This is a genomic window from Geitlerinema sp. PCC 9228, assembly GCF_001870905.1.
Lineage (GTDB): Bacteria > Cyanobacteriota > Cyanobacteriia > Cyanobacteriales > PCC-9228 > PCC-9228.
This window is the reverse complement of record NZ_LNDC01000078.1, coordinates 1-47,527: the sequence shown is the minus strand read 5'-3', so window position 1 is coordinate 47,527 and position 47,527 is coordinate 1. Positions and strand designations below refer to the sequence as shown.

At 49.5% G+C, this 47,527-nt stretch carries 45 protein-coding genes, 2 tRNA genes and 1 pseudogene; 24 read left to right on the top strand and 24 right to left on the bottom strand.

Features of this window, described 5'->3' with window-relative positions:
* Positions 1-40: 40 nt before the first annotated feature.
* The gene (locus AS151_RS06655) at positions 41-457 is read right to left on the bottom strand and encodes a DUF3598 family protein (RefSeq protein WP_071516264.1); all 417 of its coding nucleotides are present in this window, start codon (positions 455-457) and stop codon (positions 41-43) included.
* Between the two features lie 120 nt (positions 458-577).
* On the opposite strand from AS151_RS06655, the gene def reads away from it, so the two are divergent.
* Positions 578-1,141, top strand: coding sequence for a peptide deformylase (gene def, locus AS151_RS06650; RefSeq protein ID WP_071516263.1), 564 nt, complete (start codon positions 578-580; stop codon positions 1,139-1,141).
* Between the two features lie 38 nt (positions 1,142-1,179).
* Positions 1,180-1,377, top strand: a complete 198-nt coding sequence (locus AS151_RS06645; protein ID WP_071516262.1) for a hypothetical protein — start codon at positions 1,180-1,182, stop codon at positions 1,375-1,377.
* A gap of 52 nt (positions 1,378-1,429) precedes the next feature.
* Here AS151_RS06645 and AS151_RS06640 read toward each other — a convergent pair whose 3' ends face one another.
* The 14 genes from AS151_RS06640 to AS151_RS06575 all read right to left on the bottom strand — a co-directional run bounded on the left by AS151_RS06640 (position 1,430) and on the right by AS151_RS06575 (position 16,661).
* Positions 1,430-2,893 (bottom strand): CIA30 family protein, encoded by a 1,464-nt coding sequence (locus AS151_RS06640; RefSeq protein ID WP_071516261.1) that lies wholly within the window; start codon positions 2,891-2,893, stop codon positions 1,430-1,432.
* Positions 2,894-3,240: 347 nt separating this feature from the next.
* A complete protein-coding gene (gene nifB / locus AS151_RS06635; protein WP_071516260.1) occupies positions 3,241-4,524 on the bottom strand; it encodes a nitrogenase cofactor biosynthesis protein NifB in 1,284 nt (427 codons plus the stop codon).
* 142 nt (positions 4,525-4,666) lie between these two features.
* Positions 4,667-6,073, bottom strand: coding sequence for a nitrogenase component 1 (locus AS151_RS06630; protein ID WP_071516259.1), 1,407 nt, complete (start codon positions 6,071-6,073; stop codon positions 4,667-4,669).
* Between the two features lie 88 nt (positions 6,074-6,161).
* Complete coding sequence (gene nifE / locus AS151_RS06625) at positions 6,162-7,532, bottom strand: nitrogenase iron-molybdenum cofactor biosynthesis protein NifE (RefSeq protein ID WP_071516258.1); 1,371 nt, start codon at positions 7,530-7,532, stop codon at positions 6,162-6,164.
* A gap of 40 nt (positions 7,533-7,572) precedes the next feature.
* Entirely contained in the window at positions 7,573-7,887 is a 315-nt protein-coding gene (locus AS151_RS06620; RefSeq protein WP_071516257.1) for a (2Fe-2S) ferredoxin domain-containing protein, read from the bottom strand.
* Positions 7,888-7,980: 93 nt separating this feature from the next.
* Complete coding sequence (gene nifK, locus AS151_RS06615; RefSeq protein WP_071516256.1) at positions 7,981-9,354, bottom strand: nitrogenase molybdenum-iron protein subunit beta; 1,374 nt, start codon at positions 9,352-9,354, stop codon at positions 7,981-7,983.
* Between the two features lie 102 nt (positions 9,355-9,456).
* Positions 9,457-11,058 carry a nitrogenase molybdenum-iron protein alpha chain gene (gene nifD / locus AS151_RS06610; RefSeq protein WP_071516269.1) on the bottom strand — a complete coding sequence of 534 codons (1,602 nt, stop codon included), beginning with the start codon at positions 11,056-11,058 and terminating at the stop codon, positions 9,457-9,459.
* Positions 11,059-11,159: 101 nt separating this feature from the next.
* On the bottom strand, positions 11,160-11,555 hold the full coding sequence (locus AS151_RS06605; RefSeq protein WP_071516255.1) for a P-II family nitrogen regulator: 396 nt from the start codon (positions 11,553-11,555) through the stop codon (positions 11,160-11,162).
* Between the two features lie 155 nt (positions 11,556-11,710).
* Positions 11,711-12,073 (bottom strand): P-II family nitrogen regulator, encoded by a 363-nt coding sequence (locus AS151_RS06600; RefSeq protein WP_071516254.1) that lies wholly within the window; start codon positions 12,071-12,073, stop codon positions 11,711-11,713.
* A gap of 123 nt (positions 12,074-12,196) precedes the next feature.
* Entirely contained in the window at positions 12,197-13,021 is an 825-nt protein-coding gene (nifH, locus tag AS151_RS06595; RefSeq protein ID WP_071516268.1) for a nitrogenase iron protein, read from the bottom strand.
* A gap of 390 nt (positions 13,022-13,411) precedes the next feature.
* Positions 13,412-13,798: an iron-sulfur cluster assembly accessory protein gene (locus AS151_RS06590; protein WP_071516253.1), complete on the bottom strand. Its 387-nt coding sequence runs from the start codon at positions 13,796-13,798 to the stop codon at positions 13,412-13,414.
* Positions 13,799-14,041: 243 nt separating this feature from the next.
* Positions 14,042-14,947 carry a Fe-S cluster assembly protein NifU gene (gene nifU / locus AS151_RS06585; RefSeq protein WP_071516252.1) on the bottom strand — a complete coding sequence of 302 codons (906 nt, stop codon included), beginning with the start codon at positions 14,945-14,947 and terminating at the stop codon, positions 14,042-14,044.
* A gap of 51 nt (positions 14,948-14,998) precedes the next feature.
* Complete coding sequence (gene nifS / locus AS151_RS06580; RefSeq protein WP_071516251.1) at positions 14,999-16,174, bottom strand: cysteine desulfurase NifS; 1,176 nt, start codon at positions 16,172-16,174, stop codon at positions 14,999-15,001.
* An 88-nt stretch (positions 16,175-16,262) separates the two neighbouring features.
* The gene (locus tag AS151_RS06575; RefSeq protein ID WP_211517546.1) at positions 16,263-16,661 is read right to left on the bottom strand and encodes a NifB/NifX family molybdenum-iron cluster-binding protein; all 399 of its coding nucleotides are present in this window, start codon (positions 16,659-16,661) and stop codon (positions 16,263-16,265) included.
* A gap of 905 nt (positions 16,662-17,566) precedes the next feature.
* Between AS151_RS06575 and nifV the strand changes: the two genes are divergently transcribed.
* On the top strand, positions 17,567-18,685 hold the full coding sequence (gene nifV / locus AS151_RS06565; protein ID WP_071516249.1) for a homocitrate synthase: 1,119 nt from the start codon (positions 17,567-17,569) through the stop codon (positions 18,683-18,685).
* A 16-nt stretch (positions 18,686-18,701) separates the two neighbouring features.
* Here the strand turns inward: nifV and AS151_RS06560 are convergent.
* The 3 genes and pseudogenes from AS151_RS06560 to hisF form a co-directional block, all read right to left on the bottom strand.
* Positions 18,702-18,774 (bottom strand) — tRNA-Ala (locus tag AS151_RS06560).
* Positions 18,775-19,070: 296 nt separating this feature from the next.
* Positions 19,071-19,259, bottom strand: a pseudogene (locus AS151_RS06555) (hypothetical protein); the annotation flags it as partial.
* A gap of 283 nt (positions 19,260-19,542) precedes the next feature.
* Positions 19,543-20,322 (bottom strand): imidazole glycerol phosphate synthase subunit HisF, encoded by a 780-nt coding sequence (gene hisF, locus AS151_RS06550; RefSeq protein ID WP_071516248.1) that lies wholly within the window; start codon positions 20,320-20,322, stop codon positions 19,543-19,545.
* A 168-nt stretch (positions 20,323-20,490) separates the two neighbouring features.
* On the opposite strand from hisF, the gene AS151_RS06545 reads away from it, so the two are divergent.
* The 6 genes from AS151_RS06545 (at position 20,491) to AS151_RS06520 (ending at position 27,220) form a co-directional block, all read left to right on the top strand.
* Entirely contained in the window at positions 20,491-20,697 is a 207-nt protein-coding gene (locus tag AS151_RS06545) for a DUF2862 domain-containing protein (RefSeq protein ID WP_071516247.1), read from the top strand.
* A 174-nt stretch (positions 20,698-20,871) separates the two neighbouring features.
* Complete coding sequence (locus tag AS151_RS06540) at positions 20,872-21,975, top strand: ArsA family ATPase (protein ID WP_071516246.1); 1,104 nt, start codon at positions 20,872-20,874, stop codon at positions 21,973-21,975.
* Positions 21,976-22,064: 89 nt separating this feature from the next.
* Entirely contained in the window at positions 22,065-23,117 is a 1,053-nt protein-coding gene (gene chlG / locus AS151_RS06535; protein WP_071516245.1) for a chlorophyll synthase ChlG, read from the top strand.
* Between the two features lie 125 nt (positions 23,118-23,242).
* Positions 23,243-25,750, top strand: a complete 2,508-nt coding sequence (locus AS151_RS06530) for a penicillin-binding protein 1A (RefSeq protein WP_071516244.1) — start codon at positions 23,243-23,245, stop codon at positions 25,748-25,750.
* 74 nt (positions 25,751-25,824) lie between these two features.
* On the top strand, positions 25,825-26,046 hold the full coding sequence (locus AS151_RS06525) for a hypothetical protein (RefSeq protein ID WP_071516243.1): 222 nt from the start codon (positions 25,825-25,827) through the stop codon (positions 26,044-26,046).
* Between the two features lie 175 nt (positions 26,047-26,221).
* The gene (locus AS151_RS06520) at positions 26,222-27,220 is read left to right on the top strand and encodes a hypothetical protein (protein ID WP_071516242.1); all 999 of its coding nucleotides are present in this window, start codon (positions 26,222-26,224) and stop codon (positions 27,218-27,220) included.
* Between the two features lie 15 nt (positions 27,221-27,235).
* On the opposite strand, the gene AS151_RS06515 is transcribed toward AS151_RS06520, so the two are convergent.
* A complete protein-coding gene (locus AS151_RS06515) occupies positions 27,236-28,834 on the bottom strand; it encodes a glycosyltransferase family 39 protein (RefSeq protein WP_071516241.1) in 1,599 nt (532 codons plus the stop codon).
* A 146-nt stretch (positions 28,835-28,980) separates the two neighbouring features.
* Between AS151_RS06515 and AS151_RS22005 the strand changes: the two genes are divergently transcribed.
* The 9 genes from AS151_RS22005 (at position 28,981) to hypB (ending at position 37,361) form a co-directional block, all read left to right on the top strand.
* The gene (locus AS151_RS22005) at positions 28,981-29,136 is read left to right on the top strand and encodes a hypothetical protein (RefSeq protein ID WP_170861333.1); all 156 of its coding nucleotides are present in this window, start codon (positions 28,981-28,983) and stop codon (positions 29,134-29,136) included.
* 83 nt (positions 29,137-29,219) lie between these two features.
* Positions 29,220-29,477: an NAD(P)H-quinone oxidoreductase subunit O gene (locus tag AS151_RS06510; RefSeq protein WP_071516240.1), complete on the top strand. Its 258-nt coding sequence runs from the start codon at positions 29,220-29,222 to the stop codon at positions 29,475-29,477.
* A 68-nt stretch (positions 29,478-29,545) separates the two neighbouring features.
* On the top strand, positions 29,546-30,565 hold the full coding sequence (gene mdh / locus AS151_RS06505) for a malate dehydrogenase (RefSeq protein WP_071516239.1): 1,020 nt from the start codon (positions 29,546-29,548) through the stop codon (positions 30,563-30,565).
* A gap of 44 nt (positions 30,566-30,609) precedes the next feature.
* Complete coding sequence (aspS, locus tag AS151_RS06500) at positions 30,610-32,409, top strand: aspartate--tRNA ligase (RefSeq protein WP_071516238.1); 1,800 nt, start codon at positions 30,610-30,612, stop codon at positions 32,407-32,409.
* A 1,248-nt stretch (positions 32,410-33,657) separates the two neighbouring features.
* Entirely contained in the window at positions 33,658-33,903 is a 246-nt protein-coding gene (locus tag AS151_RS06495; protein ID WP_071516237.1) for a HypC/HybG/HupF family hydrogenase formation chaperone, read from the top strand.
* A 35-nt stretch (positions 33,904-33,938) separates the two neighbouring features.
* Entirely contained in the window at positions 33,939-35,060 is a 1,122-nt protein-coding gene (gene hypD / locus AS151_RS06490) for a hydrogenase formation protein HypD (protein WP_071516236.1), read from the top strand.
* 31 nt (positions 35,061-35,091) lie between these two features.
* On the top strand, positions 35,092-36,168 hold the full coding sequence (gene hypE, locus AS151_RS06485; protein WP_071516235.1) for a hydrogenase expression/formation protein HypE: 1,077 nt from the start codon (positions 35,092-35,094) through the stop codon (positions 36,166-36,168).
* A 9-nt stretch (positions 36,169-36,177) separates the two neighbouring features.
* Positions 36,178-36,516 (top strand): hydrogenase maturation nickel metallochaperone HypA, encoded by a 339-nt coding sequence (hypA, locus tag AS151_RS06480; RefSeq protein ID WP_071516266.1) that lies wholly within the window; start codon positions 36,178-36,180, stop codon positions 36,514-36,516.
* Positions 36,507-37,361, top strand: a complete 855-nt coding sequence (hypB, locus tag AS151_RS06475) for a hydrogenase nickel incorporation protein HypB (RefSeq protein WP_071516234.1) — start codon at positions 36,507-36,509, stop codon at positions 37,359-37,361. Before hypA ends, hypB begins: the two co-directional genes overlap by 10 nt.
* Here hypB and tsaE read toward each other — a convergent pair.
* The gene (tsaE, locus tag AS151_RS06470; RefSeq protein WP_071516233.1) at positions 37,354-37,851 is read right to left on the bottom strand and encodes a tRNA (adenosine(37)-N6)-threonylcarbamoyltransferase complex ATPase subunit type 1 TsaE; all 498 of its coding nucleotides are present in this window, start codon (positions 37,849-37,851) and stop codon (positions 37,354-37,356) included. The two genes, hypB and tsaE, sit on opposite strands and share 8 nt — an antisense overlap.
* A gap of 402 nt (positions 37,852-38,253) precedes the next feature.
* On the opposite strand from tsaE, the gene hpsE reads away from it, so the two are divergent.
* Both hpsE and AS151_RS06455 read left to right on the top strand, forming a co-directional pair.
* Complete coding sequence (gene hpsE / locus AS151_RS06460; protein ID WP_071516231.1) at positions 38,254-39,369, top strand: hormogonium polysaccharide biosynthesis glycosyltransferase HpsE; 1,116 nt, start codon at positions 38,254-38,256, stop codon at positions 39,367-39,369.
* A 189-nt stretch (positions 39,370-39,558) separates the two neighbouring features.
* Complete coding sequence (locus tag AS151_RS06455) at positions 39,559-40,395, top strand: thioredoxin domain-containing protein (protein WP_244532921.1); 837 nt, start codon at positions 39,559-39,561, stop codon at positions 40,393-40,395.
* Between the two features lie 136 nt (positions 40,396-40,531).
* Here AS151_RS06455 and rpe read toward each other — a convergent pair whose 3' ends face one another.
* Entirely contained in the window at positions 40,532-41,239 is a 708-nt protein-coding gene (gene rpe / locus AS151_RS06450) for a ribulose-phosphate 3-epimerase (RefSeq protein WP_071516230.1), read from the bottom strand.
* A 188-nt stretch (positions 41,240-41,427) separates the two neighbouring features.
* Between rpe and AS151_RS06445 the strand changes: the two genes are divergently transcribed.
* The 3 genes from AS151_RS06445 to AS151_RS06435 all read left to right on the top strand — a co-directional run bounded on the left by AS151_RS06445 (position 41,428) and on the right by AS151_RS06435 (position 44,927).
* On the top strand, positions 41,428-43,005 hold the full coding sequence (locus AS151_RS06445; RefSeq protein WP_343327421.1) for a S8 family serine peptidase: 1,578 nt from the start codon (positions 41,428-41,430) through the stop codon (positions 43,003-43,005).
* A 45-nt stretch (positions 43,006-43,050) separates the two neighbouring features.
* Complete coding sequence (locus AS151_RS06440) at positions 43,051-43,404, top strand: hypothetical protein (RefSeq protein ID WP_071516228.1); 354 nt, start codon at positions 43,051-43,053, stop codon at positions 43,402-43,404.
* A gap of 200 nt (positions 43,405-43,604) precedes the next feature.
* Positions 43,605-44,927, top strand: a complete 1,323-nt coding sequence (locus tag AS151_RS06435) for an LCP family protein (protein WP_170861334.1) — start codon at positions 43,605-43,607, stop codon at positions 44,925-44,927.
* Between the two features lie 36 nt (positions 44,928-44,963).
* On the opposite strand, the gene AS151_RS06430 is transcribed toward AS151_RS06435, so the two are convergent.
* Entirely contained in the window at positions 44,964-45,317 is a 354-nt protein-coding gene (locus AS151_RS06430; protein WP_071516226.1) for a hypothetical protein, read from the bottom strand.
* A 474-nt stretch (positions 45,318-45,791) separates the two neighbouring features.
* Positions 45,792-45,863, bottom strand: a tRNA-Thr gene (locus AS151_RS06420).
* Between the two features lie 46 nt (positions 45,864-45,909).
* Here AS151_RS06420 and AS151_RS06415 point away from each other — a divergent pair.
* Positions 45,910-46,620, top strand: a complete 711-nt coding sequence (locus AS151_RS06415; RefSeq protein WP_071516224.1) for a J domain-containing protein — start codon at positions 45,910-45,912, stop codon at positions 46,618-46,620.
* Positions 46,621-46,826: 206 nt separating this feature from the next.
* Here the strand turns inward: AS151_RS06415 and AS151_RS06410 are convergent.
* Positions 46,827-47,527, bottom strand: a 701-nt coding sequence (locus AS151_RS06410; RefSeq protein ID WP_139240538.1) for a tetratricopeptide repeat protein, incomplete at its 5' end; no start/stop codon positions are given.

The window sequence follows — 47,527 nt, the reverse complement described above, 5'->3', positions numbered from 1 at the left end:
TATAGGCGACTAAAGTCGCCGTTCGTTTTTCCTCCCTGCGCTAAAGCGACAGGGCTTCCAAACGTATCGAGGTATTTTCCGTGAATTGTTCTGGCTGGCTGTCGCGGTTAAATAATTCTACCACGCGCAGGCGACGTTTCCCGCTAATAAAGCCAAATTCGGCACCAAATTCCGAATACGGACCCCATTGCACGGAACCTTGGGAAAAAGCACCGTTATCAAAAAATAATACACTGTTTTCCAAAGAACTGTATTCAAAAACCGATTCCCGAACTTCGGGTTGGTAGCGACGCCATATCAGCCGCATACTAGCATCGCCGCTTTCCAATTGCAAAGGTTCTATAGACACCAACGTGGGGGTTTCGCTTTGCCATTTCCCCGTGGCATCGTATCGCGCAAAAGAACCTTCCCAATTGCCAACATGTTGCGAGAAATTCTCCCATTGAGAAGTTACCATTGGTTTTTTTCCTCCATTTTTCGCGATCGCGTGGCAAGGATGCTACCTTAGCAAGGAAACAATTGGTTAAGATTGTAGAAGTAAAGCCTGTATTGTTGTATTGCTGTTCGAGAAGGAGCTATGACTTCCACCGTCCTCGTTGAAAAGAAAAAACTAGATGCACCGCCTCTCAACCTACACTACCTAGGTGACAAAGTTTTGCGTCAATCTTGCAAACGTGTTTCTAAAGTTGACCAAAACACCCGCAAATTTGCCAAGGAATTGCTGCAAACCATGTACAGTTCCGATGGCATCGGTTTAGCAGCGCCCCAAGTAGGAACTCTGAGACAGATGTTGGTGGTAGACTGCGAACCAGACAACGCAGCTACCCCACCCAAGATTCTCATTAATCCCGTTATCAAACGCCATACCAAGGATACCATTGTGGGTCCGGAAGGTTGTCTGAGCATTCCTGGAGTTTATTTGGATGTAGAACGATACGCTGCAGTGGAAGTGGCGTATAAGGACGAATACGGTCGTCCACAGAAATTGCTGGCAAAAGACTTGCTAGGTCGTGCTATCCAACACGAAATGGATCACTTGAGTGGAATTATGTTTGTCGATCGCATTGATAATTCCCTAGTATTAGCAGAAGAACTAAGCAAGCATGGGTTCTCCGCCAGCGACGTGCAACCCATTTCCTAGTTTCTTGCATACCAAACTTATCGTATACAGAAAAAGTCATGTTGACAGTAAAAAGTGGTCTTCTTTTGGGAATTTCTTGCGTATCCGGCATTTCGGCTGTGGGTTCGGTATTTGAACTAGCCTCCGGACAACCGGATTTTGGCCAGCTAACAACAGGCGTCATCCTCGCTGCCAGCATTCCTATCGCCATTTTAAGCTTTTATTTAGCAGTACAGGATGCCAAGGCAGGTCAATAAACAGTAGGGTGGGCACCGCCCACCCACTTATTGTTAAAATTTAGAACCCATTCTAATCCGCCTGCAAGTTAGCAAAACAACCTTGCCAATCAAAATCGGCTGGTCGGTTTTCGTCGCCAGATTTCACTTCAAACGTTTTGTTAAAAGCTTCCTCTCGATTTAAAGCTTGCAAGCACAATTCAGCGACATCTTCGCGGCTGACTTGTCCGCGCATATTGTCCCCTTGGTCGAAAACCAGAGATTTGCCACCGGGTTCTTCCGTGAGGGCACAAGGACGGATAATGGTATAGGGTAAGCCGCTGTTGCGAATCGCCTCTTCGCCGCGCAATTTCCAAGTAAGAATACCGCCGAGTTGCTCGTTCATGCGAACCGCTGGGGGTTCTTCGTCTAAATTCAGACCGGGACGACCGGGACGGGTAACGCCTGCAGAGCTAATATGGACAAAATGGGGCAATTGTTTGCCGCCGTAGGCTTGGATAGAGGCAATTTGCATTTGGAAGCCGCCGGTGGAAAACTTGGGATTGAGCTGGCGGTCGTATTCAAATTTGCTTAACATCAATTGAATGGAGCAAATTTTGCTGGGGTCGAGGGATTCTTTGTCGTAGCGGGTTTTGGCGCGGAAGACGGGAATAAATTCGGAAAACGGAATGCGTACGGTTTGCCAAATGTTGTAGACGGTGTCGAAGGAATAGCAGTAGGAGACGCTATCCCATTTGGGGTCGGTTCGCAGAATAAATTTGTAGCGTTTGCCGTCGCCTTTGACCCGTAGTTGGATGCCTTCAAAGTTGGATAAATCTAGGGAGTTGGCGAAGTTGCGGGTTCTCACGGAAGCAAAACCGCCGGAGTTGGCAGTAGAGATGTTGCCAGCAAAGACAGCGGCTTCGTCGGTGAGGTAGATATTGCTTTCGCTAACGCCTCCCATGACCACGTCGTCGAGAACTCCCCAGGTTTCTTTGAGGTCTGGGGAAGGTTGGGAAAAGTCGAAGATGGTGGTTTCTTTGGCGTTTTTGACAGCTACTTGTAGCAGGTGTTGGATGCCTCGGTATTCGACAACTTCGGGTGTATCGACGACTTCTGGCATGTAGAATTTAATGCCTTGGTAGTATTTTTCCCGGTTGGGGGTATCGCCTTCTGTGGGTTGTACGCGGGTGCCGCTACAGCAGATAATGGCGCTGATGTTGGCAAACAGGCGCGGGGTTAGGGTTTCGGGAAGGGTTAAATCGGCTTCGACGAGGTCGGTTTTTTTGCTATCTTTGCCGAGAATTTCTTGGGCGCGTTGGGCATCTCGCACCAGCGATCGCGTAGAATATCCTTGTTGCTGCAATTGATGAACGACTCGTTTGCCAACACCACCGGTAGCGCCGGCAACCAAAACCACGCCTTGCTTTTGGGGTTGGTTGATTTTGGGTTTTGTCTGGCGGTCGAAGTTTCCGACAAATGGAATCACGCGATAGTAGGCGAGAGTACGGAAAAATCGCCCCACATCCCATTTAGTACGTTCTTTGGTGGTTGCCACGGTTCCCCCTTGGTTGTTACCTGCTTGCTGTGGGTTCTTTTTCTATTATGCGATCGCTTTTGAAGAAATGTGAAGAAGATGGGGAGGGGGTGTGGGGGTGTCGGAGCGTCGGAGCGTCGGGGCATCGGGGCATCGGGGCATCGGAGCGTCGGAGCATCGGGGCGTCGGGGCATCGGGGCGTCGGGGCGTCGGGGCGTCGGAGCATCGGAGCATCGGAGCGTCGGAGAAAACAACCAATTATATCTCCCAGGCTCCCAGGCTCCCAAGCTCCCAGGCTCCCAGGCTCCCACGCTCCCACGCTCCCACGCTCCCACGCTCCCACGCTCGGTACGCTCGCTACGCTGTGACTAGCCGCATCCTTCGCCAGTGCCGCTGCAACCAACAGCAACGCCGTTGATGGATTTGCGTTTGCCTTTGAGTTTGCTAACGTCGCCGCCGTTGTAGATGGTTTCCAATCCCATTTCGATAAAGCCACTCATTTCGACGGGTTGGATGCCGTATTTGGTGAGAACTCGTTTGGGGGTGGTACCGATGCCGCTGACTAAGACGGCGCGACAGTCGTGCAGTTGTTCTGCCATTTGTTTCCAACGTTCAAATCCCAAACCGGGTTCTGGGGTGGCGCGGGTTTCTATGAGGGTGAAGCCGTTTTCGGTTGGTTTCCAAATTTGCAGTTCTCTGGCTTCTCCCAAATGTTCGTTGACGAGTAAGCCTTCGGTGGAGGCAACGGCGACGTAAGGACGGTTTTTCTGGTCGAGGGGAATGAAGGCTTGGGAACAGGCTATGAGACAACCGTGGAATTCTTCGGATTGGTCTGCGCCTAACAACCCGACGGCATCGGCGCGGCAACGGGTACAGTGGCGCATTTGGGGCAGGTATTGTTCGCATTCTTTGCGAATTTTGGCGAGGGTTTTGGCATCGGGTTCGCCTAATTCTTGGAAGGGGGTGTCTGGGGTGGGAAGCAGGGCCATGGCGTTGAATAAGTCTGCTCCCATTTCGGACATTTTTTGGGCAACTTCGACGATGTGGTGGTCGTTGATGCCTGGCATGACGATGGTGTTGATTTTTACGACGATGCCGGCGGCTTTTAAATTTGCGATCGCTTCTAGTTGTCGTTGTAAGAGTAATTCAGCGCCTTTTCTACCTTGATAGATGGTTTTGCCGTCTCTTACCCAGCGATAGACTTTTTGGGTAATGTCGGGGTCAATGGCGTTGAGGGTGACGGTTACGTGAGATACGCCGATTTTAGCAATTTCTTGAATATATTCTGGTTTTAGGTTGAGTCCGTTAGAAGAGAGGCATAAAATTAGATCGGGATAGCGATCGCGCAACAAGCGCATGGTTTCGATGGTTTCCTCGGGATTGGCAAAAGGATCGCCGGGTCCGGCAATACCGGCAACGGTGATTCTCGGCTGTTTTTCGAGAACTTTATCCATATACAAAACAGCCTGTTGTGGGGATAAAATGCTACTGGTGACCCCAGGACGACTTTCGTTGACGCAGTCGTATTTGCGGTTGCAGTAGTTGCACTGAATGTTGCATTTGGGGGCAACAGGGAGGTGAACTCGTCCGAATTTGCCTTTGATTTTGGGATTGAAGCAGGGATGTTGTTCGTAGTTGATGGAGACGGTCATTTGAGGTTCTCCTTGGTTTGGTTGGCAGGTGAGGAGGAGGGGGATCGGAACCCCCTTCGGCAAGCTCAGGGCAGGTCGGAGCATCGGAGAAAACAACCAATTATATCTCCCACGCTCCCACACTTAGTAAGCAATAAGATAGTTACAAATAACTATATCCTACGGGGGAGTCGGTTTGTTTTTTGGCAATGACAGCGTTAACGATTTGGTCGAATAAGTTTTGGGTACCGCGATAGCCCAGGTGTAAGATGCGTTGGGCACCAAAGCGGTCGTGAATGGGGAAGCCAACGCGAATGATGGGGATTTCAAGCTGGCGCGCGAGGGCAAAGCCTTTGCTGTTGCCGATGAGGAGGTCGGGTTCTAGGGATTTCGCTTTGTCGGCAATTTCGTAGAAGTCTACGTTGTCTTCCACTAGGGGAGGTTCTGAGAGAATATCGCCAGTGGCAGTTGCGATCGCTTCTTGCAAATAGCCGCTGTTGCCACCGGAGGCACAGAGGACGGGTTTGATGCCGATTTCTGATAAAAAGGAGGTCATAGCGACGACCAAATCTTCTTCGCCGTAGACGATGGCTTTTTTGCCGGAAATATATTTGTGTCCGTCTACATACGCATCCACCAAACGACCCCGTTCTTGCTGGTGCTTGTCAGGGATAGGACGGTTGCTGGCGGTGGCTAAAGCTTCAAAAAAGCGATCGCATTCTTGCAATCCAATAGGCATTCCCAAGGGATAGTGGGGAACACCAAATCGTTCCGCCAGCAGTTGACCGCCGGTATCTCCCGTTAAAATATGGGTTCTACCGAATTCCAATGTGGCTGCGGCATTGCCCATATTGCGAATATGAGCCACTGGCGTACCGCCGGGAGGAATTTTCTGATATTCTACTTGCGGGGCACCATCCAGCGTATCGGAAATATCGGGCAAAATAACACTGGCAATGCCAAAATCAGCCAAAATATCTTTGAGATGGCGAATATCCCCTGGCGAAACCAATCCTGGCAGGAGATTCACAAAGGAGGTCGGCAAGCTGCCTGTGGGAGGTTCTTGCTGGTCTGCCAGTTGGTCGGCAACCGCGCGCACTGTGGCGTGGAACCCTTCCATGTGGGTACCGCTGTAGCTGGGAGTGGAAACATTGACCAGAATTGGCAGCGTTACCTCGGCTTCTTTCATTTCCACATGAAATTCCTGCAGCAGCATGGGCAAGTCGTCACCAATGGTTTCCGTGAGGCAAGTGGTGGCGATACCGACCATATTAGCCCCATATTTATCGATAACGTTGAGAATTCCTTTTTTTAAATTGGGACCACCTCCATAAACGGCGTGTTTTTCTCCCAAGGAAGAGGAGGCAATATCCATCGGTTCGCGAAAATGGCTGATGGTATAGCGACGCATATAAGTCGCACATCCTTGGGAACCGTGCAAGTAGGGAACGCATCCTTCGATGCCGCGAAATGCCAAACACGCACCCATGGGTTTGCAGAGTTTGCAGGCATTGGTGGTGGAAACGTAGGCATCGGGGGTCTTTTTAAAGCGAGCGATTTTTTTGGTCATGACTATTTTGGGGAACAAGGAACGGAGAGGGAGAAGCGGGGAAAACTGTCCCCTTGAGGAAGGGAACAGGGGATTCCCCAACTTACGTTTATTCTTCCAATGTGGCTGGAGAAATATTACGGGGAACAAATCGCCAAACCGGCGACGTAACTGTGCGGTGGACTTCTTTAGCAAAGTTCAACATGCCCACAAAACCTTCCAACGCTTCTTTGCGTTCGTGGTTGTGGTCGCAGAAACCAATTCCCAACTTGTAGGCAATCGGTCGCTCTTTCACGCCACCGACAAAAATATCCACATTTTTTTCTGTTAAAAAAGCAGATAGTTCCAATGGGTTGGAATCATCCACAATAATTGTTCCTTCGTCGGTGATTTCGTGGAGTTCCTTGTAATCTTCGGTGGTTCCCGTTTGCGAACCTACCATAACCACATCCATTCCCAACAAACGGAAAGCTTTTACCAAAGAGAAGGCTTTGAAAGCACCTCCGACGTAAATGGCGGCTTTTTTGCCGTTTAAATCTTTGCGAAGTTCTTGCAGTTGGGGATAGAGGATGGAAAGTTCTTCGCGAACCAATTCTTTGGCTCTTTGTAAGATGGTGGGGTCGTCGTCAAAAAAGTTAGCCACGCGGTACAGGGCTTCTGCCATGTCTTCTACGCCGAAGTAAGAAACCCGTTCGATGGGGATGCCGTAGTCCTCTTTCATCATTTTGGCGAGGTCGAGGGTGGCACCGGAACACTGAACGACGTTTAAAGCCGCACCATGGGCCCTGGCTAAATCGCTTACACGACCGTCGCCGGTGATGTTGGCGACTACCTGCACCCCCATACGTTCGAAGTATTTGCGAATAATCCAAATTTCTCCAGCTAGGTTAAAATCACCCAAAATATTGATGCTGTGAGGAGAAATATCGCTGGTGTCTCCGGTTCCCACCAGGCGGAACATGGCGCGACAGGCGGCGTTGTAGCCAGCGCGTTTGTTGCCTTTGAACCCTTCCGATTGAACGGGGATGACGGGAATGCCTTTTTCTTCGCTCATTCGACGGCAAATGGTTTCCAAATTGTCGCCAATGATACCGACGATGCAGGTGGAGTACACAAAAGCGGCGTTGGGTTGGTGGCGGTCGATGAGTTCCCGCAGGGCGCGGGTTAGTTTTTCTTCGCCGCCGAAGATAACGTCTCGCTCTTGTAAGTCGGTGGAAAAGCTCAGGCGATGCAGTTCGGGTCCGGAAGAAAGGGCACCGCGAATGTCCCAGGTGTACACGGCACAGCCGACGGGTCCGTGAACCAGATGCAAGGCGTCGGCGATGGGATAGAGAACTACGCGGGAACCGCAGAAGACGCAGGCGCGTTGGCTGACGGCACCGGCGAGGCTTTCTTTGTTGCAAGCGAGTTCGAAGGGTTGATTGTCGCCTTTGCGATGGATTTGATTGGCGCGTTCTTGGAAAATAGGACTTTGAGTCATGGGAAAAAGAAGGGAATAGGGAACAGGAAACGAAACAAATTTAGGGATTGCTGGTGAGTAAGTACTCGCTGGCGGCTTCCCCTGATTCTAAGGCATCGAGAATTTCGTCTACGGTGTCTTCGTCAACGCTGCCGTACCAGTATCCTTCGGGATAGACCATGAGGATGGGTCCTTTGTCGCACTGTTTGAGACAACCGGTACTGGAGACGACGACATCTTCCAAATCGCGATCGCACAACTCAGTTTCTAAATATTGCAGTAGGGAGACGGACCCTTTTTTGCCACAGACACCCTGGGCATCTCCTTTTAAGCGAAATCCACCGCAAACAAAAATATGGTGTTTTGGCGTTTTCATGACTGTTTCTCCTAATTGAAGGGCGTTGTAGAATGCCTGGTTGCAAACCTTCTACAACGCTTGGACAAGAATGAAGGTGGGGCAAGTGGGAAATTACATCACCAATTCAAAGACTTCGTCGGGGTCGTCGCGGTCTTTGCGTTCTAGCAGCGTATTCAAAATTGTACACAGTAAGTGCATGCTGCCCCGGTATCCCACGGTGGGGAAATAGCTGTGACCGACGCGGTCTAAGATGGGCCATCCGAACCGTACCAAAGGAATGTCTTCGGCGCGGGCAATGTATTTGCCGTAGACGTTGGTCACCAATAAATCAACGGGATTATTTTTAATCAGTTGGTGCAAGTAGAATAGGTCGGTGTCGTCTTTATAAATGGCTTCTGGAACCGTGTTGCTGAGGATTTCTTCGCAGCGTTTGCGGAAATATTTGGAGGGGGTACCGGTAATAACGTAAACCGGACGGGCACCGCAGCTAACTAAGAACTCGGTTAGAGGAACCACTTGGTCGGGGTCACCGGAAACAGCGACGCGCAATCCGTACAAGTATTGCTGCATGTCGGTCATGATATCCACCAGCCGACCCCGGTCGTCAACCAAACTTTCGGGAGGTTGAGTTCCGGTAAGTTCCATAAGCGTTTGTACGAAGCGATCGCATGCTGCCACACCAATAGGCAAATCCAGCGCCCGATAGGGGACATCGCACTTATTCTGCAAAGATTTTGCCGCCGCTTCGCTGGCCATAGGTCCTAACGCCACCGTTGCCAGACTGTCGCCAGCGGTTTTTAAATCCTCAACGGGGGTACCGCCTTTGGGATACATGCGGAAATCGCCCGTTTGCGGCGTATCTACCACATCGGAGGTATCGGGAAAGACCACCGACTCTACCCCAAATTCTTTGAGAAAGCGTTTCAGGTGGCGGGTATCCGCTGGTTCCACATAACCGGGAATTAAATTAATTTGTTGCTGGGGCGTATCGGATTTCTGCACCAGATAATCCACAATCGCCTTTGCCATATTCGACCAACCCGTGACATGCGTACCCACATAGCTAGGGGTATTGGCATGAATCACCAATTTGTCTTCTGGAATAATACCATCGTCTTGCGCTGCCCGAATCAAGCTGGGCAAGTCATCGCCAATGGTTTCCGACAGGCAAGTGGTATTGATGGCCACCACATCGGGATTGTAGAGTTTGAAGATGGTGGTCAAGGCTTGCCGCAAGTTCGCACCACCGCCGAAAACCGCTGTTCCCTCAGTAAAGGAACTGGTTGCCGCCATAATTGGTTCTTTGTAGTGGCGGGTAAGGTGAGACCGATGGTAAGAACAGCAGCCTTGGGAACCGTGGGAGTGAGGCAAGCAGTTGTGCAATCCCAAAGCCGCATACATGGCACCGATGGGTTGGCAAGTTTTGGCGGGATTGATGCGTAGCGCTTCCCGTTCTTGAACTTCTGTGGGGGTAGCTTCTAACATAGTGCAATGTTCTCCTAAAAATGAGCGGGGCATGGCTGGGGTGCGACTGGCTATGGGGAGGGAAGGGGAAAACATAGCCAATCGCAAAACCAGGATAAAGACTTACGAAGCTTGCTGCCACGGGGCTTTGACGTACTGCCAAGTGGGGCTGTTGACCCGGCTGTCAACATCTTTGGCAAAGTTTACAGCCCCCCAAAAGCCAGCATAAGGACCACCGTAGTCGTAGTTGTGTAATTGTTTGGAGGGGATACCGAATTTTTCAATGATGTATTTGTCTTTGATACCGGAACCAATTAAATCCGGTTGGAACCGTTTGATGAGAGTATCCAGTTCGTGGTGAGAAATGTTGTCTACCAACAGGGTGCCTTCTCCCATGTCTGGCATCATCCCTGTGTATTCGCCAACGACTTTTTCCTGGCGCAGTTTTTCCAATTCTTCTTCGGATTTTGGAGGTTGATAGTTTTCTGGGTCGGGTTTGACCTCCAACTCTTCAATATTGCGGCTGTCAGCATCGACCTTAATTTTCGGCAGTGCCTGGCGACCTTCATAGTCATCCCGGTGAGCAAATTCGTAACCGGCGACGATGGTTTTCATACCCAAATCGGCAAATAGGTCTTGGTAGTGGTGGGCGCGGGAACCACCGACAAAGAGGAATACAGTTTTTCCTTCCAGGCGTTGGCGGTATTCTGCTATTTGGGTTTCAGCGATCGCTAATTCTTCTTCAATCACCTCTTCAATACGTTGCGTCAGTTCTGGGTCGTCAAAGAAACGAGCCAACTTGCGCAAACTCTTGGCAAAGGCATGAATGCCAATAAAGTTCACCTTCAACCAAGGGGTTCCATACTTGGTTTCCATCATATTTGCCATGTAGTTAATGGAACGATGGCACATAACCAAGTTTGCCTGCGCCAAATGCGCTTTGGTAGCTTCATCGTAGGAACCATCGCCACTAAACGTCGCAATAACTTGAATGCCGCATTTGTTCAACACCCGCTCGATTTCCCAAGCATCGCCGCCGATGTTGTACTCACCCAGGATATTCACCGTATAGCCTTCAATAGACTCCGTTTCCGTATCCTGACCGATCCATTTTTTGAAAAACTCATTGTTGGCGATGTGGTGTCCTGCCGACTGGCTGACCCCCTTGTACCCTTCGCAGTTAAAGGCACTTATATTCGTATTTAACTTCTCAGCCATTTCCCTGGCAACGCCTTGGATATCGTCACCAATCAGACCCACCGGACAGGTAGCGTGAACGGTAATTGCTCTGGGATGGAACAGGTCGTAGGCTTCCTGAATTGCCTTCCTCAGCTTATTCATGCCACCAAACACCAGGTCGTGTTCGTTCATATCCGTGGTGAAGCAATAGTGTATGAAGTTCTCCCCATCTTCCCGGGTTTTGAACTGATTGCGGCGGGTCATCCAGGAATAGTAAGAACAGCCAACCGGTCCGTGAACGATGTGAACGACATCGCCAAACGGTCCCACAACCACCCCTTTACATCCCGCAAAGGAACATCCGCGTTGGGTGATAATGCCTGGGGTTGTACGTACGTTGGCGTTAATTTCCTGTTCTGGCTGCGCTGGGTCGCGAACCACAATATGCTTGCTGCGCTTTTTGGCAACTTTTTTAGGATAGGCGGAAATAATTTCCTCAACCGTTTCCTGGGTGGTGGTTTCGTCAATGGGAGACTGGGAACGCATCAATGTCTCTGTTGCCTGGAAGGTATCCGTATCGGTTTCCCATTGCGGGTTATTTTGATTCGGTTCGGTCATAACAAACTCCTGTTCTCAAACGATCTCAACTAGCCAGTCATCTCATCAACAGCGACCCGTCCTACTTCTCCAGTTCGTACGCGGACGCTGTCGAACACTGGTAAAACAAAGATTTTGCCATCGCCAGAATTGCCGGTTTGATTGGCTTGGATTAACGTATCCACCGCGCGGGATACCTGTTCGTCGGGAACCACCAGACTCACCAAACGCTTGGGAATCAAACGCGGACAGTGTGCCAGTAACGGCAAAACTTCATTGGTGTCTTCGGGATGATTGTTCAAAGCTTGAATAACTTCTGCATCCAAGGCTTGCTGTCCTCGTCCTGCTACTTTCACCGCATTGAAACCGGGAAACCCTGCATTGACCAAAGCTTCTTTGGTTGCTTGGATTTTGTTCATGCGAATAATAGCTAGAATTTCTTTCATGAAAGCCACCTCCTGTGATGTGGGGGGTGCTACCAGCTTGAAAATATCGAAAGAATTGGCTCAATTACCCACAAGCATCCCTCCATTTCTTTCTACTGGAAACCCAGTACAAGCTGATAGCCGGTTCTAATTGTTCTTTTATTCGAGGTAAGTCATTAAACTGTGGCGAAATTGGTAGTTGGAACCGATGCTTCTTCTTGCTGTCCGGTGCTGACGGTATAGATTTCCTCTACAGGGGAGATAAAAATCTTACCGTCGCCATACGCGCCTTCCGTTCCCGTGCGCGCATTTTCTAAAATGGTACTGACCACAGCTTCTTTATCTGCTTCCGGAACCACCACCATCAACAATTCTTTGGGCAGTTCGTCGTAGATAACGTTACCAATCTTCAAACCGCGTTGTTTTCCCCGACCGTATACATCTACTTTGGTTACCGCTGGATAACCAGCATCGAGCAATGCTTGCAAAACATCGGGTGTCTTCTCCGGCCGAATGATGGCACGAACCATAATGCTCATGGGAGTTGCCTCCTATCAATCCAAAAATCCGATTCATTCAAGAAAATTATGGCAACGCTGGTCATCTGAGTGGGTAAATTGGAAATTACAGATAACCAAGGCGCTGCCTACTTCAACAACCACTTATCCGAGCAAACCAAATTTAACCAGCAGTTGTTCCAACTCATCGTTATTCATCGGCGTGGGAATGGTTTGGTCGGTATTTTCATCAATCGCCTTGGCAAGGCTGCGATAGTGGTCTGCCTGTTCGCAGTCTGGTTCAAACTCAATCACGGTCTTGCGGTTGAGTTCTGCACGTTGGACCACATTGTCGCGCGGCATGAAATAAATCATTTTGGTTCCCAATTTTTCTGCCAAGGCTTCAATGAGGTCAGACTCGCGGTCTACCTTACGGGAGTTGCATATTAACCCGCCGAGGCGAACCCCACCGGATTCGGCATACTTGCGAATACCACGGCAGATGTTGTTGGCAGCATACATTGCCATCATCTCACCAGAGGTAACAATATAAATTTCTTGCGCTTTGCCTTCCCGAATCGGCATGGCAAAACCGCCGCAAACTACGTCACCCAGTACGTCGTAAAAGGCATATTCGAGATGTTCGCTTTCGTCGTAAGCACCTAGCTGTTCCAACATGCTGATGGAGGTGATAATGCCACGACCCGCACAGCCAACGCCTGGTTCTGGTCCGCCGGATTCCACGCAAAGGGTGTTGCCGTATCCGGATTTGCGGATATCTTCAAGTTCTACTTCTTCGCCTTCTTCCCGTAAGGTGTCGAGAACGCTTGTTTGTGCCATACCACCCAAAAGCAAGCGGGTGGAGTCTGCTTTCGGGTCGCAGCCAACAATCATGACTTTACGACCCATTTCGACCAATCCGGCTACGGTATTTTGGGTAGTGGTAGATTTCCCGATACCGCCTTTTCCGTAAATTGCGATTTTACGCATAATGTCGCCTCCAAAAATTGGCAATTCTGTATTTTGAAAACTCCAACGAAGGATTGCTTTCTATAATTTTCTGCAAATATCTGTTGGAAGTATTGGTGAAAATTTCTGTAGAGGTAGCCGTTCAGTTTTCTGGGTTAAAACTTTCTCTCCTCTGCTGATTTTTATTATTAACGATTCTCCCAGTCAGAAAAGTATTTGTAGATACAAAATCCCATCTTTTTTTTGTTAAATTAGAAAAAATATGTTTACATTAATTTACATTTTATTTAGTAGGGTGTGCCCTGCCCACCCTACAATTAAGTTACCAGAAGCTTTCTCCATAAAAAATCCCCCTAGAATCCTAGGGAGAGTGTTGCCGGAATCCAATTATTGGTTTTATAGACTGTATTTTTAAGAAGCGACTTCAGTAGCAAAAGATTGACCACAACAGCAAGTAGCTTCGGCGCTGGGATTCATGAATTGGAATTCGCCACCAATTCCCAAAACCGAATGGTTGAAATCAATAATTAACCCCTCAACACATTCCAAGCTTTTGGGGTCGCAAACCACTTTCAAGCCATCAAAATCAAACATTTTGTCGCCAGGAAGGTGGTGGTGAATATCGTCAAAGTTCATAACATAGGTCAATCCAGAACATCCACCCTGACGAACACCGATTCGCAGGCAGACATCACCCTCAATTTGATGGCGCAGTTCTTTCATGCGTTGCAAAGCTGGTTGCGAAATGCGAATTTCTTTATCTTGGGGTGTGTTGGTAGTCGTTTCTACAGTTTGCATTAGAACCTCCTAGCTGGAATGTATGTTTGGCTGTTTGTTTTGACACGGTGGAAAGGTACGTGTCTTTCTATTTTTATACTAAAAAATATTTGCCAGAATAAAAGTAAAATATATAACGAAATGGTAGATACTTTCTAAAGAAAAAATAAAACTACTTTATCAAAAAAAATCGCATCCGAAGATGCGATCGCGCTAGATTTAAGGAGATTGTACTAAAAAACAAAAATAATTGAAAACATACAACTAGCGAACTGCTTCCACCACCAAATCTTCAGACACCGACTGGCGTAATTTATCTTCAATCAACTGTTTTAAAGTAGCCGTAGAACTGGGACAACCGCAGCAAGCGCCTTGTAGATTTACCTGTACCAAATTTCCCGCCACTTCGTAGAGGCAAACATCGCCGCCATCGGCTTCTAAAATCGGTCGAATGTCTGCCGCCAAAACCTCTTGGATTAAATTAATTTTCTCCACCATCGTCAAACGGGATGCTTGCTTTTGGGAAACCGGAGAAGTTTCCTTCTCTGCTAGAGAATTTTCCGGCAATTCTCCCATTTTTTCCTGATAAACGTCCCAAAGCAACTCATCAATTTCCGTCAGACAAGTACCGCAACCGCCACCGGCTTTAATATAGTTCGTCACCTGCGCTGCTGTGGTTAGTTCGTTCTCGCGAATCAGCCGTTTAATCTTACCAGCGGTCACTGCAAAACACTTGCAAACCAAAGGACTTTCATCTTCCGCTTCCGGATGTAGGGAAATTCCCCGATAATTGGCAATAGCAGCATCCAAAGCTTCCTTTCCCATCACCGAACAGTGCATTTTTTCCTGGGGCAATCCCCCAAGAAATTCGGCAATATTCTTATTTGTAACTGCCATTGCCTCATCCAAAGTCATCCCTTTAACCAAATCCGTCAGCGCCGACGAAGAAGCGATCGCGCTGGCGCAGCCAAACGTCTGGAACCTAGCATCCACAATACGATCGCTTGCCTTGTCAATCCGCAAATGCAACCGCAACGCATCCCCACAGACAATGCTGCCAATTTCCCCCACCGCCACTGCCTCTGCCTCCGTACATTCCGAATGCGCGATCGCACCCATATTGTGGGGATGGTGAAACAAATCCATTACCTTATCCGTATAATCCCACATTGTCTTCTCCCAAAAATCTACTGGCTACCTGCAAAACTTCAAAAAGATCGCTTATCCCACCGAAGCCGGCTGGCTAAACGGAGAAATCGACCGCAACCAGTCCACCACCTGCGGCATCACCTGCAAAACCCGTTCCACCTCAGCCGCCGTGGTATACCGCGACAAACTAAACCGAATCGACCCATGTAGCAGCGTATAGGGAACCCCCATCGCCTTGAGAACGTGGGAAGGTTCCAACGACCCCGACGTACAAGCCGAACCCGACGACGCGCAAATCCCGTAGCGGTCCAAAGAAAGCAGAATCGCCTCCCCTTCAATATGCTGAAAGCCAATATTCGTCGTATTGGGAAGCCGCCGCGTGGGATGGCCGTTGAGTTCGCAATTAGAAATTTGGCTAAGAATTCCCTGTTCCAAGCGATCGCGCAACTGCTTCATATGGGCAATATCGTCATTCATACCCAAACGGGTGAGTTCCGCCGCTTTTCCCAAACCAGCGATCGCAGCCACATTTTCCGTACCGCCGCGCCTTCCCCGTTCCTGGTGACCGCCAACCAGCAGCGGATGGAAGCGAACCCCCTTGCGGACGTACAGTACCCCAATTCCCTTGCCAGCGTGAACTTTGTGTCCCGATAAAACCAGAAAATCAATCGTACTGTTTTGCATATCCAAAGGAAATTTCCCCACCGCCTGGACGGCATCCACATGAAACAAAATTCCCTTTGCCTTTACAAACTCACCAATCCGTTCCACCGGAAACAAATTCCCAGTTTCGTTATTGGCACACATCACCGAAACCACAGCCGTATCGTCTCGCAAAGAAGCTCTCAGCTCATCTAAATTTAACTGCCCCTTGCGGTCTACCGAAAGATACGTCACCTCGTATCCCTGCTTTTCCAGACGGCGACACAGCTGTAACACCGCCGGATGTTCTACTTGCGTGGTCACAATATGTTTTTTCTCGGGATTGGCAGCCAAAGCAGACCGAATTGCCGTATTATCCCCTTCCGTACCGCAACTGGTAAAGACAATTTCGCTGGGGTCGGCATTTATCAAAGCTGCCACCTGTTCCCTCGCTGTTTTGATTTGCTTCTCCAAGCGACCACCAAAGGTATGCATACTCGACGCATTGCCATATTGCTGGCAAAAATAAGGCATCATGGTTTCTAGAACTTCATCAGCAACCTTCGTAGTCGCATTGTTGTCGAGATAAATAACTGGTGGCGTCATAGAAAATTCCTGTTTTTGAACGGCAAATCGCTGGTATGAGGGGCATGGGAGTATTCATACCTGATACCAACCCCTCTTCCCCTCTTTCCTAACTTATTTCTTGACAGTATTGCGCGTAAAAGTCCAACACCGCCGTTTCGATAACGTCGTATACCTGTACTGGTTCGATACCGGCATCTCGCAAACGGTCGTCGGGACCGTGACCGATACGCGAAACCAAAACCGCGCTACAATCTTCTAACGTGTCCAAAATAGCTTGCAAATCTCCCGGCGTATCGTCTTTGCCGTGGCAATACTGTTCGATAGAACGTTTTTCCAGCAGGGTGGCGACCGAACCCTGTACTTCGTAAATCAAAAATTCCTTGGCATGACCAAAATGTTGGTTCACCAGTTGGTCGTCTTTGCTGGCAACCGCTACTCGTATAACTGGCATGTCTGTGGAAGCGGCTGCTGGCTGCGGGGTTTGGCTGGGTGTGGTGGAAGTCATGGTATTTCCTCAAAAAGCGACAAATCGTGGTTCTGTTCCCCCTATTGCCTGAGTTCTGGGCAATTGCCAGACTGCGATTGCTGCCGATACCAAATCTGCCAATCTGCCTACTCTGCTACGAATTCCAATGTTCGGAAATTGTGGTTTATGCGGATTGTGTTTGGATGTCAATTTCCCTAGTTTCCCCTACGTAGGTTCGCGGTACTTGAATAGCGAATTGCGTGTAACTTCTACCCTCCGGAGGGGATCTGGGAAATTGTCGGCAGGAGAACTCGTTCTGCCTTGTTCTGAAACTTGTATCAAATGCCTAGTGGTTGCCAACTCGCAGGGGTAGTGATTGAATAATTAATAATAATTACCTCTGTACTCAACTTTGACGGAAGACCGCAGGGTGGGCGTTTGAAGAAATTTCAACTTTTTTAACGGGTAATGGTCCGGGTTTTTCTGTAGGTGGTTCGGGTGAAAAGGGAACAAGATTCGGGAAAACAGTACTCAGTTTTTGTTCCTATCGTGTTGGGAAATTCAGCGTTTTTACAGGGTTTGTGAATGAGTACTTACGTGGTACTCAAAGTGCTTGTATTGTGTTTTGCTAAATCGCAGAAGCCTTGTGTGTAGAGGCTTGTAATTCCATATAGCTTTTCCTTTTGCCACCCGTTCCCCGATCGATATTGTTTTCTTTGAACGTTTTTTTATTTTTTTTATATTTTAGCAAAAAAGGTTGGTTTATCGAGAAAATATGAAGCTCTTCTTAAGGGAATTGGAAAAAAATCCTAAGGTTTATACAATTGGGGCAAATTTCTTCAGAGATTGTATCAAAGATAGCATTTTGCTTAAAAAGAAAATAGAAAAAATTTTAGTAGCAACTGAAACGAACAAACATCGGTTCCCTTGTAGGAAGTCTCCCAATGAACGCAGCAATCAACATTAACGACACAACGCTACGCGATGGCGAACAAGCTGCTGGTGTTGCCTTTACACCGGCGGAGAAAATGGCGATCGCGCAAAAATTAGCCAAAATGGGAATACCAGAAATTGAAGTGGGTATCCCCGCTATGGGAGAAGCAGAACGGCAAACCATCCGCCAAATCGCCAATTTGGGTTTAAAAAGCCGTTTATTGGCATGGAACCGCGCGCGGATAGAAGATGTTGCCGCTTCCGCCGAATGTGGTTTGCAACGGGTTCACATCTCTATTCCCGTCTCCGATATTCAAATTGGTGTTAAATTTCAAGGTAGCCGCGCGTTGGTTTTGCAGTATTTGCAACGAACCATTGCTTGGTCGGTAAAGCGGGGATTGTGGGTATCCGTTGGTGGCGAAGACAGTTCCCGCGCTGAGGAAGCGTTTCTCGTGGAAATTGCGCAAAAATCCCAGAATTGGGGCGCTTCCCGCTTTCGTTTCTGCGATACTGTCGGAATTTTGGACCCGTTTTCCACTTGCGATCGCATTCGCAAACTGGTTCAATCGGTTAATATTCCCATTGAAATGCACACCCACGACGATTTGGGAATGGCTACTGCTAACGCCATTGCTGGCATCCGCGCTGGCGCTACTTCTGTCAATACCACAGTGAATGGTTTGGGGGAACGCGCTGGCAATGCCCCCTTAGAAGAAGTGGTGATGGTTTTAAAGCAAATCAATGGTGTAGACTTGTCTATAGACACGCGGCAGTTATTTTCCCTTTCGCAGTTGGTACAACAGGCATCGGGGGAAGGGTTGCCTCGTTGGAAGGCAGTGGTGGGAAAAAATGCATTTGCCCACGAGTCGGGAATTCACACCGCTGGCGTTTTAAAAAATCCCCAAACTTACGAACCGTTTTCTCCGGAACAGGTGGGGATGCAAAGACAAATGCAAGTTGGCAAACATTCCGGTCGGGGAATTCTCTCCCACAAACTATCCCAATACGGTATCGTTTTAGAACCGGAACAAATGCGATCGCTGCTTTTGGTTACACGACAACTCTCTACCCAGTTAAAACGCAATTTAACCGATGAAGAGCTTTTGGGCTTACTATCTCACCGCGCCTAGCAGCGAGGAGAAAAAATGGAGCTAAGCGGACTCGAACCGCTGACCCCCTCAATGCCATTGAGGTGCTCTACCAGCTGAGCTATAGCCCCAGGTGCCGTATTCGTTCTTGGCGTTTGTTGGAACTGCCTTTTTAACGACGCTTTATTATGATGACCTATCGCTACCGATTCTGTCAAGTATTTTCTCAAAAAAAAATTGGAAAGAAAAAAAAATTAAGGATAAAAAAGCCTGCATGGGGGGACTGCAGGATTTATTGGCTTTGGTTGGCAGGCTCGGTATAAAAATATTGGCGGGCCTCCCAACGATTTTGCGAACTATCGGAGTACCATACCGAAGGACTGGCAGATTCTTCGGTGGACTCGTCCGGTAGCCAGTAGGGATTTTGATTCATTTGGGAAACATATCCCATGTACCCATGCATGAGAAAGTAAACCAGCATCATGGCGGCCGCAGATGCTGCTACCAAAGTCCCAGCCAACATCAGGGAAAATTCCCGATGCTTGACCGCTTCTTGCATTAAATGCAGCGACCAGGCAACCAACGCAACGACGAAAAATAGGATAATTATCATAATTTTGCATAAATTAATTTTTCCTTTTTACATAGCTTAACATTTTCCAGTAGCGATCGCACGTTTTTTTATAAGAATTTAAGAAACTCATATTCCGCCAAAAATCCTGATTTTATGGGGGTTTTGGCGTTTGGTTCGGGCGTCGGGGCGTCGGAGATCGGGGCATCGGAGCATCGGGGCATCGGAGCGTCGGGGCATCGGAGAAAACAACCATTATATTTCCCAAGCTCCCAAGCTCCCACGCTCCCACGCTCCCACGCTCGGTACGCTCCCACGCTCCCAGACTTTACAATTTATCGATGTGCTGCCGTACCGGAACCTGTCCTTCAGATAAAAAGTCTTTGATTTGTTCGATGGTTAGCTGCCTGTAGTGTAACAAAGAGGCCAATAGGGCAGCTTCGGCTTTGCCTTCGGTGAGGGCTTCGTAGATATGCTGGCAGTTACCGGCACCTCCAGAGGCAATAACGGGGATTTCTACGGCTTCGGAAATCGTACGCGTTAGTTCCAAATCGTAGCCGTTTTGGGTGCCATCGGCATCCATGCTGGTAACCAGGAGTTCGCCGGCACCTCGGGCTTCCACTTCTTTTGCCCATTCAATGGCATCGCGACCGGTATTTTCTCGACCGCCACGTACGTATACTTGCCAACCAGAAGCAGAATCGCTGCCCCGACGCGCGTCAATAGCTACTACAATACACTGTTTGCCAAAGCGATCGCTGGCGCGATCGACAAAATCCGGTTGGCGTACCGCTGCCGAGTTAACGCTAACTTTATCGGCACCAGCTCTTAACAAATTTTTAACTGTTTCTAAGGATTGCACCCCACCACCTACCGTCAAAGGAATGAACACATTTTCGGCGGTGCGGTAGACCACATCCAGGATAATATCGCGGTCTTCGTGGGTGGCGGTAATATCCAAAAACACCAATTCATCAGCACCCGCATCGTTATACACCTGGGCGAGTTCCACCGGGTCGCCAGCATCGCGCAAATTGACAAAATTCACGCCCTTGACCACGCGACCAGCATTGACATCCAAACAGGGCAAAATTCGTTTGGCTAGCATAAAATCCCTCAAGCTAGGTATAGTACGTTTAATCCATCGGGAATATCCTTACCTCGCAAGGGAAACTCCAATGCCCCTTGTCAACCGGCATCCGCACCAAGATACCATGTAAGGATATGTGAAGCGTCGTTTAGACTGATAAACTTTGGGTTGGTCTTGTAGATTGTAATGGCAATGGAAATCGGTCAAAAAGTCAAAGTACGTCGGATTCGCGATCGCGTATCTGCCAAAACGGTCAATCAAATAAAGAAAAACCCCGTCGGTACCGTTGCCGACTACAAAATGGTAGACGGTAGCGGCGTCGGCTGCGTCGTTAAATTCGACAATGGTTTTGCCACTTGGTTTTTTGAAGACGAACTAGAACCAGCCGAATAACCGTTTGTCGCACCGTCGGTAGCCATTGCTGACCGGCATCGAATAGGAATGGTTGTTTTCGTAGTTGGTTTGCCATGGCGGTTCCCCTGACCCCGGTACGCCAACTACGCTGCCACCATTCCCATCCAAGCAACAAGCAACTGGTACACCAAAAACTTGGTCAGAACAAGCAATATGTCGCAGATTTTGACATTTCTGGGCAAGGGCGGCACGGGTCGAACCACCATCGCCATTGCCACCGCCAAAAAATACGCCCAACAAAACCAACGGGTTTTGCTATGCAGCGTCGATCCCAGCTTCCACCTGCTGTTGGGGACTACCGTTTCTGACAAACCTACCGAAATCGCCCCCAACCTGCAAGCTGTGAAGCTGCAAGGCACCACCCTTCTGGAAAAATCCTGGGAAGAATTAAAACGGTTGGAAGCCGAATACGTCAAAACCCCCTTTTTTAAAGACGTATACGGGCAAGAACTCGCCGTACTGCCAGGTATGGAAAACGCCCTGATTTTAAATGCCCTGCGCGAATACGATGCCAGCGGTCAATACGACCTGATTGTCTTTGACGGTCCCGGCAATCAAGAAACCCTGCGCACGATCGGCATGCCGGAAATTATGGGCTGGTACATGCGGCGGTTCCGTCAAGTAATTGCCGAATCCGACCTGGCGAAAGCCCTTTCTCCCTTCGTACAGCCGGTGACTAATGCCGTGTTGAATGTGAACTGGTCCAACAGCGATCGCATCGACCAACCCCTCAACCAAATTACCGACCAGCTGGAAAAAGGGCGCAACACCATCACCGATGCCAAGCGGGTAGCCGGCTTTTTGGTAACCAACAACGACCCAGCCGCGATCGCTACCGCCCGGTATTTGTGGGGCAGTTCCCAACAAGTAGGCTTGACCGTAGGCGGCGTTTTGTGCAACCAACAAACCCAAGTGCCGGCAGCCACCAGCAGCCAGTTTGACCCCCTACCGGTAACTGCCCTGCCCCAACGCCAGGGAGACAGTTGGGAAGAGTTGGTGCAAGCCTTACCCGACCTGCAACAGCAGGCAATACAAGCCCCCACCCCCATAACCATCGACACCGAACAACGTCAGGTACGCCTATTTTTGCCCAGTTTTGATAAAAATCAAGTCAAACTCACCCAATACGGTCCCGAAGTGACCATCGAAGCCGGCGACCAAAGGCACAATGTCTTTTTACCGCAACAACTGCGTAACAAAGCCGTTACCGGTGCCAAATTTCAAAACCAATATTTAACCATTTCATTTGCCCAGTAACCCTGAAACCAGCTGGCTTTCCAGTTGAAAATTTTCAGCAAATTCCTGTTTTTCCTGCCAAGCATCTGTTCTTACGGATATTCTTCCCTATGTCTGGACAACCAACGCCTTCTCCCGAATCCCAACCCACCGAAGCGCAAAACCAACCTTCTGCAGAAGACACTTCCCAAACCGACAACAATAACAACAACCGCACCGCCCAAACCCGTCAAATTTTGGGCATGCGCGGGGCAGACTACCAAGAAACCTCCATCTGGCGGATTCGACTGCAACTGATGAAGCCGATTACCTGGGTTCCCCTGGTTTGGGGCGTGGTCTGTGGTGCCGCGGCTTCCGGGAACTTCAGCTGGACCATCGAAAATATACTTTTAGCGATCGCTTGTATGACCCTCTCCGGTCCCCTACTAGCCGGCTATACGCAAACCATGAACGACTTTTTCGACCGCGAAATCGACGCCATCAACGAACCCTACCGACCCATTCCTGCCGGTGCCATCGGTACGGGTCAAGTCGTTGCCCAAATATTGGTGTTGCTGGCGGCTGGATTGGGATTGGCCTACTTCCTCGACTGGTGGGTGGGCAACGAAATCCCCAGCGTCACCATGGTGGCCCTGGTGGGGTCATTTTTAGCCTACATCTATTCCGCACCGCCGCTAAAATTAAAAAGAAACGGTTGGCTGGGGAACTACGCCCTCGGTGCCAGTTACATCGCCCTGCCCTGGTGTGCCGGACACGCCCTGTTTGGTACGCTAAACCTACAAGTTATTTTACTGACCATGTTCTACAGCTTTGCCGGATTGGGCATTGCCATTGTGAACGATTTCAAAAGCGTACAAGGCGATCGCGAATTGGGCTTAAAATCCATCCCCGTCATGTTTGGTACCACCGCAGCTGCTTGGATTTGTGCGCTCACCATCGACCTGTTCCAAATTGGTGTCGCCGGCTATCTCATCAGCCTCCAGCAAAACCTCTTTGCCACCATCCTCCTGTTAATGGTAATTCCCCAAATCACATTTCAAGATATGTACTTGCTGCGCGATCCGGTCAATAACGACGTAAAATATCAAGCCAATGCCCAACCCTTCCTAGTATTGGGTATCTTGGTAACAGCTTTGGCCATTGGACAGTATGGGGGCGTCTGAGCAAAAATCGGAGGTTAGCCCCAAGCGCTGCCTCCGACCAAGTCCAACCATGGCAGCTGGCTGTTTGACTCGAAATTGGTTTGCATTCCAGTCCCAGCAACGATTTCACCTATAAGGCGATTGACATGGCTAATCCATTGGCGAAAAAGTTGAAACAGTTGGGGATTCGTCTGCCGAAAACCGGACACCCCCCCCGCCAATCCCCCAAAAAACAGTCGGCAACCGCACCACCGGCGGCATGGGAATCCACCCAACCATCCAGGGCAGCCCCAACAAGCAACCATTCCCGCCAACCATCGCCTGCTTCCTCCCCGACCAACCAATCTCCCCAAAAAAAACAACAGCGTCGCCCCATCTATCGCCGGGTTTGGTTCTGGTTGGGGGTAAGCGTTGCTGTAGCCGGCACCAGCGGTGCCACCTGGGTATACCAGGAATATCAAATTCTCAAAGCCAGTCTCCCCGACGTTGCCCAAGTACTCACCTTTGCCCGCGACGGTACCCTCACCATCAAAGCCGCCGACGGCACCATTTTGCAGCAACTAGGTCCGGCCACCCGCGAACAAGTGAGCTTGGCGGCCATGCCCGACCGATTGCTAGAAAGTTTTATTGCTGCAGAAGACCGCCGGTTTTACCAACACGAAGGCATTGACTACCAAGCCATTCTCCGCGCCGCCAAAAGCAACGTCAGCGCCCAAAAAATTGTCCAAGGGGGCAGTACCATTACCCAACAACTTGCCCGCATGGTGTTTCTCAACCAGGAAAAAACCTTGGAACGGAAACTGCGCGAAGCCATGCTGGCGAGAAAAATCGAACAAAATCTCACCAAAGAGCAAATTTTAGAAAGATATCTCAATTTGGTCTATCTGGGGTCGGGGGCATACGGAATTGCCGATGCTGCCTGGCGCTATTTTGGCAAACCCGTAGACAAGTTGGACCTGCCGGAAATGGCCTTGCTAGCCGGGTTGCCCGCCGCCCCCAGCGAATATTCTCCCCTGGTGAATGCCGATTTAGCCCAGCAAAGGCGGGATACGGTTTTGCAGCGGATGCAGGAGGAAGGATTTATTAGCGCTGCCCAGGCAAAAGCAGCCATGGCAGAACCCCTCAACCTCAACCCCAAATTGCCCAAGCGCCTAGAGACAGAAGCGCCGTACTTTACCACCTACGTACAGAAAGAACTGCAACGAGTCTTGCCCGCAGAAACCTTAGAACGGGGCGGCTTGACCGTAGAAACCAGCCTCAATCGCGATTGGCAGCAGCAAGCCCGGGAAACTATCCAATCCCTGATAGAGGAAGAAGGGGCTTACGAAAACTTCCACCAAGGGGCGTTGGTAGCTATTGACCCCAATACCGGGGAAGTACGGGCGATGATCGGCGGTACGGAGTTTAAAAATAGCGAGTTCAACCGGGTGACCCAGGCGCAACGCCAGCCTGGATCGACCTTTAAAGGGATTATTTATACAGCTGCCATTGCCGCTGGTTTTTCCCCGTACCAAGCTTACGAAGACGTTCCCTACAAAGTAGACGGCTACAAGCCCCAAAACTACAACCAAAAACACGCAGGCTGGGTTTCCATGGCGGATGCCTTAGCCCGTTCCATCAATGTGGTGGCACTGAAAGTTTTGCTGGATGTGGGCTTTGAACCTACCATTGACCTGGCTCACGAGATGGGCATTCAATCAGAATTAAAATCCACTTATTCCCTGGCTTTGGGCAGTTCGGAGGTCAATTTGCTGGAGTTAACCAACGCCTACGCCACCATTGCCAATCAAGGCAAATATATAAAAGCCCACGGCATCCGCAAGGTGATCGACCGCGAAGGGGAAGTGATTTACGAACCCCCCACCAGTGGCCAACCAGTTTTCGATGAAGATACGGCCGCCATCGTCACCTGGATGCTGCAACGGGTGGTATATGCCGGTACGGGTCGGGCTGCAGCTTTGCGCGATCGCCCGGTGGCTGGCAAAACCGGCACCACCGACCGCGCCCGGGATTTGTGGTTTATCGGCTACGTTCCCCAACTGGTAACCGGCGTTTGGCTGGGCAACGACGACAACGAACCCACCTGGGGCAGCAGCGGTACGGCAGCATACGGCTGGCGGCAGTTTATGGCACCTATCTTGGAAGATATGCCGGTCAGAGAATTCCCCGAACTGCCTCCCCTGGAAAACCGAGAAGGGGTGATTACCGCCAAACCGGTGGAACCGGAAAAAGAAGAAAGCCTCCCCCTGAACCGCCAACCAGAGCAACCCCGCCGCCGGCAGCGTCGCGCCCCTGCCTCCGACCCCGCCGAAACCAACGAAACCACGCCTGACCCTACCCCCACCCAAGACAACAGCGCCCCTGCCCCCCGTTCCACGCCGCAACCCACCCCAGAAACCACTCCCGTACCCACCATGACGCCAATTCTGGAAAATCCCGACGGTGGCGGCGATACATCTGCAGACAGCGAACCTACCCCCACCCCCTCCGAAAACAACCCCAACGACACCTTGCCGGAAATCGATCCGGAGTCTTTGCTGCCGGAACCTACTCTCTCATCGCCGGATGCTGCCTCTGAAGGTGGCGGTTCCGAAAATACAGCCCCATCCCAAACAGATACCTCCGAATCTTCGGAAGAACCGGAAGAGGACTAGCTGTTAAAATAGAGTATTAGGGATCGTCCCCATTGAATAACTTGGGTTTTTTCGTTGATATCTGAGGCAGTTTTATGCATCTTTTCATGGAAGCATCCAGCGGCATTGCTGGATTGCCCCTAAGCTTTACCTTGGTATATGCGATCGGCTTTATCGCTGCCGTCACCATTGGTTCCATTGCTTGGTACAACTCCAAGCGACCTGCGGGTTGGGAAAATCAAAAACGCCCTGATTTTATTCCCAAAGTGCAAAACCCAGACGAACAACAAGAAGATAACCAAGACGCACAGCAATAAGGCACCTGTTTTGGGGGATGCTGGTTGCCGGAGAACTGTACGGCCATTTTGGTACTTGTTTGGTGGGAAAAATAGGATATAAAGGTACTGTTGGATTTATGGTTTCTCCGCGTTTTTCGCGATCGAACAATCCCTCCTACGGCAACCAGCTTTTTCCGACCTCAAGAGAAGCGCTATGGCACCGAACAAGCCAAACCTGCGGCAACTAGCAGAACAAGGCAATCCCGAAGCGATCGCCTCTATTTTCAATCAATTTTTCCAGCGTAAAGGACTGCAAGACGTACAAGCCACCGCCGAACGCACCGATGGTTGGCTGTACCTTTCCCTGCAAGCACCGCAAGTCCCCAACCAAGACATGTTCGTGAAAACCATTCGCCAGGGTATGGAACGCATTGGTTGCGACCAAATCCACACCGTACAGGTGGAAGGCTATCAAACCGGTACCGAAACCCCTGGCTGGCGCGAACAAATCCAACTGCAATCGGCAGACCTATCCGTTTTTGAACAATACGACCCAGAATCGGAAACCCCCGCCGACTCCCCACCAGCATCAGCCCCCGCTACCCTCTCGGAAAACTTACCCAGCGAAGCGGAACCAGACGAATTCCCCACTGCCACTGAAGAAGACAGTTCTTCTCCAGGAGATACAGGAGACACTGAACCTGCCATCCGCAAACGTCGCCGCAGTTTGTTGCCTATCTTGGGTATTCTTTTGCTGTTGGTGCTAGCAGCGATCGGTGCCATGTACACGCGCCTGATTCCTGGCTGGCGGGCAAACTGGCCGCGTCCCATCCCTTTGGACCTTTCCGCAACTTCCGATTCCGACCCCGAACCAGCCGCGGAACCCCCAGCTACCACCCCCCCTACGCCGGAAGCATCTCCTTCTCCCGCAGCTAGCCCCGAACCCTCTCCTTCCCCGGAACCCACCCCGGAACCCACCCCCGACCCCTGGACTCAGGGAGTCAACACCGCCATCGAAGCGGCTAACTTAGCGCAAAACGCCGAGTCCCAAAGTGATTGGAATCAGGTGCAACAGCTTTGGCAGCAAGCCGCCAATTTCATGGCCAACGTGCCCCAAAACCATCCCCAATACGAAACCGCCCAGCAGAAAGTGAGCCAATACCGGCAAAATGCTGAAATCGCCGGACAACGAGCCGCCCAAGCCGGTTCCTAATTTCGCTGACTTTGGTTAAGAACGCGATCGCTGCTCCCACAACCAACCATCCTCAAACGCCTCTACCAACTCAGAATTGGTTTGCTCCTCGAACGCCGCTCTATCTTCCTCCGAAAAGCGATAAACAAACACATCTTGGTATCGGGCAGGAATTTGCGGAAAATTTTGGTCCCCAAACAGCTGCAAAGTCACACCATCGCGCAAGCAATGGGTCAGCGATACCACCATCCCCACCGTATCGTTGCTCAACACCAAGGGCCGGTCGCCCCCATTGATAATCTCCGCCAATTCCGGATGGTGGCGGCTTTTGGCATAGCTCTTGTGCCACCACACAGGGACAAAAGCAGCAACCAAGCTAGAAACTACCCCTACAAAAGCCAAAGCCAATCCAATGGTGCGCCAGCGGCGATACAAACGGCTGTATTTTTTCGCCTGCGTCACTTTAAACGTCAGCAAATAAGAAACCGCCAGTTGAATCCCCAAATAGCTGGGAATCCCGTAACGGGTGATGCTAGAACGCCGACCGCCAGCCACCACATCGGGAACGATTAGCGCCAGTCCCGTGACGCCCATCAGCGTAATCAGGAAAATCCAGCTACGCGTAGAAGCGTGGCGGCAGACATAGTAAATCGCATATACCGTTAAAGCAATCAAAAGATATAAAATCGGATTCAGTGGACTGGTTCCTTGATTCACATCAAAGAAAATTCGGCTTAAATTTAATCCCCAAATCAGATGCAAATTCGGACGGGGAATACTCGTGGAAATTGTATTTTGGGCAATGGTAGAAAAATTCTCCACCATCACCAGCATCCAAGGCAGAAACAGAACCAAACCAGTCACCGCCGCCACAAAAGCCAAGCCGATGCGTCGCCATCCCTGCCATTTCAGAGGAGATTCCGTCACCACCACAAAAATTCCATGCCCCAACACCACAAGACCTGAGAACGGATGCGCGTAAAGTGCCAACGCCACCGTCACAGCATACAATCCCCAAGCCAAACCCAACTTAGGGCGCGATGGCGGGGAGTCGGTGGTGCGGTGCAAACGCAAAGCCCGCAGCAAAGCCGCACTGGCAAGTACAATGGTAAGCGTCCACAAACTGTACTCCCGTGCCTCTTTGGCATACAAAACGTGAAAAGGGGATATCGCCACCAACGCCGTTGCCACCCAGGGAACAGTCTTCTGGGCAAACAATTCGCGCCCCAGCCAATATACCCCTGGCAACACCAATACCCCCAACAACGCTGATAGCGTACGCAAAATCGCCACCGAATTGCCAAAAATCTGATGCCACCAGCGCGCCAGCACATAGTACAAAGGAGAATGTTCGCTATGCTGGGCCAACGCATCAAATACAGCCTGCCAATCTTCAGTAGGATTGGGATATTGGTACTGCCGGTGCAGTTCGCCAACGGTTATCGGTTCTCCCGTGTAAACTTCCCGCATCAGTTTCTCTTCCGTATGCCCGGAAATGCGCAGGGAAGTCATGGTTTCGTCGTACCAGTAAACCTGGTAGTCGATATTGAAAAATCGCAGGAAGACGCCCAATACCAGCAAACCGACCAGCAATCTTTGCCAGTGACTCCAATGTCGCGTGGGGTGTTTCATCATGTCGCACAATTCTTCCTTACTAAGCCCTTTCCCATATTCCCAAATTGAGGCAACGATTTGTTTGTCAAGTTGAGAGCGATTGCTGGCTGCGGCGGTGCATGTTTTAATTGCCTTGGGGCAGGTATGAGGGCAGAGAAATCCAACTCATGGAAGAAGAAGATTTTTTTTGGCGGTTTTATTGGGTTTCCGGGATTTTGCTGGTGGCAGTGCTGTTTTCACAAACGCTTTGGTGGTTTGCCTCCCAAAACAATCGCCAACCGCCACCTCAAGAACCACCAAAAACTGAAAGGCGCGATCGCTAGCTTCAGCATCCTACCATCAAAAGCGCGATCGCACCTAAAATAGAACATATAGCATCGCCAACGAAAAGGAAACAAAACCAGCTATGGCAGAACAACAAGCAGAAAAAGGACAAGCCAAAAAGAAACCCATTAAAAAAGGCAGCTTGGTGCGCGTCGTACGGGAAAAACTAGAAAACAGCCTGGAAGCGCAAGCCAGCGACAATCGCTTTCCTTCCTATTTATTTGACTCCGACGGGGAAGTGTTGGAAACCCAAGGCGACTATGGTTTGGTGAAATTTTACGTTCCCACACCGGCTTGTTGGCTGCGTTTGGATCAGCTGGAAAAAACCGGCGGTAAATAACGCTAAACCCATCATACTAGGGGCGATTTGCGAATTGCCCCTCCCCAAACATTTACATCGAAATTATAATGACCCACATCGCTTCCCCTTCGTCTAATTCGCCAACACCAACCCATCACACCAACCGCGTTTCTATCATCGGTGCGGGCAAAGTTGGCAGTACCCTAGCCCAAAGAATCGTAGAAAAAAATATAGCCGATGTGGTGCTATTGGATATTATACCGGGAATTCCCCAGGGAATTGCCTTAGATTTAAACCAAGCGCGGGGCGTAGAACTGCACGATCGCGTTATTATTGGCACCAATAGTTATACCGATACCGCCGCATCGGATATTGTGGTCATTACGGCCGGCAAACCCCGCAAACCGGGCATGAGTCGTTCCGATTTGGCAGTAACCAATGCCCCCATTGTCATGGAAGCGGCAAAAAAAGCCATAGCGCAATCTCCCAACGCCATTTTCATTGTGGTTAGCAATCCCCTCGACGTAATGACCTATTTAGCTTGGGAAGCTAGTGGTTTGCCTAGCCATCGCATTATGGGAATGGCAGGCGTCTTGGATTCTTCCCGCTTTCAAAGCTTTATCGCTGCAGAACTCAACGTTTCCATTACCGATGTCAAAGCATTGGTCTTGGGCGACCATGGCAATTTAATGGTACCATTACCCCGCTACTGTACCGTGCGCGGTATTCCTGTAACCGAACTGCTGGATGCCGAGACTATCCAAGGTTTGACCGAACGTACTCGCCATGGCGGTCAGGAAATCGTCGAACATATGAAAACCGGCAGTGCGTATTTTGCACCAGCTTCGGCGGTTTCGGAAATGGTGGCGGCGATTTTGCAAGATAAAAAGCGGATTTTGCCAGCTGCAGCTTACTTGCAAGGGGAATACGACATTGAAGATGTATTTTTGGGGGTTCCCTGTTCTTTGGGTTGCCAAGGGGTGGAAAAAATCGTCAAACTAGATTTAACTTCTGAGGAACTGGATGCTTTGCAATCGGCAGCTATGGCAGTTAAAGATAATGTTTCTCGCGCTAAAAAAGCCCTCGCGGCTGGTGACGAATCGCCCCAATTGCTAGATAATGGGTAAGTTTGCAGTTATGTAGGGAAACCACGAACACCGACCAATCAATTATGCGAAGTCTTTATTGCGGTCAACTTAGAAAAGAACATATAGGAAAAACCGTCACCCTTTGCGGCTGGGTAGACCGCCGTCGCGACCATGGCGGTGTAATTTTTATCGACCTGCGCGATCGCTTTGGGGTGGCGCAAATTGTTAGCGACCCTAGCCGTACACCCCAATCTTACGATGATGCAGACCGATTGCGCAACGAATATGTGGTGCAGGTGAAGGGAACGGTCAGCGAACGACCGACAGAATCCATCAATCCCAAACTACCTACGGGAGAGGTGGAAATTTATGCGGAGGATATTCAGTTATTCAATCCCGTGCGCCGGCAGTTGCCTTTTCAGGTTTCCAACAGCGAAATTGAATCGGTAAGCGACCAGTTACGCCTGCGGTATCGCTATTTGGATTTGCGGCGCGATCGCATGATGCGCAATATCCAAATTCGCCATCAAGTAGTCAAAGCCATTCGCCGCTTTTTGGAAGACGAAGCCCAATTCACGGAAATCGAAACTCCGGTTCTCACGCGGTCTACCCCCGAAGGCGCGCGGGATTATTTGGTGCCTTCCCGGGTGAACCCAGGAGAATGGTTTGCTTTGCCTCAGTCGCCGCAGCTGTTCAAACAATTGATGATGGTGGCGGGATGCGATCGCTACTATCAAATTGCCCGTTGTTTCCGCGATGAAGACTTGCGCGCCGACCGACAGCCGGAATTTACCCAGCTAGACATGGAAATGAGTTTCATGTCGGTAGATGACATTTTAGACCTCAACGAAGCCCTCATCTGCCATATCTTTAAAACCGTACAAGGCATCGACCTACCGCGACCTTTCCCCCGCCTCACCTACAACGAAGCCATGTCGCGTTACGGAAGCGATCGCCCCGACCGGCGGTTTGGGTTAGAATTGGTTAATGTCTCCGATATCGTCAAAGATAGTAGCTTCAAAGTCTTCTCCGGTGCCGTTGCCTCCGGCGGATTGGTCAAAGTTCTGCCCATCCCCAACGCCGACAACACCATTTCCAACGTACGCATCAAACCCGGCGGCGACCTATTCAAAGCAGCCACCGAAGCCGGTGCCAAAGGTCTAGCATATATTCGAGTTCGCGAAGGCGGGGAAATCGACACCATTGGTGCCATCAAAGACAATCTCACCGACGAACAAAAACAAGAACTATTGGAACGCACCGGTGCCCAACCCGGTCACTTATTGCTATTTGGCGCTGGCGATACCGATACCGTCAACAAAACCCTCGACCGCTTGCGTCAGCTTTTGGGAGAAGAACTCGATCTCATCGATACCAGCAAAATCGACCTGGTCTGGATTACTGACTTCCCCATGTTTGAATGGAATCCCGACGAACAACGTCTAGAAGCATTACACCATCCATTCACTGCCCCCAGACCGGAAGATGTAGATGATATGAAAAATGCCAAGGCACAAGCCTACGACCTGGTTTACAACGGCTACGAAATCGGCGGCGGCAGCTTGCGCAATTACCAGCGGGAAGTTCAAGAAAAAGTGTTTGAAGCCATTGGTTTGTCTGTCGAAGAAGCCAATCAGAAGTTTGGTTTTCTCTTAGAAGCTTTAGATTATGGCACACCTCCCCACGGCGGCATTGCCTACGGGTTAGACCGTTTGGTAATGTTAATGGCAGGGGAAGAATCCATCCGCGATGTGATTGCTTTTCCCAAAACCCAACAAGCCCGTTGTTTGCTTACGGAAGCACCGGCTACAGTGGGCGAAGACCAACTCAAAGAACTGTATGTGGCTTCTACATACCAGCCGGAGTCGTCGGATAGTGAATAGATAGTAGCTGGGATGGTGGCAGGTTGGCAAATTCGCCGGCTACCAAGCTTGCGAAAATGTACCAATATCGATTTCCTTCTCCATCCACAACATCAAAACCATAACTTGTGTAGGGGCAACCCCCCGTGGTTGCCCTATAATCCTCGATTTATCCCATATCAAACAGGTTTTCCCAAGAAAAAAGGAAAATAGAAAGAAGTACTCCCACAACAGGAAAAATTATCCCATTCACAACCAGGCAGTTAAAGATAATAATAAATAACTCGATTTCGGCAGCCATCCCTTCCCCAACGTGAATTCATCCCAGCAGGGGTTGCATACCATAAAACGGATAAAATGTCAAATTCTCTCCCCTTCAATTGGTAAAATTTGTGGCTATAGATGTGAAGCGGGGAAGAGGTTTTGCCAAGACAAGCAACGAAAAAATGGGCATCTCAGGCTTTCCAAAGACCGAATTTGGGAAATTAGACATACGACGCCTTGATTATGAAAATTGAAATTATCCTACCAAATCCCCTCAAACAACGCAAGTCCGTCAAAAAATTGAGAATACCTGTCAATTAGGGGGTTGACAAGAAATTGCCAAATTCGGACAGTTCCATTGGAATTTCAAAACAAAACCAAAAACAGCGATTAGCCAAACCAAACATTATCCTCTCCCATACAAAAATAGCGAACTAGGGATTGTTGACACTCTCACGAATTCTATTCGTGAGATTCTCGCTTCATCAACCAGGGATTTTTAGAAATATAGAGAAATTGGAAGAATCCCTTGGGCAGCCATTTATTCATCGTAAAAATAAAATTCTGTGCGCTATTTTTACCAGCAATTGCCTCAATATATTGCTGCCATTGTGCCTGGTAGCGCTTGCAATTTGCGAGGTCACCGATAGCAATACCATTTTCTTAAATAATAGTAAGTACCAATCGCGCATCTTAGTAGGGTTGCTTCGCGAAACACCATTACCGGCGAGTGGTAAAAATTCAAGATAACTGCTATTTTTTCAGAAATCTTCTAAGTCGCCCTTGTAACCATTTCCTAATCCTGGGGAAAATAGATTCTAGCAAGCAATGCTATCGGGAAAATGCGTCCATCTCCCCACATTCATAAATTTCCCTGACCTGAGCAAAACACTCCGGTCGTTTCGCGAAGTGACTGGCGACGACTATTTAAAAATTTATAAAATCCCGCTCCCCCTACAGAACACATTTGATATAGTACAAGCAGTGTCAGTTTTACCGTATTTTATGTGTTTGGGAATTCCAGGGCAAATCGTCGAACTAACCGACCAAGAAAATTATCTCGCAACGGTCAACATCGGCGGCGTTCAACGTCAGGTGAATATTGCCTGCATCGTTGACGAAGAACATTCCCCCGAAGATTGTGTTGGGGATTGGGTTTTGGTACATGTCGGGTTTGCCATGAACCGCCTCGACGAAGAGGAAGCCGCAGAAACGTTGGATATGCTTTCTCAGATGGAAATGGTTCAGTAGCGGATAAAGAACCCTATTTTTATAGATAAAACGTTATGAAATATATTGACGAATTTCGCGACCCGCAAAAAGCACAAGCGGTTTTGCAGCAAATTAAAAAATTTAGTCGAAAATTAGATCGTAGCGCTCAAAATCCTTTAAAAATCATGGAAGTTTGTGGGGGACATACCCACTCGATTTTTAAATACGGCTTGGAAACCATTTTACCAGACAATATCGAACTGGTGCATGGTCCGGGATGTCCCGTTTGCGTTATGCCACGGGGAAGATTGGATGATGCGATCGCTTTGGCAGAAATGCCTAATGTTATTTTTACCACCTACGGCGATGCCATGCGGGTACCGGGAACCAAAAAAAGTCTGCTAGAAGCCAAAGCCGACGGTGCCGATATTCGCATGGTTTATTCTCCCCTGGATGCGTTGCAAATTGCCAAGGAAAATCCCCAACAAGAAGTTATCTTTTTTGGTTTGGGATTTGAAACCACTGCCCCCAGCACCGCTTTAACCATCCTACAAGCCGAACGAGAAAAAGTGCCCAACTTTAGCGTATTTAGCAACCACGTATTGGTGGTACCGGCTTTGCAAGCTTTGCTAGACAATGGGGAACTACAACTGGATGGATTTATTGGACCCGGTCACGTCAGCATGGTTATTGGTACCGAACCCTACCAGTTTATCTGCGATCGCTATCAAAAACCCGTTGTTGTTTCCGGCTTTGAACCTTTAGATATTCTCCAATCGGTTTGGATGTTATTGCAGCAAATGGTTTCCCATCGTGTGGAAGTAGAAAACCAATACCAACGTATCGTCAAACCCCAGGGAAATCCCGTTGCCATCGATGCAATGGAAAAAGTATTCGTTCCTAGAGAAAGTTTTGAATGGCGGGGATTGGGAGAAATCCCCCAATCCGGCTTTCAACTTGCCGATGCCTACAGCCACTTCGATGCGGAAGTCAAATTTGCCGTTCCCCACTACCAAAGCCAAGACCACAAAGCTTGCCAGTGCGGTAAAATTCTGCAAGGCATTCTCAAACCCACCGATTGCAAAGTATTTGGTACCGCCTGCACCCCATCCAATCCGTTAGGTGCCTGTATGGTTTCCTCGGAAGGGGCATGTGCGGCATATTATAAATACCATCGCCTATCTGCTGCTAGTTAACCCCTACACCAAGATATTGAAAAATTCTTCCATGACCGATACCAATAAAAACATCGCCAAATCCCCATCTCGCAAGAAAAAATTTCGCGATACCACCGTTACCTTGGCACACGGTAGCGGCGGTCAAGCCATGCGGGATTTAATTGACGATATTTTTGTGGGGAGTTTTGGCAATCCGGCAATGGCGGATTTGGAAGATGGGGTCAGCTTTCCTATTCAATCTTTAGCACAATTGGGCGATCGCTTGACGTTTACCACCGATTCTTTTGTGGTAGACCCGCTATTTTTCCCTGGCGGGGATATTGGTACGTTGGCGGTGAATGGTACGGTAAACGATTTGGCGGTCAGCGGTGCTACCCCTTTGTATCTTTCTTGTAGCGTTATCGTCGAAGAAGGATTGGCAGTAGATAGTTTGCGAAAAGTTGCTGCCAGCATCCAACAAGCTGCTGAAGCTGCCAACGTACAAATCGTAACCGGCGATACCAAAGTCGTTCCCAAAGGGTCTGCCGATAAGTTATTTTTGAATACAGCTGGCATCGGTATGGTTCGCGAAGGGATAAACGTAAAAAGCGATCGCTTGCAACCGGGAGATGCTATTTTGGTAAATGGACCCCTGGGCGACCATGGGACAGCGATTTTAATTGCTAGGGGAGAACTGGCGTTAGATACCAACGTTGCCAGCGACTGTCAGCCTTTACACGGTTTGGTCGATATCATTATCAACGCTTGCCCCCAGGTAAAAGCCATGCGAGATGCCACCCGTGGCGGCGTGGCTACCGTTTTGAACGAATTTGCTACCGCTTCTGGCGTGGGAATTCGCCTGCAAGAGTCGCAAGTTCCCATTCGCGAGGAAGTCAAAGGGGTTTGCGAGATTTTGGGATTTGACCCGCTGTATCTTGCCAACGAAGGAAAATTGGTGGTTGCTGTTCCCCAGGAAGCGGCGGAAACGGTTTTGGCAGCTATGCAATCCCATCCTGCCGGTCAAGAAAGTAAAATTATCGGCGAAGTTGTGGAGGCGGCGGCTGGTGTGGTTTGGATGCAAACGGGATTTGGTAGCGAACGGGTGGTGGATATGTTGGTTGGCGAACAGCTACCAAGGATTTGTTAGGTGGGGGATATGCATGAATTGGGGATAACGCAAAATATTGTCGCGATCGCTTGCGAACAAGCACAAGGTGCCCAAGTTAGCAAAATTTCCTTAGAAGTTGGGCAGCTTACTACCATTATGCCCGATGCCGTACGTTTTTGTTTTGATGTTTGCGCGCGGGATACCCTCTGCCAAGGTGCTACATTAGAAATTATAGAAATTCCAGGGAAAGGCAAATGCCGTCAATGCGGTGCGGAGTTGGCTTTGGATATGCCTTACGGAATTTGCGAATGCGGCAGTACATCCCTGGATATTATTGATGGCGAACAGTTAAAAATCCAATCTATGGAGATAGCATCATGTGTGTAAATTGCGGCTGTTCCGACAATTCCCAAACCAAAATTACCAATCCCGAAACGGGAGAACACCAACACGTACTTGCGGATGGTACGATTGTCAATCATTCCCACGACCACAACGGCGACCATCACCACCAGGAAAGTTCCCACGCCCATACCCATGCCCAAATCCACCATACCACGATTTCTGTGGAACAGGATTTGCTGGCGAAAAACAATCTCACCGCCGCGCAAAATCGCGGCTGGTTTGATGGTAGAAATATTTTAGCGTTCAATTTGGTTAGTTCCCCAGGTGCTGGGAAAACTACGTTTTTGGTACGTACGATTCGCGATTTGCAGTCGGAAATTCCCATTTCAGTTATTGAAGGCGACCAGGAAACTGCGAACGATTCGCAAAAAATTGCTGCCACTGGTGCGAAAGTCATGCAAGTAAATACGGGAACGGGATGCCATTTGGATGCGGAAATGGTTGCCAAGGCGTTAAAACAGCTTCATCCCCCGCTTCATTCTACCGTGATGCTGGAAAATGTGGGCAATTTGGTTTGTCCGGCACTATTCGATTTGGGAGAAGCTGCTAAGGTGGCGATTCTTTCGGTGACGGAAGGGGATGACAAGCCAATTAAATATCCGCACATGTTCCGCGCCAGCCAGGTGATGGTAATCAATAAAATCGATTTGCTACCCTATGTAGAGTTTGACGTGGAAAAATGCTGCGAATACGCACGTCAAACCAATCCCGATATCAAAATCTTTCAGGTATCGGCGACAACAGGAGAAGGTATGGAAAGCTGGTACGATTGGATTCGCGAAATTTTGGCGGCTGGAGAAAATCAGGTAGCGGCGGCTTCTACCTAAGTGGCAACGTTGGGATTGCTGCGAAAATTTCTCGATTGGCTTCTGGGGAAGTACCGGGAATGATTTCTAGCTGCCTGGCATCTTCTGTTGGCGTTGAGTGTAGGTGGGTTAGGCTAATGGTAACAGCTTCTTTGGGAGGATGGGGTAAGCGATCGCCCCATTCGATGGCAACAATTCCCGGTTCTACTTCCATGCCATCGGTATACATCTGCGGCATGAGGTCGGTAACTTCGTCCGGTTGCAGGCGGTAGAGGTCAAAATGATATAAAGGCACCCTGCCTTCAGGATACTCGTTAATAAGGGTAAATGTGGGAGAAGCGATCGCATCGGTAATTCCCAATCCAGCACCAATTCCCTGGATTAACGTGGTTTTGCCAGTGCCCAACGCTCCCACCAACAGCAAAATTCGACCTGGGGATAGGGTTTCTCCCAACGTAACGCCCAGTTTGTAGGTAGTGGCGGCATCTGGTAAGTCAATAACTTTCTGCATCAAAGTTGCTATTTGGGCAAACAGCGCAAATCAGGTCAATCGAGCGGTTGGAAAGACAATTCCACCACTGTAGATTGGGAATTATTCTAACACGATCGGATGCAGGATTCTTCGGGCTGGAAAGCACCCGCGAAAGGTGTCATGACCGAAATAACGGAGTCTGCCACGAGACCAAGGCTGGATGAACCAAACGCAATCAACACGAATGTCGATTTTTGTCCAGTGATTGGGTTAGTCGTGACATCCTTGCTTGGCATAGATAGCGAAAAATTTTCGGCGCTATGCCTTGCCTTGTTAAGTGTAGATCCTTTTGAGGGAATGCTATAAATAACAGTTCTAGATTGGTTCTAGATTGAAGCTTTGCAAAGATACAGTACGGAAATCAAGCGAGAGGGAAACATCATGAGCCAAAGCTGGAAGGTAGGGCAACAACTGGCACCAAGTTGCCAAACCACAGAACCAACAGCCACCCCCCCAGTATTAGAAAACCTGCATCCTATCGAACTAACCGTAGCCATTCCCACCTTCAATGGTGCAGCTAGGTTGCCGGAAGTTTTGGCAAGTTTGCAGCAGCAACAAGCAACCGAATTCCGTTGGGAAATTCTGATTGTAGATAACAATAGTACTGATAGCACAGAAGAAGTCGTTCGCTACTATCAAGCCAACTGGTCTGCAACGTTTCCCCTGCGATACTGTAAAGAAATGCAGCAAGGTGCAGCCTTTGCCAGGGTTCGCGCCATCAAAGAAGCCAAAGGAGAGTTGGTTGGTTTTCTCGATGACGATACCATTCCCGATGCCAACTGGGTAGCCGCCGCCTACCATTTTGCACAAAACCATCCCCAGGTCGGTGCCTACGGCAGCCAAATCCACGGGGATTACGAAGGAGCGCCACCAGCCAATTTTGAACGCATTGCTTGTTTTCTGGCGATAACCGAAAAGGGGTCGGAACCTTTCTGCTACGAACCGCAAAAGAAAATGCTGCCGCCTTCTGCCGGATTGGTGGTTCGCAAGCAAGCCTGGCAAGACAACGTGCCGGATAAACCTTCCCTGAGCGGTCGTTGCGGTGGATCCATGCTCAACAGCGAAGACCTGGAAGCCATCATGTACATCCAGAAGGCCGGCTGGGAAGTTTGGTACAATGCCAACATGGAATTATACCATAAAATTCCCCGCAAACGGCTGCAAAAAGAATATCTGTTGGCTTTGGTACGGGGCACTGGTTTAGCCAGACATCGCATCCGCATGTTGCGCTGGAAACCCTGGCAAAGGCCGCTGTTGTTTCCTGTGGCTTGGGGGCGAGATATTCTCAAAGCAATCTTATTTTATCAAAAACATCGCCACCGCATTCCAGAAGATGTGGTGACTGCCTGCGAAATGGAATTTTTAACCAGTTCGATTTTGAGTCCTTTTTATTTGTGGCGTCGGGATTTGGACCTTTGGTGGCAGACAACGCTGAAAACGTTCCGTACTATCCTGTATTTTGAGCAATCCAACTACCAAAAAAGCTCTAGTTCCTAGAATGGCAAATAAGGTAGCTTACAGTGCCAGGAAATTGTCGATTGAGCAGGCAATTTCCTGGTTTTTTTGGATCGAATTCCTGCAACTCTGCTAAACTCCTATGCAAATTTTCCCATTTTCCCATCCCAATTTGGCGGCAAAAATGGCATAGTAGATGGGAACCAATTGCTGGGAGTTGGCAAATTTTTTATGAACTTTCCATTGTATTTGTGGCAAGCTAGCATCCGCTGGTTCGCTGCTACCAAACGCCAGTGGCAGCAAATGTGGCGTTCTTGGCGTCGCTTGTCTTGGTGGTTGGCGGCAGTTTTGACCGGCGTTGTTTTGGCGAGTTGTTCGGCAGGGGGGGAAGCCAGCGAAGATACGCAAGCCTCCGCTGAGTTCGAGCAAAAAGTTTTGCAGGTTTTGCGCGACAATCCGCAGGTGTTGATGGAAACCTTGCAGTCTTACCAGCAAGAACAGCAACAAGGCATGCGGCAGGCGCGGCGCTCGTTTTTAGAGAAAATGAGCAAGGAACCGGCGTCGATAATTGGCAATTCCCCGACCAAAGGGTCTGCCAAGCAAGATATTGTCTTGTTGGAGTTTTCTGATTTCCAATGTCCTTTTTGCCGTCGCGCTTACGAAACGGTAAAACAATTTATGGAAAAACACCAAAACCGGGTGACGTTGGTTTACAAGCATTTGCCGTTAGCTTCCATTCATCCGCAAGCCGTTCCTGCAGCGCAAGCATCCTGGGCAGCCCAGCAACAAGGGAAGTTTTGGGAATACCACGATCGCTTGTTTGAAAATCAAGATCGGTTAGGGGAAGAGTTATACAAGCAAATTGCTACCGAGTTGGGATTGGACATGGATGCCTGGAATCGCGATCGCAACAGCGAGGCTGCCCAACAAGCCATCCAAAAAGATTTGCAGTTGGCACAACGGTTGGGCTTAAATAGAACACCGTTTTTCTTTCTTAACGAACAAGCCCTCAGCGGGGCTATCGAATTATCGGAACTGGAGCAAGCTTTACAGCGTGTTGGGTCTTAATTTTCCCAGAAAAAGTAGGGTGGGTAATGCCCACCCGATCGATCTAGTAATTTTCAAAGCGTATAAAGGCTTACTTTAAAAATATGGGATGGGAAAACCCACCCCACAAATTTAGATAGATATGAAATCAGCGAAGTTAGGCGGTGACCAACTCTTGAGAAGGTCGGCTGCTATTGCGAACTCCTTCTATGGCCGTGGCATAGTCATCTGCCTTGAAGACCGCAGAACCGGCAACAATGGCATTGGCACCGGCTTCCAATACCTGCCAAGTATTTTTGGGTTTGAGGCCGCCATCAACTTCAATCCAGGGATCGAGACCGCGCTCGTCGCACATGGCACGCAGCTTGCGGATTTTGGGAATAATGCCGGGAATGAAGCTCTGACCGCCGAAACCGGGGTTAACGCTCATTAACAGCACCAAATCGCATTGATCCAACACGTAGTCGATGAATTCCAGTGGTGTAGAAGGATTGAGAACCACACCGGCTTGCTTGCCAGCTTCCCGAATTTGGTTGAGGGTGCGGTGTAGGTGGGGAGAAGCGTTGTGTTCGGCATGTACGGAAATAATATCCGCGCCGGCTGCGGCGAATTGTTCCACGTATTTTTCCGGTTCAACGATCATCAAGTGAACGTCGAGGGGTTTGTCGGTTAAGGGGCGAATTGCCTTGACAACCAAAGGTCCAATGGTGATATTGGGAACGAAGCGACCGTCCATGACATCGACATGGATCCAGTCAGCCCCTGCTCGATCGACAGCCTGCACTTCTGCTCCCAGACGACTAAAATCGGCTGATAGAATAGAAGGAGCGACAACAATTGGTTTTTGGGATTGGGTTTGGGTCATGCTTGCCAGCCTAGAATACAATCTGCAGTGTTTGTCATTTTAGTTTAACAAATTGTTGTCAATTTATTTACATTTTCAATTAGTAGTTGGTAATACCATCTGGTGGCTTTGTCGTAGGAGAATTGAACTTTATGGTGGTGCGGGATCGAAAGCAATGGCATAAAATAACAGGGGTGGTTGCTTTAGGGATGGGCGCGATCGCGTTTCCCAGCCTAGCGTACAGCTATTTAACCTCTTCTGTGGGAGAAACGGGCATCGATGCGTTGCGCTTGCATGGAGACCCCTACAATTTAAAAGGGCGCAAAATTGCCATCGGTCAGGTAGAAATTGGCAGACCGGGTCGCTTCGGTATGGATAAAGAAATTCCTGCCAATGCAGCGGTCGCTCCCAAAGGAATTTTTCTGCGCAATGCCCCTGCCAAAGTCAACGGTGATTTGGATATGCATGCCCACAACGTGGCTGGGGTCATGATTTCCCAACATAAAGCCGTACCTGGGGTGGCACCGCAGGCGCGTTTGTATGCTACGGCGGTGGCAGGAGACTACAGCCAAGACCGGCAAGCCTACGAATGCCTGAGTACCCAACATATTGCCCTGCAAAATAGTGGCGACGTACGCGCTACCAATTTTAGTTTTGGAGAACCCCTGGCGCTCGATCCTCGCTCCGAGGCTGTTTTGGATGGCAATGCCCCCCTGACCCTCTGCGTGGATTGGCTGGCGGCACAGGAAAATGTGGTTTATTCCGTGGCAGGCAACCAAGGCAGCGGCGGCATTCCCATTCCCACGGATAATTACAATGGCATCAATGTGGCGTTTTCTAGCCAGGGCGATGAGGGGATTTACAATCGGGTGGATGTGGCCAATTTGGGCAGCGTTTTCCCGGGATTCAGAAGCCGCTTGGAAGGGGTGGAAAGTAATGTGGGAGACCGTCGTTCCATCCATTTGCTGGCTCCTGGTCGCAACGTCCCCCTGGTGGAACCCAACGGTGAAGTTCGTCGGGATACCGGTACCAGTTTTGCCGCTCCCCACGTTACTGCTACGGTAGCATTGTTACAAGAATACGGCGATCGCCAAATTGCTGCTTCTCGCCCCCACTGGAGTTTGGATGCCCGCCACCAGGAAGTGATGAAGGCGGTGTTGCTGAATTCTGCCGATAAAATGGAAGACACCAACGGCAATTATTTGGGCATGACCCGCACGATTTGGGATAAAAACAACCAAAATTGGCTGCAATCAGATGCCTATGAAAACCGGCGCATTCCCCTACACGGGCAAATGGGAACCGGCCATCTCAATGCCTATCGCGCCGTGCAACAATTTCAACCGGGGCAGTTTGCCCCCGATGCCCCTGTACCGGCTCGGGGTTGGGATTACAATCGAGTACATGCAGAAGGGGCAGCTCAGCCTAACTATCGAGAATATACCATCAGCCAGCCTTTGGCGGCAGGGAGCTACGTTTCGGCTACCATCGCTTGGAATCGTAAGGTGGTGCTGCAAGATAAAAATAACAATGGACGCTACGATATAGGCGAGCAATTTCGCGATCGCGGTTTGAATGATTTAAACTTATACCTGATGCCTGCTGGCAGCAACAACCCCGACGAGAGCGTTTGGTCTTCCGTGAGTGCGGAAGATAGTGTGGAACACATCTTTTTCCCCATCCCCGAAACCGGTCGCTACAAACTCCGCATCGCCTACGAAAACCAAGCCAACGACCCTGCCCAAGATTATGCCGTTGCTTGGTGGACTCAAACCGCCACCGAGTAAAGCATTCATGACATCACCACCACTGCAGAAAAGATAGCAACGGATATGGCACCGGCAAACCAGCACTTCCAACGCCAACGCATGTTTCTCTACCTGATTCCCATTGTGGGAGTCTTCCCCGCTCTGTGGACTTTGTACCGCCGCCGGGAAAACAGCGATGCCGCCGAACTGGCTGCCAGCCGCCTGGCTGTAACCCTGGCGGGATTGTGGCTGGGGGGGCATATTCTCCTGGAAACCAGTGCTGGCAGTAGCGCAACCCTGCAACTGCCATTTTTAATTGCCAGTAGTGTCCTGACCAGTACCTATTTTCTGGTAAATTTGGGGTTAATGGTGCGTTTGTGGAAAAAAATCCCACTTTGGTTGCCAGGCGTTAGTAAAATTAGCGATCGTCTCCCCTAAAATAGGAACGCGAGGCCGCTTTGGCATTTTTGGTGCCAACGTAAAGCTCGTTGCGTTCAACAAGTGTGTGTGTGAGGAAACCAGTGACCACCAACAATCAATCCCAGTCCACCCACCTCAATCGCAAACCTTACCAACCGCAGAAAATCCGTAAAAAATCGAAAAAACGCCGTTTTACCTGGATATGGCTCGGTTTGGGCATGAGCAGCGTGGCCATGCTGTCGGCTACTGCTGGCGCTTGGCTGGCTGTTTCCCTATCCAGTACCCCGCTCATGCGCAGCCAGCTGACCCCAGAAGAAGCCTCCGTTTTTGCCCAGGATGATTTAACCAAAACCAATCTCAATTTACCCGAGCTCACCCGACCGGTAAATATTTTGGTGATGGGTACCAAAGTGCTTACTTCCGATCTCAGCCGCAAACCCAAAAAAGATTTGGGATACCATGCTTTGGTGAATTCTTTGGATGGATTGGCGGATGTGATGCTGCTGGTGCGGTTTGACCCCCATGAAGAGCGGTTGGTCTTACTGAACATTCCCCGGGATACCCGCGCTTTTGTGGAAGGGGTGGGAACCACCAAACTCAACGAAGCCAACTACTACGGCGGTCCTTCCCTGGCTGCCAAATCCATCAGCGAACTGTTGGGGGGCATTACCATCGATCGCTACGTGCGGGTGAACGTACAAGGCGTGGAAAAGCTCATCGATACCTTGGGTGGGGTAACGGTTTACGTGCCTAAGGATATGGAGTATCAAGATGACTCCCAGCATTTATACATCGATTTGGAAAAAGGAGAACAGCACCTCAACGGCGATGAGGCTTTGCAATTTTTGCGCTACCGCCACGATGGGTTGGGGGATATCGGTCGCATTCAACGCCAGCAGATGATGATGCGGGCTATGGTGCAACAAACCCTGAAACCGTCTACGGTGACCCGGTTGCCCAAAATTCTGTCAGTCATTCAAGACCATATCGATACCAACCTCAGCGTGGAAGAGTTGGTGGCTTTGGTGGGGTTTGCTTTGGACCACCAAAAGGATGATTTGCAAATGCTGATGCTCCCCGGTCGGTTTAATGATATCGAAGAATACAACAATGTGAGTTATTGGCTGCCCAACTACCAAGAAATTGACACCATGATGGCGGAATACTTTGATATAGGTTGGGTGGAAGATGGCTATGAGGTGAAAACACCTTCGCAAGTGCGCGTGGCGGTTCAAAACAGTACGGAAAGTCGGGAAGCGGCTTACGATTTGATTGATAGCTTGGTTGAAGAAGGCTATCGCAATACCTTTTTGGACCGACCCTGGCCGCAACCCCTACCCACAACTCGCATTGTTGCCCAGCAGGGGGATGTGGAAACTGCTAGAGCCTTGCGCCGCCGTTTGGGTTTTGGTGAGGTTCGCATTGAGAGTACGGGAAATTTGCAGTCGGATATTACTATTCAGTTGGGTAAGGATTGGTTGCAAAAGCACGACCAAAAGGAATTGCCCCCTACACAAACGAAAAGCGATCGCTACCAGTAAAATTACATCCATTTCCGCAGCGATCGCTTGTTTTTCTTAACGTCTAACCCGACTTTTGGTCTTTTTATGCCAGTAAGCCGTGAGGACTTTGGCATCCGGCGGACCCTGCAAGCAAACCACCCGCAATCCCCGCAGCCAATCCAGCAGTTTGGAATAAGGGGTGCCTCGCAAAATCCGGTCGGTGATGGTAAAAATGAGCGCCCCGTGGCTAAACTGCTGTTGCCCGTACAGCAAAGCGACTGCTATCATACTATTGTTGATGCCCCGCTGGTGCTGCCGGCGCTCTAGATGGTTGGCATCGGTTCGCAAGGGAACGGAACGAATCGATGCAATCTTATGAAAATTGCGATCGCTTTCCAGCATCAACTGTAACTGTCTGCGCGCATCCATTTCCTCAACTCTCAACAACCTTCCCAGGCTAGGAACTATTGGCGAAAACAGCTAGCCCAGACAAAAACAAATCAAAAACCACCTTCGACCTAAACGAACTTTTATCCACTAATTAGCGACCTTTTCCTACCCGAATCCGGTTATTTTTATCGTTCCCACAAACCAACCTGGCATCGCGGTTCCACGAAGAAGGGAACTTGGTAGGAAAGATTTGCAATTGCAATAACTCCAGAAACAAAAAGTCCTGGAGTCGCGAGAGAATATTGTTCTTGCGTGGCAAAGGAACGAAAATAGACACCCTACCCAGACCAAGAGCCTGGGTTTTTTTGTAGCACGATTCCCGTGGAGGAAGCGCTTGCTGCCTGTGGAAATCGATCCTGGATTGATGGAACAAATTTTGGGAATATATTCTAAGAATACCTCACCAACCAGGTATTTCGCAAACCCAACTTGCCAAAAACTCCCAGAAAAAAGAGCCGACGATGGGATTTGAACCCACGACCTGCCGATTACGAATCGGCTGCTCTACCACTGAGCTACATCGGCATGTGTATTCTATATTGTAGCAAGGAGTGTCTAAAAAAATAAAGTCATGGTAAAAATAAATTACTATGCCACCTTAAACGTATCTCCCCAGGCGACCTATGCCGAAATCAAGCAAGCCTATCGGATTTTGGTGAAACAATACCATCCCGATAGCAACTCTTCCCAGGGAGACCACGATGCCATTGTTCGGATTAACGCCGCCTACGAGGTTCTCAGCGACCCACAAAAGCGCAAACAGTACGATGCCAAACGCCAAGCCAAACGCAAGGCGACAGCTTCCCAACAACGCGCGCGCCAGCAAAACCGCCGCCAACGCACCAGTGCTTCCCAGCATACCCAAGCCACCGCCGGTCAAGACATCGACATGCAGCTACACCAGTGGTTGCAGCAGGTATACAAACCGGTGAATCGGCTACTGAACCACATTCTCACGACGCTAGACAACCAAGTAGACGAACTGGCAGCAGACCCGTTTGACGATGCGTTGATGGAGGAGTTTCAAGAGTACATCGAACAGTGTCGTTCCTGTTGGCGGCAGGCACAGCAAGAGTTTCGTTCCATGCCCAATCCTTCCCCCGTGGCGAAAGCAGCGGCACATTTGTACTACTGTATCAATCAAATTGGCGATGGCATTGAGGAGTTGGAATGGTTTACCCTCAACTACGACGAAAGCTATCTCCACGCGGGTCAAGAGATGTTCCGCCGCGCTTCTTATTTGCGTTGGGAGGCGCAAATGGCGGTGCGGGATATTTTCTAAAAGGTGGGGATGGGAAAGTGCCATTAAATTATTTTTGTTATCTTTTTCTAGAAGCAATGGCGAGGCTCTTGGTTTGAAGGAGCGATCGAGGGCGATGGTTGCGGAATTTGGTTGCTAGAGTATAAAAATATTGATTTAAGAATAGAATTTTTAAAACCGAAAAACTGGTATAGAATGTTTTATTGCTTGGTTTTGTTCCTATTTTGTTAACGATTATTGGGCAAAATCTTCAACAGTCTCCGGACTCTGCTACGAAGAATGCGCCAGAGAATGAGGCAAATGAGGGCGATAAGGGCAAAGGGAAAGGCAAAAACGCCAGCGATGAAGCACAGGATGAATTGCGATCGACCCCGTTGGGCGAATTTAGCGATGGATTTTATCCATTTGGGGATAAGCAAAGCTTCGATAGGGAGTCCAAGTTCCATATAAATTTGATTGGCCTGGTGACTGGCAGCAAATCCTTCTTGAACTCTACCTGTAAGATGGTAGGCATGGGCTAAGTTTTGTAACGTTCTGGCTTCCCCATGGCGATCGCCGATTTCTTTTTCGATCGCTAAAGATTGCTGGTAGTACTCGATGGCTCGTTGGTACTGTCCTAGGGATTTGTAGGCTAAGCCCAGACCTATCAAAGAATTGGCTTGGCCACCGCGATCGCCGATTTCTTGTTTGATAGCTAAAGATTGCTGGTGGTACTCGATGGCTCGTTGGTACTGTCCTAGGGATTGGTAGGCTAAGCCCAGACCTATCAAAGAATTGGCTTGGCCACCGCGATCGCCGATTTCTTTTTCGATCGCTAAGGATTGCTGGTAGAACTCGATGGCTGGTTGGTACTGTCCTAGGGACTCGTAGGCAAGGCCCAGATTGTTCAAAGATTTGGCTTCGCCACTGCGATCGCCGATTTCTTGTT

What these genes read in the sequence shown, in the direction of transcription:
- AS151_RS06655 (WP_071516264.1), bottom strand. Translation starts at nt 457, where the DNA reads ATGGTAACTTCTCAATGGGAGAATTTCTCGCAACATGTTGGCAATTGG.
- def (WP_071516263.1), top strand. Translation starts at nt 578, where the DNA reads ATGACTTCCACCGTCCTCGTTGAAAAGAAAAAACTAGATGCACCGCCT.
- AS151_RS06645 (WP_071516262.1), top strand. Translation starts at nt 1,180, where the DNA reads ATGTTGACAGTAAAAAGTGGTCTTCTTTTGGGAATTTCTTGCGTATCC.
- nifB (WP_071516260.1), bottom strand. Translation starts at nt 4,524, where the DNA reads ATGACCGTCTCCATCAACTACGAACAACATCCCTGCTTCAATCCCAAA.
- AS151_RS06630 (WP_071516259.1), bottom strand. Translation starts at nt 6,073, where the DNA reads ATGACCAAAAAAATCGCTCGCTTTAAAAAGACCCCCGATGCCTACGTT.
- nifE (WP_071516258.1), bottom strand. Translation starts at nt 7,532, where the DNA reads ATGACTCAAAGTCCTATTTTCCAAGAACGCGCCAATCAAATCCATCGC.
- AS151_RS06620 (WP_071516257.1), bottom strand. Translation starts at nt 7,887, where the DNA reads ATGAAAACGCCAAAACACCATATTTTTGTTTGCGGTGGATTTCGCTTA.
- nifK (WP_071516256.1), bottom strand. Translation starts at nt 9,354, where the DNA reads ATGTTAGAAGCTACCCCCACAGAAGTTCAAGAACGGGAAGCGCTACGC.
- nifD (WP_071516269.1), bottom strand. Translation starts at nt 11,058, where the DNA reads ATGCGTTCCCAGTCTCCCATTGACGAAACCACCACCCAGGAAACGGTT.
- AS151_RS06605 (WP_071516255.1), bottom strand. Translation starts at nt 11,555, where the DNA reads ATGAAAGAAATTCTAGCTATTATTCGCATGAACAAAATCCAAGCAACC.
- AS151_RS06600 (WP_071516254.1), bottom strand. Translation starts at nt 12,073, where the DNA reads ATGAGCATTATGGTTCGTGCCATCATTCGGCCGGAGAAGACACCCGAT.
- nifH (WP_071516268.1), bottom strand. Translation starts at nt 13,021, where the DNA reads ATGCGTAAAATCGCAATTTACGGAAAAGGCGGTATCGGGAAATCTACC.
- AS151_RS06590 (WP_071516253.1), bottom strand. Translation starts at nt 13,798, where the DNA reads ATGCAAACTGTAGAAACGACTACCAACACACCCCAAGATAAAGAAATT.
- nifU (WP_071516252.1), bottom strand. Translation starts at nt 14,947, where the DNA reads ATGTGGGATTATACGGATAAGGTAATGGATTTGTTTCACCATCCCCAC.
- nifS (WP_071516251.1), bottom strand. Translation starts at nt 16,174, where the DNA reads ATGACGCCACCAGTTATTTATCTCGACAACAATGCGACTACGAAGGTT.
- AS151_RS06575 (WP_211517546.1), bottom strand. Translation starts at nt 16,661, where the DNA reads ATGACTTCCACCACACCCAGCCAAACCCCGCAGCCAGCAGCCGCTTCC.
- nifV (WP_071516249.1), top strand. Translation starts at nt 17,567, where the DNA reads ATGAACGCAGCAATCAACATTAACGACACAACGCTACGCGATGGCGAA.
- hisF (WP_071516248.1), bottom strand. Translation starts at nt 20,322, where the DNA reads ATGCTAGCCAAACGAATTTTGCCCTGTTTGGATGTCAATGCTGGTCGC.
- AS151_RS06545 (WP_071516247.1), top strand. Translation starts at nt 20,491, where the DNA reads ATGGCAATGGAAATCGGTCAAAAAGTCAAAGTACGTCGGATTCGCGAT.
- AS151_RS06540 (WP_071516246.1), top strand. Translation starts at nt 20,872, where the DNA reads ATGTCGCAGATTTTGACATTTCTGGGCAAGGGCGGCACGGGTCGAACC.
- chlG (WP_071516245.1), top strand. Translation starts at nt 22,065, where the DNA reads ATGTCTGGACAACCAACGCCTTCTCCCGAATCCCAACCCACCGAAGCG.
- AS151_RS06530 (WP_071516244.1), top strand. Translation starts at nt 23,243, where the DNA reads ATGGCTAATCCATTGGCGAAAAAGTTGAAACAGTTGGGGATTCGTCTG.
- AS151_RS06525 (WP_071516243.1), top strand. Translation starts at nt 25,825, where the DNA reads ATGCATCTTTTCATGGAAGCATCCAGCGGCATTGCTGGATTGCCCCTA.
- AS151_RS06520 (WP_071516242.1), top strand. Translation starts at nt 26,222, where the DNA reads ATGGCACCGAACAAGCCAAACCTGCGGCAACTAGCAGAACAAGGCAAT.
- AS151_RS06515 (WP_071516241.1), bottom strand. Translation starts at nt 28,834, where the DNA reads ATGATGAAACACCCCACGCGACATTGGAGTCACTGGCAAAGATTGCTG.
- AS151_RS22005 (WP_170861333.1), top strand. Translation starts at nt 28,981, where the DNA reads ATGGAAGAAGAAGATTTTTTTTGGCGGTTTTATTGGGTTTCCGGGATT.
- AS151_RS06510 (WP_071516240.1), top strand. Translation starts at nt 29,220, where the DNA reads ATGGCAGAACAACAAGCAGAAAAAGGACAAGCCAAAAAGAAACCCATT.
- mdh (WP_071516239.1), top strand. Translation starts at nt 29,546, where the DNA reads ATGACCCACATCGCTTCCCCTTCGTCTAATTCGCCAACACCAACCCAT.
- aspS (WP_071516238.1), top strand. Translation starts at nt 30,610, where the DNA reads ATGCGAAGTCTTTATTGCGGTCAACTTAGAAAAGAACATATAGGAAAA.
- AS151_RS06495 (WP_071516237.1), top strand. Translation starts at nt 33,658, where the DNA reads ATGTGTTTGGGAATTCCAGGGCAAATCGTCGAACTAACCGACCAAGAA.
- hypD (WP_071516236.1), top strand. Translation starts at nt 33,939, where the DNA reads ATGAAATATATTGACGAATTTCGCGACCCGCAAAAAGCACAAGCGGTT.
- hypE (WP_071516235.1), top strand. Translation starts at nt 35,092, where the DNA reads ATGACCGATACCAATAAAAACATCGCCAAATCCCCATCTCGCAAGAAA.
- hypA (WP_071516266.1), top strand. Translation starts at nt 36,178, where the DNA reads ATGCATGAATTGGGGATAACGCAAAATATTGTCGCGATCGCTTGCGAA.
- hypB (WP_071516234.1), top strand. Translation starts at nt 36,507, where the DNA reads ATGTGTGTAAATTGCGGCTGTTCCGACAATTCCCAAACCAAAATTACC.
- tsaE (WP_071516233.1), bottom strand. Translation starts at nt 37,851, where the DNA reads ATGCAGAAAGTTATTGACTTACCAGATGCCGCCACTACCTACAAACTG.
- hpsE (WP_071516231.1), top strand. Translation starts at nt 38,254, where the DNA reads ATGAGCCAAAGCTGGAAGGTAGGGCAACAACTGGCACCAAGTTGCCAA.
- AS151_RS06455 (WP_244532921.1), top strand. Translation starts at nt 39,559, where the DNA reads ATGAACTTTCCATTGTATTTGTGGCAAGCTAGCATCCGCTGGTTCGCT.
- rpe (WP_071516230.1), bottom strand. Translation starts at nt 41,239, where the DNA reads ATGACCCAAACCCAATCCCAAAAACCAATTGTTGTCGCTCCTTCTATT.
- AS151_RS06445 (WP_343327421.1), top strand. Translation starts at nt 41,428, where the DNA reads ATGGGCGCGATCGCGTTTCCCAGCCTAGCGTACAGCTATTTAACCTCT.
- AS151_RS06440 (WP_071516228.1), top strand. Translation starts at nt 43,051, where the DNA reads ATGGCACCGGCAAACCAGCACTTCCAACGCCAACGCATGTTTCTCTAC.
- AS151_RS06435 (WP_170861334.1), top strand. Translation starts at nt 43,605, where the DNA reads ATGAGCAGCGTGGCCATGCTGTCGGCTACTGCTGGCGCTTGGCTGGCT.
- AS151_RS06430 (WP_071516226.1), bottom strand. Translation starts at nt 45,317, where the DNA reads ATGGATGCGCGCAGACAGTTACAGTTGATGCTGGAAAGCGATCGCAAT.
- AS151_RS06415 (WP_071516224.1), top strand. Translation starts at nt 45,910, where the DNA reads ATGGTAAAAATAAATTACTATGCCACCTTAAACGTATCTCCCCAGGCG.